We start from the raw sequence: 57,671 nt of genomic DNA, 5'->3' as shown, positions 1-57,671 counted from the left end.
ATGAAGAAAATGGTCAAGTACTTGGCATTGTGCTGGATCCCCAGCTGGGTCTGCGAGGTCATGACCTGATTGACGTAGTGCAGATTGATCCCGCCGGTAAACAGGAGCACCACCAAGAGGATCCCGGCTATCTTCCTATAGTGCTGGTAAAACACATCACTGATGGGCTTGATCTGTTCTTTGGCCACGGCTTTCTTCAGCCCCGGAGTAACGGCCATGACAAGAAACGCCAGTCCGCCGATCCAAATGATGGCCGACAGCAGATGGAACCAGTGATTGATGATCGGAATCAGGGTGTTCAGATCGGTGACGATGCTTTGGAGGGCGTCCATAGAGCTTTCATGAGGGAACGCAGCGAAAGTTCGCCCGCGTTACGGCCTCACTCCTTACCCTTCATGTCGAAATTGAAGACGGGCGCGTCGTTGCCGAATCGCTTTTTTCTGAGCTCTTCCATCAGCTCGATGGTGATGAGCGAGACGCTATTCTCGCGGGCATGCTTCTCGACGCCTTTTTTGACCATCGCGCGGAGAAAATAGGGGATACGGCTCAAACGCAGCTCGGATGCCTCGTCCCAGGGGATGACGGATTCTTCTGGGACGTTGAAGGCCACCTTGATCTTCTCGCCGCCTTTGGGGGTGTAGAGACACCACTCATCTTCATCCAGCCAGTCGCCATGATCCACGTACGGACGGGCGCGGCAGCCCCCGCAGATATCGGTATATTCGCAGTCGCCGCATTTCCCCTTGAGCTGCGGGTAGCGGAAGGAATTGAAGACGTCGGACTTTTCCCAGAGATCGACGAAGCTGTTCTCGCGGACATTGCCGGCAGAGAGCGGCATATAGGGACAGGGCGTCAATTCACCGTTCGGCGTCACGCGCGCGTAATTGGTGCCGGCGAGGCAGCCGCCGCCCATGTAACCGGTCGCTTTCGTGATGGGAGAGTTCGGATCTTTCTCGTAAGCCAGGCGCTTGAAGTGGGGGGCGCAACGGGCGCGGACCAGCATGCCCTTATAATTGTCCTGGCAATTGACCAGATAGCCCAGCACTTCCTCGTACTGCGCCGGCGTGATGTCCGTGAGCTCTTCGCCGCGGCCCGTGCAGACCATGAAGAACACATTGAGGACTCGCGCACCCAGTTGATGTGACCACTCGATGACCGCGGGCAGCTCCTGATAGTTCATCGGTTGCGCGCTGAAATGGACTTGGAATTGAAGGCCGTTGCGCTTGCTGGCTTCAATGCCGGCCACCGCGGCCTCCCAGGCGCCCGGGACGCCACGGAAAGAATTGTGCTTGGCGGCATCGAGCGAATCGATGCTGATGCCGACGCCCATCACGCCGATCTCGACGAGGGCTTTGGCCATCTGATCGTTGATGAGCATGCCGTTGGTTCCGAAGACCACCATGAAGCCGAGCTTCACCGCGTGGCGGGCGATATCGAGAATGTCGGGACGGACCAGCGGCTCTCCGCCGGTGATGACCAGCAGGCAGCCTTTATTCACTTCGGCAATTTGATCAATGAGCTTGTAACACTCTTCAGTGGAGAGCTCGTCGTCGCCGCCGGCCGACTTGGTGGTGGCATCGAGGTAGCAGTGATCGCACTTGAGATTGCAGCGTTTTGTCAGATTGAGCGCAACGAGATATGGCTTGAAGTCATCGACGGTCCGGCCGTCGTACACTCCTTCGCCCTTCGGCGCAGGGGTCATGAACTGCGTGATCTGTTGTTGAAGCGACCCGAGCGCTCCCTGCAAAGACGGGAGGCTCAGCATCGGGAGCGATTTACCCATCAGTTGGCCCCGGACTTCGAACCGGTGAGATTGGCAATCATGTCCTTCAGATTGCCGGTCTTCATCGCATCGGCCATATAGCCCTTGGCCTGTTCGATCCCCTCATTGGCCACTTCAGCCGTAATGAGGGTCGCTCCGATCTTCTCCGCATGCTTTTCAATCAATGCCTTGGTGCAATCGCGCATGAAGCCTTCCGGAGCCCGCTCCAGCCTGGCCTGGGCGTCAGCGCTCCAGGTAAACGGAGAAGTTTCCGCCGGCTTGGCAGCGCCGTTGCCGTTCGCATGCTCGCCGTTCGTCCCATTGGCCATGGCGGCCAGCTTTTCTTCGGCTTCCGGCGCGGTGCCGGTGCCTTTGTTCGCGAAAATCGGCTGATAGTCTTCGTCCGCCGCTTCCTTGATCGTGGGGGCGGCGTATTCGAGTGTAATCGTCGTCATGCCGAGCTTGCGGGCGCTTTTTTCGATTCTGGCCTTGGCGCGGCGACGTTGGAATCCGGCGGGAACCGCGCGGATCGCTTCTTTCGCGTCCTTCGTCCATTGCATGGGGACATCGTCGTAAGCGAGATCGGTTTCCAGCTCGCCTTCGGCCTTGGCGGCCGCTTCGAAAATCTGTTTGTCGACCAGCTTGAACTTGTCGCCGTCGGCGGAGCAGACCGGGCATTTCACGGGCGCGTCGCCCTTCCCGATGTAGCCGCATCCGTCGCAGACGAAATAATTCTGGCTCATGCGGTCGAGGTAGGCCTGGGTCCCGACCGAGTTCTTCGGCTTTTCTTCGACGATGCCGGTCATCATGCCGCTCAGGGTGTTGCCCATGAGGTCCTTGGCGACCGAATCGTCCGCCTGCATCTTGTCCCGGTCGATGCCGGCGGCATCCAGACTGCCCCCGAGGGCGCGCATGGCATCCATGGCTCCTTTGGGAAGAATGTGTCCGATGGCGATATCGAGAACCGTGTTGCTGATTATCGTGTGGCCTTTTTCAATGGCATAACGATGGACCGCGGTCTTGGCCACGCCGCGAGCGAAGATCGGAATCTTTTCCATCCGCCGCAAGGCTTCTTCCGTCCAAGCGATGGTGTACTCGGCTTGCGTATCGATCGGCGGCACGTACTTGCGATTGGACACCAGGACGTTGCAGGCGGCGCTGCGCAACAGGTTTTCCGTGTTGCTGCCGATGTCCATGTCTTCATCGCTATGGACGCCGATGCGGCCGACGATGAGCAGCCAGGGGGTATCCTTGCGGACGTACTGAATGATTTTTTCAAAGGCTTTGCCGTCAAGAAGGGTCGTCTTGACGTCGGTGTTCTCGGCTTGGGCAATTTCACGGGACACATCGAGGTGCGACTGATAGATTTTGGCCAGGCCGCTGTCGATAATTTCTTCGTGCAGCTTTTCCTGTTCCTTGAACCGGAAGACCTTGCCGGCTTCTTCGTTCAACACGCCGGAGATGCTGTGGAAGGCCGCGTAATGGAAGTACGGATCGAAGGCGGAGATGACTTCGACCGGCCGGTTGAAAGCCTTGCCGAGGGCCAGACCCGTCATCAACCCGCCGAAGGAATAGGGGCTACCGTCGACCGCCACCACGATCTTGCCGTTGTTCATCGGCTCGGTGTTCTTGATGATGAACATGTCCGAGTTGCGGATGCGGCGGATCACGCGTTCGGTATTGCTGCCGATCACGCTGTCTTTCACCGCGCCGACGCCTAGCGCGCCCATGATGACCAGATCGTAGGCGTTGGTATTGATATCTTCGACGAGCACTTTCCAATTGCGCCCTTCGAGGGATTTGCGTTCGATCGGGAGGTTGGACTCGTTGCACTTCTTGTCGACGTAGTCGAGGTAGGAGTCCGTGATGATCTGGAGTCCGCGCGTGATCAGCGAATCGTGGATCTGCCGCTGGCGGTCCAGTTCCTTTTCATCGTGATATTCCTCAGGCAGTCCCGCTTCCATTTGCTTGAAGCGCTTGTCGTGCATCTTCGCGGCGTACACGTGGCTGCCGACAATCTTGGACCCGAAGGTCTTCGCGAACTCGACGCCCACGTCGACCGCTGTATTCGAATGGTCGGAATTATCGACCGGGATATAGATGGTCTTATACATTGAGACGCCTCCTCCAAGGCCTCTTTTTGTCGGGGAGAACCGTCATAATTGTGAGGAAAACCAAACGGTTGCCTGATATCCCCGGCATAAAAGAGGTCGGATAATAGCATTGGGCCAATCTGGAATGCAAGGCGAGGAGGGGGACGTCAACCGCCATGCGTCACCCGGCTCAGTTCACGATTGACGAGTGGCGGTTGACGTCCCACGAGCGCTCGGGCGTGATCGGAGTATCTCTTCCAGCGACAGCAGGGCGTCCCGGCCGGAGTTCCCTTCGATCCCTTTGACCAGGCTTTTGTCCGCGTATTGGCCGGATTGACTCGTGGCATCGGCGGACGCTGTTTGAGAGAGGGAGCCGGTCCATTTTCTGGGGTCGCGACTGCCCTCCTTCCGTTCCCAGGCCTTCAGGCAGGCTTTCGCAATGAAGCTATTGAGGGGGGCCGGGTTATAGAGCAGCTTCCGGATACTGGTCGGGGTGAGCATCAAGGGGTTATAGCCGGCCGACAGGTACCCTTCTTCAAGCAGGCGCTGTTCAAGATCGGTATTCGGCTGGATTCCCAGGAAGAACATCAGAGGGAATACCCGCTCCTCTCCCAGGATCGAGGCCACGATCTTATAGGACTCCACGCTTTGCAAAAGCGTCTCTTCCGTCTCTTTGGGAGAATTGAGCGAATAGTTCAGGATAACTTTGCCCTTGAAGCCGGCTTCAGCCAGGTAGCGGCATCCATCATAGAGGCGCTCGAGCTTGAACCCCATATGGAGGTTGTTGAGCACCTCCTGAGAGCCGGACGTGATGGCCACTTCCAGATCTCCCACGCCCGACCGCACCATCAGCTTCGCCAGCTCAGGCGTAATGAGCGAGGTGCGGATATAGCCGGACCACTCGATGTCCAGCTTTTCGCTGACAATCCGCTCCAGAATCTCCGTGCATTGCGGATAGGCCTCTTTCCCGGTGATGAACTGGGCATCGGTAAACCAGAACCGCCGAGCGCCCCACTGGTGGTAATGCTGAGAAATATCCTTCACTACCATGGCCGGCGGCCGATACCGGACCCGCTTTCCTTCAATATAGGGGTACAGGCAGAAGGCGCAGTCGTAGGGACAGCCCCGTTTGGTCTGTACGCCGATGGATTCGCCGATAAATTCTCGGTGCTGAGGGAAGATCGACGTCAGGTAAGGCAGATCGACCGTCAGGGCATCGAGCAGCGCCGGTGAGCCCTGCTGGCCTTTCCGGACTTTCCCGCCTTCTTTGATGATATAGCGTTCGTCTTCGATCGAGCGTCCTTCGATCACCTTCAGGATCGCATCTTCCCCTTCGCCGAGCAGGCCGATCGTCCCTTCCGGCAACTTCTCGATAAGCTGATCGGCAAAGGCCGTAAAGGCTCCGCCCCCGATCATGATCTGTGCCGTTGAGAACTCTTTCCGGATCAGCCAGGGATACGACAGAATTTTGTAGATGTGGCTGTAGTAGCGGTAGAGCTGCTTCACGCCCTCGAACGATGCCACCACGCGCTTGAGCGGATTGCTGGCAAAGTAGAAATTGAACGCATGCTCCAGCGACGAATCGCCTTCGTGGGGAGAGAAGATCTGAATATCCCGCCAGGAGAAACAGACCAGGTCGGGCTTGAAGGCTGCCGCCGTATCGCGCAGGGCCTGGCTGCGTTGCGAGACGGGAAAGAGCGACAGGTCGAGGATCTGTTGGCGCACGTCCGGCTGCCGGCGGTGAATGAAGTCGGCCAGATAGGTGATCCCTATCGGATAGACCTTCTTGCATGGCAGAAAGACATAAAGGATCGATTCCATAGGAGGTCAACCGTCAATCGTCAATTGTGAAGATGGACAAAGAATGTTAGGCCATGACGAACATGCGCGGATCAGTCCTACGATTGACGTTTGGCGAATCACCATTGACGTCACTTCACCGCCACATGGATCGCGACGATCCCGCCCGTGAGGTTCTTATAGGACACTTGGCGGAAGCCGGCCTCGCGCAGGACCTGGCAGAGTCGCTCCTGATCGGGGAACGTGCGGATCGAGGCGGGTAGATACTCATACACGCCGGTCGTGTCCCGCGCGACCTTCGTTCCGATCCAGGGCAGCAATGTAAACGAATACCAATCATAGAGTGCCCGCAGCCATCCAAAGACCGGACGGGAGAACTCCAGGCAGACAAACGTGCCGCCCGGTTTCATCACCCGGCGAATTTCACCGACCGCTTGCGGGAGGTTGCCGACGTTACGCATGCAGAAGCCGGTCGTCACTGCATCGAACGTGTTGTCCGTGAATCCGAGATGCTCTGCATTGGCTTGCAGGCAGGAGATCTTGCCCGTGCGCCCTTTGAGATCCACCTTCTTGAGCCCCTCGGCGAGCATCGCGTGATTGAGATCGGAGGCGACCACGCGGCCGTTGGTCCCCATGCGGGGCTCGACTAATAAAGCTAAGTCTGCCGTGCCGGCGCCCACATCGAGCGCCGTGCCCTGTTCGACGTGCGGGACGAACGACGCCGTGATTTTCTTCCAGCGGTAATGGAGTCCGAAACTCAGCAGCGTGTTGTTGAGATCGTAGACACCGGCGATGGCGGTGAACATCCGTTGCACGGCCTGTTCGCGCGCCGGTCCGGACCAGGTCGATACGGCTTGGGGTGGCGCGTGGGAATCCTGTGTCACGGGCGGCTGTCCGGTTCGTAGCATGGCAGCGTGGTAACACCTGCTTTGAGCCGGTGTCAAGGCGGAACATGTCGGTGGCGGCTGGACTTCAGCATCCATTCTCATTGCCCCACCAGGGGGAATTCGCTAGACTTCGGCGCGGTATGACCAAACTCACCCTCAGCCAGCTGTCCAGCCTCCTGTTCCGCGCCTGCGACGACCTGCGCGGGAACATGGATGCGTCCGAGTACAAGGAATACATTTTCGGCATGCTCTTCCTGAAACGAATGAGCGATCTCTTCGATCAGGAGCAAGAACAACTGGCGAAAGAGTTGAAAGCCAGGGGCATGTCGGAGGCTAAAGTTGCCGCGCAGCTCACCAATCCGGACAAATACACCTTCTTCGTTCCTGAGCGCGCGCGCTGGTCGAAGATTCGCCATCTAAAGACCAATGTCGGCAGTGGACTCAATAAAGCCCTCGAAGCCTTGGAGGACGCCAACGTTGAAGCGCTCCAGGATGTGCTCAAACACATCAACTTCAACCGCAAGATCGGCCAGCGCACGCTCGACGACGACACGCTGTCGAACTTCGTGCAGAACTTCGAAAAGATTCCGCTCCGCGACGAGAACTTCGAGTTTCCCGACTTACTCGGCGCCGCCTATGAATACCTCATCAAATTCTTTGCCGACTCGGCAGGGAAGAAGGCCGGCGAGTTCTATACGCCGGCTGATGTAGTGCGCACCCTTGTGGAGATCGTCGATCCTCATCCTGGCATGAGCATCTATGACCCGACCTGCGGCTCCGGCGGCATGCTCATTCAGACGCGCGATTATATTCGTGAGTGCGGCGGAAACCCGAAGGACGTCTCGTTCTTTGGCCAAGAGAGCATCGGCACCACCTGGTCCATCTGCAAAATGAACATGCTGCTGCATGGCATTGCTGACGCCAATATCCGCCAGGAGGATACGATCCGCCGCCCGCAGCATAAGGCCGAGAACAACGAACTCAAGCGTTATGACCGTGTCCTCGCCAATCCGCCCTTCAGCCAGAACTACATCAAAAAAGATATCGAATATTCAGGCCGCTTCGCCGTCTGGATGCCGGAGAAGGGCAAGAAAGCCGACCTCATGTTCGTCCAGCACATGCTGGCCGTGCTCAAGGCGGACGGAAAGATGGCCACCATCATGCCCCATGGTGTGCTGTTCCGGGGCGGCGAGGAGAAGGAAGCGCGCAAACATTTCATCGAGCGTGGCTGGCTGGAGGCAATCATCGGCCTGCCCGCGGGGCTGTTCTACGGGACGGGCATTCCAGCCTGTGTGCTCGTGATGAACAAGAAGGATGCCGCTTCTCGCAAGCAGGTTTTCTTCATCAACGCCGACCGGGAATACCGCGAAGGCAAGGCGCAGAACTTCCTCCGTCCAGAAGACATCTCAAAGATGGTTCACGTCTATCGTGAACGAAAGAATGTCGAAGGCTACGCCAGGCTTGTACCGGTCAGCGAGATCGCCGCCGAAGACTTCAACTGCAACATCCGCCGCTACGTGGACAATGCCCCGCCACCTGAGCCGCACGACGTACGAGCCCATCTACAAGGCGGGGTGCCAGTGGTGGAGGTCGACGCACTCAGCCACTTCTGGAAGAACTATCCAGGCTTGCGCGATCGCGTATTCATCTCACGCACCAGCGGCTCCCTCTCCCCTTGGGAGAGGGCTGGGGTGAGGGCAGAAAACCCGTCATCCGACATGCGCACGAACACACCGCTGCCTTATGAGCTCCTCCAGTTGGCACGCACCCTCCGTCAAGAGCGTACCGATGCGGAAGCCCTCATGTGGCAACTCTTACGGGATCGCCAGATCGCTGGATACAAATTTCGCCGCCAACATCCGCTCGAACCGTATGTCCTCGATTTCTACTGTCATGAGTTGAAACTCGCCGTCGAGGTGGATGGGGGGCAGCACAATGAGCTGGCGGGGCGCGCGCACGATGCGCGAAGAGAGTCCTTTCTTGTCAAGACTGGCATCCGGACGCTCCGCTTTTGGAACAATCAGGTGCTGGCTGAGACCGAAGCAGTCTTGGAGGCGGTCTATCAAGCTGTGGTGGAATCGCAAGCCGCAGGACCCTCACCCTGCCCTCTCCCGAAGGGAGAGGGTGACCCACATTCCGTGACCGAGAGTGGCCCTCTCCCTCTGGGAGAGGGGAGGGGTGAGGGCATTTATGTTGACTTCGCCCCAGCAGTTACCGACCGTCGCGCCCTCGCGGAACTGGTCAAGAGCGACCCAGGAGTCGCAAAGGCCCATACGCGTTTTCTTGAAACATTGGAGCTGTGGTGGAAGGAGCACCTTTCGCTCATCGAATCTCTCGCGCCGAAGAATGGCAAGCGGGGCAATGTCTACGAGCTTCGACGCACGCTGCTGTCCAGCATCACGCAACGGTTTCCCTCTCCCACCGGGAGAGGGCAGGGTGAGGGCGCGTCTTCCATCCTGACGGAGCATCAGATTCGCGGCGCACTGGCCAGCTATTTCGAGTTCTTCAAACCGGAATTCAAGTCAATTGCCTTCAGCGGATGGGGACCGGAGCTGATTCCCGACGACGACATTCTCCAGAGCCAGTTTCCTGAAGTTTTGGCCGACATGGAGCAGAAGCGTCTGCGTCTGGCTGAGCTGTCTGCCCTCTTTGCCGCTGCCGATGAAGAGGCCTACGAAGACAGCGACGATACCGGCCTGTTACCCGACAGCGAGGTGAAGGCGCTCAAGGCTGAACTGAAGGAAGCGAAAGCCCAAGCCAAGCTGGCAAAGAAAGAAAAACGTGACCAGTCCAAGTTCATCGCTCACGCCGAAGCGGCGGAGATACGGCTTGCCCGTCATAAAGCACTGGAGGACGAGGAAAGGCAATTGAAGGCCGACCTCCGTGCCACGGAAAAGAAGAAGGAAGAACTGGTGACTGCCGCTCGCGAGAAGATCGACCGGGACGAGGCCCGCCGCGTCATCCTCGACCGCCTGCACCGAATACTCGTTCAGACCTACGAGGGTTATCTCCGCGCCGACCAACGAGCCTGCACCGCTGCGCTGGAAAACTTGCATGCGAAGTATGCAGTAACAGCCAAGATCATCGAAGCCAAACGGGACGCCGAAGCGGCGAAGTTGAAAACGATCTTGACAGAGTTGGGATATGAGTAGGCCGCTTAGCAACTACTGTACTTTGAAAGGGGGGACTGGCTTCCCAGAGTCATTTCAGGGAAACCAGGAAGGCGATGTTGCTTTCATCAAAGTAAGCGATATGTCCTTGCCTGGCAATCAGAGGACAATCACGGTTGCCAATAACTATGTGGACAGGGTTGTTGCAGAACAGCTACACGCAAGTGCGTTTCCACCTCGTTCAACAGTATTTGCAAAAGTCGGTGCAGCCTTATTGCTGAATAGACGCAGAATGCTTATGGAGCCAACCATCATTGATAATAATATGATGGCTGCGGTTCCAACGACTGCTGATCCGGAGTTTCTCTATCACTTTTTATGCTCGGTAGATTTTGCCAACTACGTTCAAACTGGTGCTCTTCCCTCTATCAATCAATCAACGATAGGACAGATCCTCTTTCCCGAATTCTCGTTATCGCAGCAATGTCGGATCGCCGAAATTCTTTCGACGGTGGACGAGGCGATTGAGCATACGGAGGCGTTGATTGCGAAGTATCAGCAGATCAAGGCGGGGCTGATGCACGACCTCTTTACTCGTGGCTTGTCCCCCGACGGCCACCTTCGCCCCACCAGCGCCCAAGCCCCCCAACTCTACAAAGAATCCCCCCTCGGCTGGATTCCGAAAGAGTGGGAGGTGAGGCGGCTGGGCGTAATTCTGAAGGAATGCGGTGGGTATTTTCAGACCGGTCCTTTCGGGAGTCAGCTTCACGCCTATGAATATCAGCATGAGGGTGTGCCCGTGGTGATGCCGCAGGATATCAACGATGGCATCGTTTCGACGGAACAGATTGCACGAATATCTGAGCGGCGCGCTGAAGATCTTTCGCGTCACCGGATGAAGACTGGCGATATCGTCATTGCGCGCCGAGGAGACCTATCACGTGCCTCAGTGATTACGGATCGTGAAGAAGCTTGGCTCTGTGGAACAGGGTGCTTCTTGCTGCGGCTCGGTCGAAGCTCATTGCACGGGGACTTTGCGGCTCTTGTTTATCGGCATGATGTCGTTCAGCGGCAGATCGCAGGGATGGCTGTGGGAACGACAATGCCAAGCCTCAACAACAATGTCATGGAACGCCTTCTGTTCCCATATTGTGATCCTGATGAGCAATCACGAATTACCGAGCGACTCGGTAGCCTAGACCAAAGCCTGCGGCTTGCGCAGCGTCATCTGGCCAATAGTACGCAGATCAAACACGGCCTCATGCAAGACCTTCTGACCGGCCGTGTGCGCGTGAAGGTGGCTGAACCTGTGGGGGCCATGGTCTGATGACGCTGGAGGTACATAAGAAGCTGCAAGAGCTTCTCGCTTTGCCTGCTGAGACGGAGTGGGTAGAGTTCAAGGCGGCGCGGGGTGAGTTTGACTTCGATCAACTCGGCCGCTACTTCTCGGCTTTGAGCAACGAGGCCTGTCTTTACGCACAAGCCTTTGGCTGGTTGGTGCTCGGCGTAACGAACGAGCATCCGAGGCGCGCCTGCGGAACACGCTATAAAGAAAGCCAGGACTCGCTAAACAAGCTCAAGCATGAGATTGCACAGGAGACCAATCATCAGCTCACCTTCCATGCGATTCATGATTTACGCGTCGAGGATCAGCGCGTGCTGCTCTTCCAGATCCCTGCCAGCATCAATGGCGTCCCGACGGAATGGCGCGGCCGCGTGTATGGGCGGCATGGGGAATCGGTCAGTCCGCTATCGCTCTCGGAAATCGATCGCATTCGGGCTCCCTTGAGGGAGGACTGGTCCGCGCAGGTCTGCTCCTCTGCGACTCTCGCCCATCTCGATCCGCCCGCCATCCAATTCGCACGGAGCCAGTTCAAAGAGAAGCATCCGAAACTGGCCAAGGACATTGATGGCTGGGACGACATGACGTTTCTCAACAAGACGAAGGTCTGCCTGGAAGGGCGGGTCACCCATGCGGCGCTTGTTCTGCTGGGAAGGCTAGAGGCGTCGTCACTGCTGATGCCTGCCGTCGCACAAATCACCTGGGTGTTGAAGGACGAGAGGGGAATGGAGAAGGACTATGCCCATTTCGGCCCGCCCTTTATCTTAGCGGTGAACCAAGTGTTCAGCCGAGTGCGGAATCTCACCTATCGCTATCTTTCGAGCGCTACCCTCTTTCCGACGGAAGTGAAGCAATATGACGAGTGGGTGGTGCGCGAGACTCTTCATAACTGCATTGCGCATCAAGATTATCGCCTTGGCGGCAGGATCAATGTTGTAGAAGAACCGGATTCGCTCCTCTTCACGAACCTTGGCGGGTTCATCCCTGGATCAGTTGAGAATATGATTCACCGCGATGCGCCTCCGGAGGTGTACCGGAATCCCTTCCTGGCTCAGGCTATGGTGAACCTGAATATGATTGACACCATCGGTAGCGGCATCAGGAGAATGTTCACGATTCAGCGTTCCCGTTTCTTCCCCCTGCCGGATTTTGATTTGGCCGAGCCGGGCCGCGTGAAAGTGCGTCATATGGGAAAGATCCTCGATGAAAAGTATACACGGATGCTGATGGACCATACGGATCTTGATTTGGACACGATTATTGCCCTGGACAAGGTCCAGAAGAAGCGCCCGATTGATGATGAGACTTTCGCTAGACTCAAGAAATGGAAGCTGATCGAAGGTCGCCGCCCGAACGTCTTCATCTCCGCGCACATTGCTGCCGTTACCGGAACCAAGGCGGCGTATATCAAGCATCGCGGGCTGGACAAAACGCACTACAAGGCGTTGGTGGTTTCTTTTTTGGAGAAATTCGAGCAGTCTGTAAGAGGAGACATCGAAGGTTTCCTGCGGGAGAAGATTTCCGACGCCCTCTCGTTAGACCAGAAAACCAACCGAATTCGAAATCTGCTGCAAGAGATGCGGCGTGAAGGTACGCTGACCTGCGAAGGCCATGGTCCAGCGGCAATCTGGAGGTTAGCTAAACCGGCTTCCAATCAGAAAATTTAGCTTTCTTTTTAGCCTTTCTTGCAGGGTTCTGGTCAGCTGAAATTCTGAAATATGAAGGAGTTAGGAATAGTCTACTCGTGGCAAGTTTCTATCGTTTAGACAAAGAGAAAAGAATTTCATGTCGGAATACCTCCACGTCGAAAAACCGTTCCTCGACCAGCTTGCCTCTCTGGGCTGGTCGGTCATCGACCAGGGGCAGGGCTTCATTCCCTCCGACCCGGTTGCCAGCCTGCGCGGGAGCTTCCGCGAGTGGCTCCTGCCGGAGGTCTTCCGCACGTCGGTCCGCTCGCTCAATCTCACCGCCGATGGCCTGGCCTGGTTGACGGATCGCCAGCTCGATGATCTGCGCGACCAGATCGTCCGCCAGCCCAGCCGGACATTGTTGGAGGCGAATGAGGCGGTGCAGGCGCTGTTCTTCAAGGCGCAAGTGGATGTGAATGAACTGACCGGGGAGGCGGACCCGGTGGTGCGGTTGATCGACTTCGCCCATCCGGAGCGGAACGTCTTTCACGCCATCAACCAGTTCCGCATCGATACGCCGGGCTGCGTGAAGAGCTGCATCATCCCCGACATCGTCCTCTTTGTGAACGGCATTCCGCTGGTGGTGGTCGAGGCGAAGATCGGCGATCCCAATACCGCCAACCCGCTGCACGCTGCGTTCGAACAATTGCTCCGCTACAGGAATGCGCGGCCTGAGACGATTGCCGCGGGACTGCGCGAAGGTGAGCCGCGCCTGTTCTATTCCAACCTGCTCTTGATCCGGACCTGCGGGGAGAAGGCGGAGTTCGGCACGATCACCTCCGGTCACGAACATTTTCATGCCTGGAAAGATATCTGGCCGGAAAGCCGCCGCTCCTATCAGCCGCCGCTTGGCATTGCGCGTGAGCAGAAAACGATGATTCAGGGTCTGCTGGCTCCGGACACATTGCTCGATCTGCTGCGCACCTGCACGGTCTTCATGGATACGGATGAGGGCAAGCGAGTGAAGGTGGTTTGCCGCTATCAGCAATACCGGGCCGCCCGCCGCATTCTCGAACGGTTGCGCAGGGGTAAGACGGCGGAGGAACGATCCGGCGTGGTCTGGCATACACAAGGATCCGGTAAATCGCTCACGATGGTGTTCGTCGCCAGGATGCTGCGGGCTTCTTCCGATCTGGCCGACTTTAAGATTGTGATGGTCAACGACCGGATCGACCTGGAAGCGCAGCTGTCTGCGACCGCTCGCCTGATAGGCGGGAAGGTGAACATCATCGCCAGTACCGCCCAGCTCCGGGAGCACCTGAGCACCGACGCGTCTGATGTGAATATGGTGATGGTCCACAAATTCACAGAACGGACAGAGGAATTGCCGCTGATGGTGGCCGAGACACTGGCGCTTTATGGTAAACCTCCGACGGCGGAGACCTCTGGCATCGTGAACCGGTCGGAGCGGATTCTCCTGATGATCGACGAGGCGCACCGCACACAAAGCTCAGATCTCGGCGACAACCTCTTCGAGGCCTTCCCGAACGCGACCAGGATTGCCTTCACCGGGACCCCTCTCATTACCGAACAGCATGGCACGAGACGGACGGTGAAACGGTTCGGCGAATACATCGATACCTACAAGCTGATGGACGCGGTCAACGACCATGCGACGCTGCAAATTCTCTACGAAGGCCGCACGGCGGATACCGCGTTGAAGGACAAGCACGGCTTCGATACGAAATTTGAAGATCTATTTAAGGACCGCACAGAAGAAGAGTTGCTGGCGATCAAGAAAAAGTACGGCGCGAGCGGCGACATCCTCGAAGCGGAGAAGCGCATCGAAGCCATCGCCCGTGATTTGGTGGGCCATTATATCGACAACATCCTGCCCGACGGATTCAAGGCTCAGGTGGTGTGCCACTCCAAGCTGGCGGCCATCCGGTATCAACAGTTCATGCGAGCGGCGCTGGTCGAGCGGCTTGAATCGGAGAAGCGGAAGCCTACGCCTCAGCTGGACTTGATCCGGCGCATCGCATTCTTGAAGGCGGTGGTGGTGGTGTCGTCCGATGCCACGAATGAGCTTGCGGTGATCACGGAGGCCCGCAAGGAGGCCAAGCGCTGGAATGCGGTGGAAAACTTCTGCAAACCGTTTGATCTCGACGATCCGGATAAGGACCTCACGGGCATTGCCTTTCTGATCGTCTGCGACATGCTGCTGACCGGCTTCGACGCGCCGGTCGAGCAGGTCATGTATATCGACAAACGCTTGCGCGAGCATAACCTGCTGCAAGCCATCGCCCGTGTGAACCGCGTGTCGAAGGGTAAGTCCCGGGGCTTCATCGTGGACTATATCGGACTGGCCAATCATTTGACCCACGCCTTATCCATCTATGCCGAGGAAGATGCGCAGGACATCCAGCAGGGGCTGAAGAATCTGCTCACGGAAGTGCCGATCCTTGAAGAGCGGTATCAACGGCTCTTGCAACACTTTAGGTCAGCCGGCGTCGCGGAGATCGAGGCGTTTGTGACGGGGAGACTGACAACACCGGCGGCAGAAGTCGCCGTGGTGCATGCAGCCGTCGGCGCCATGAAGGACATCAAGCGGCGAGCGGACTTTGAGGTCTATTTGAAGGCGTTTCTCCAGAGCTTGAACCTGATTCTGCCGCACGAATCGGGACATTCATATCGAGGGCCGGCTCGGCGATTCGGGTATCTCTTGCGGATGGTGAAGGAGCGCTACAAGGACGATTCGCTCGACCTTGCCGATGCCGGGGCCAAGGTGAAAGCGCTCATCAATGAGCACCTCATTGACCTCGGCATTAACCCGAAGATTCCTCCTGTCGAATTGCTCTCAGCCGATTTTCTGGCCAGTGTGCGGACGCATGCCGGTGGCGATCCTGAGGCCAAGGCAAGCGAGATGGAACATGCCCTTCGCAAGCACTATACGGTACATTTCGACGAAGACCCAGCCTTCTATAAACGATTGAGCGATAAATTGGAAAAACTTATTCAGGAGCACAAGAATAACTGGGAGGCGTTGGCGGAGGGTTATGAGCAGCTCAGATCGGAAGCATTAGCGGGGCGCACCGAAGCCATCGAAGGGCTGACCAGGGAAGCCACGACGTTCTATGATTACGTGACGCAACTGGCCTTCAATCAAGGCGATGTGCCCTCCCAGGACCGGCAGCGATTGAAGGAACTCATGCTGCGCATTGTGGAGATGCTTCAAGATTCGATCGGGATTATCGACTTTTGGAAGAAGCCGATTGAAGTGAAGCGGCTGCGAGGCGATATCGACACCGAAATTCTTCTCGCCAATATTCCGCAACTCGCCGAGCAGCATGAACGAATTGCCGTTGAGATCGTCAAGCTTGCAGAAAAACGCCATGAGGAACTGACGAAATGACGGTATCGCGTAACCAGGACATCGTCTATGGGGTTGTCAGAAGCCGCCGTGCGACGGCAGATATCGTGGTTGAGCGAGACGGGCGGGTCATCGTACGCGCGCCGGCTGAGCTTCCCGATGAACATATTGAGGATATCATCCAGTCGAAGCAGTACTGGATCTATAAAACGCTTGCGGAGTGGCGCGATCTCAACGCCACGCGGGTCTTGCGCGAGTATCGCAACGGTGAGGGGTTTCTCTATCTCGGCCGCTCCTACCGGCTCTCTCTCGTCGCGGACCAGGAAGAGCCGCTATTGTTAAAGGGTGGACGGTTTTGTCTGCGCCGTGATTTGGTCGATCAGGGTGAAGTGGCCGCCGCGAAATCCGCGTTTCGGGACTACTTCATCGTACGTGGCCTTGAGCGTATCACCCAGCGAGTGCGCTATTACGCGCCAAAGGTCGGGGTGACGCCTCGCGACATCGATGTGCGAGAGCTTGGACACCGGTGGGCTTCTTGCTCACCGAAAGGCAATCTCGCCTTTCATTGGAAGTGCATGATGGCCCCTCCAACTATTATTGACTACATCGTGGCGCACGAACTCTGTCACGTTCATTGCATGGATCACACCCAGGCGTTCTGGAATGAGATGGACAAGGTCATGCCTGACTACCATGAGCGAAAGGAATGGCTGAAGAAGAATGGCGCGGCGATGGATGTGTGATGACAAGCATGAACGAGGGTGACGCGATCAGTGAGAGCGGCCAGCCCCCTGCCGCTACCTCCCGGTTTGACCGCGTCGGCCCGGCTAGTCGATACTCGGCTGTCACGACGTGCCACGTGGGCAATGAGGAGAACGGCTGATGGGCGAAACCCGGGTTGACCTGCATCATCTGCTCGAAGACTTGCGCGACGCCTACCCCGGCGCGCTCGAAGAAACCATTCTCACCGAAGTAGTCGCCAATGCGCTGGACTCCGGCGCCACCTGCCTGCGTCTCACGGCGGACCCGGCTTCGGCGACGCTGACCATCCTGGACGACGGCTCCGGCATGAGGCGCCGGGATCTGGTCCGGTACCACGACCTGGCCGCCAGCACGAAAACGCGCGGCCACGGCATCGGCTTCGCCGGGGTCGGGATCAAACTCGGCCTGCTGGTGTGCGAAGACGTCGTCACTGAAACGAAGCGCGGCAAGGAACATGTCGCGAGCCTGTGGCATCTGGCCGGGCGCCACAAGGCGCCGTGGAAATGGATGCCTCCATTGGGCTTGGTGGCCGATCATGGCACGGCGGTGCGGCTCACGCTGCAGAACGCGCTTTCGCCGCTGCTGGACGAGGGCTATCTTGAGGGCGCGCTGCGCCGCCAGTACCAGCCGCTGCTGGAGCCGGAGTTCGACGAGATCCTCGGGCAGCATTATCCGAAGGGGTTCCGATTCGAGGTCAATGGCCGGGTCCTGGCTCGCCGGCATGCGCATGGCACGGAGGTGTCGCGAATTGCCGTGTGTCCGGCGCGCAGGCGCAAGCCGACGGCGGTCGGCTATCTGGCCCGAAGCGAGACGCCCTTGCCGGATGACCAGCGCGGCCTGGCGATCAGCACCTTCGGCAAGGTCATCAAGCGCGGGTGGGATTGGCTCGGAATCACATCGGCTGCTCCGGACAGAATAGCCGGGATGATCGAGGCCCCGGAGTTGGCCGCCGCGCTCACCCTCAACAAGGGAGACTTCGTCCGGGTCGGCGCGCGGGGGGCGCTGTATCTGGGCTATCGCAAGGCAATTCAGGAAGCCGTCTCGCGGCAACTGGCCCAGTGGGGAGATGCTCCCGCCAGCGGCAACCAGGCCGGCCGCCGCGCGATGCGACCGCTGGAGCGCGATTTGGAAACCGTGCTGGTGGACCTGGCCGAAGAATTTCCGTTGCTCTCGTCGCTGGTCGAGCAGCGAGCCGGCGGTCAGAAGCGATTGCCCATCGGACGAACATCGGGTTCGCTCGATGATGGGCAGAGGTTCCTCACGGCGTCCGTCATGAGCGGCGCCGATGCCCTCGATGAAGCGGTCGCTCCTCCCGAAGCGCCGCCGGAAACGGCCGGGGGGCCGCTTTCGGCCGAAGAAGAGCCGGGAACGCCGCCCCCTCAACCGGAATCTCCGCCCGGCGTCGCTGTCGTGCCGGGACCGAAAGGTCGGTCGCGGCCGGCCCACTATGGGCTCAGCATCCGGTTCGAGTCGCGCGAAGGAGATCCGGATCTCGGCCGCCTTGTCGAATCCACCGTGGTCATCAACGACGCCCATCCCGCCTATCGCCGCGCCATCGCGTCCCGCTCGGAGGGGTATCACATCGCCTTGGCGGTTGCGTTGGCCCTGGCCCGCCTGGCCGTACCGCCGGCCGAAGAACATGAGTTTGTGACGGCCTTCCTGACCCATTGGGGCGAAGCCCTCGACCGGCCGCGCCGCAGGCCCCGCAGGTGAGGCTGTCCTCACTGGTTCGATCGGGCTGCGTGTTATAATCCCGCGCCTATGAGCAATACGATCACGATAAAAGGCGCCCGCGAACATAATCTCAAGAATATTGACGTCGTCATTCCGCGCGACAAGCTGGTCGTCATCACCGGCTTGAGCGGATCGGGCAAGTCATCGCTCGCGTTCGACACTATTTACGCCGAAGGGCAGCGGCGTTATGTCGAATCCCTGTCGGCCTACGCCCGGCAGTTCCTGGAGCAGATGGGCAAGCCGGATGTCGATTCGATCGAGGGGCTGTCGCCCGCGATTTCCATCGAGCAGAAGAGCACCAGTCACAACCCGCGCTCAACTGTCGGCACGGTCACGGAGATTTACGATTATCTGCGCCTCTTATTCGCGCGGGTCGGGCGGCCCTACTGTTTTCAATGCGGGGAAGAAATCGCCGCGCAGACCGTCCAGCAGATGGTCGATGCGATTGCCGGTCTTCCCGAAGGCGCGAAGTTTCAGATTCTGGCGCCGATTGTCCGGGGGCGCAAAGGGGAATATCGCAAAGAGCTGCTGGAGATGCGCAAGGCCGGCTATGTGCGGGCGCGCGTGAACGGCGAGATCGTCGATCTCGGCGAGGATATCGTCCTCGATAAACAGAAAAAGCACACGATTGAGATCATCGTCGATCGCCTCGTGATGAAGGCGGGCGATGCGCTCATGCGTCGCCTGGCCGATTCCGTCGAGACCTCGTTGAAACTCACCGGCGGGCTGGTGGCGGTCCTGACCGACAACGGCAAGACCAAGCTCTATAGCGACAAGCTGGCCTGTATCAAGTGCGGCGTGAGCTATCCGGAAGTCGAACCGCGCATTTTCTCCTTCAATAGCCCGCACGGCGCCTGTCCCGCCTGCGACGGCATCGGCTACGCGATGACCCCCGGTTGTCCGGAGGAAGAAGACTTTACGTTATTGGATGCCTGCGAGGTCTGCCAGGGCGCCAGGCTCAAGCCGGAAAGCCTCGCGATCAAGTTGGAGAAGAAATCCATCGCCGAAGTCACGAGTCTGTCGATCCGGGCGGCGGCGGAGTTTTTTGTCTCGCTGAAGTTTACCGATCGTGAGCTGGTCATCGCGCATCGCATTCTGAAAGAGATTCGCGAGCGGCTGGGCTTTCTGGTGAATGTCGGCCTGGACTACCTCACGCTGGATCGGGCAGCTGCCACCTTGTCCGGTGGCGAAGGGCAGCGTATCCGGCTCGCGACGCAAATCGGCTCAGGCCTCGTAGGCGTTCTCTACATTCTTGACGAACCGTCTATCGGGTTGCACCAGCGCGACAACCGTCGGCTCTTGCAGACTCTGCTGCGACTCCGCGATCTCGGCAATACGGTCGTCGTCGTGGAGCATGACGCCGAAACGATGATGGCCGCGGATCATCTGCTCGACATGGGGCCCGGCGCGGGCACGCAAGGCGGCCATGTCATCGCCCAAGGCACGCCGCAAGAGGTAATGGGCAATCCCGATTCCATCACCGGCCAGTATCTGCGCGGCATTCAGACGGTCTCGCTGCCCAAGCGCGAGCGCAAACCGAAGGGCTATCTCTCGGTCGTGAACGCGCAGAAGCACAATCTCAAGAATGTGACGGCGAAGATTCCGTTGGGCATGTTGACCTGCGTGACCGGCGTCTCCGGTTCGGGGAAGAGCACGCTCGTCCTCGAAGTTCTGTTCCATTCGCTGTCGCAGTTACTCGGACGCCCCCCCTCACCTTCTCCTCTCCCCAGAGGGGAGAGGAAAATTGGACGAGCCCTCGCCCCAGCGGGGAGAGGGAAGGGTGAGGGGAAACCCAGGATCGACGGCTGTAAAGAACTTCTCGGTGTCGATGCGCTGGATAAGGTGATCGACATCGATCAATCCCCGATCGGCCGCACGCCGCGATCTAATCCGGCCACCTATACCGGTCTGTTCAGTTTTATCCGGGATCTCTATTCGAATTTACCCGAGTCGCGCGTGCGGGGCTACAAGCCCGGGCGCTACAGTTTCAACGTCAAGGGCGGACGGTGCGAAGCCTGCCAGGGCGACGGGCTCATCAAGATCGAGATGCATTTTCTGCCCGATGTCTATGTGACCTGCGAGGTCTGCAAGGGTCAGCGGTACAACCGCGAGACGATGGAGATTTTGCACAAGGGCAAGAGCATCGCCGACGTGTTGAACATGACCGTCGACGACGCGGTGGAATTCTTCGAGCATATTCCGTTTATCAAACGGAAACTCGAAACCCTGCACGATGTCGGGTTGCACTATGTGAAGCTCGGCCAATCCGCCACGACGCTCTCCGGTGGCGAGGCTCAGCGTGTGAAACTGTCGCGTGAACTCTCGAAGCGGCCCACCGGACGGACCATGTACATTTTGGATGAGCCGACCACCGGCCTCCATTTTGCCGACGTGCAACGGCTGATCGATGTGCTGGATCGATTGGTGGAAGCGGGTAATACGGTCCTCGTCATTGAGCACAATCTCGACGTAATTAAGAACGCCGACTGGGTCATCGATCTCGGTCCAGAGGGCGGCGATCGCGGCGGCGAAATCGTGGTCGAAGGCTCGCCCCGCGAAGTGGCCAAGTCCAAGCGGTCCTATACGGGGCAGGTGCTCCGTGAAGCAGGGATATAGGCGTCAAGCGTCATTCGTCAAACGTCAAGCGGGTAAGGATGGAAGGCGTCATACGTCAACTGGGCAGAGTAAAAAGCACCGTCCGTCAAACGTCAATCGAGGGAGAGAATGAAGGCCATCACGTCCTTTGAAGATCTGGATGTCTGGAAGGTGGGCAGACAGATCAGAAGCGAATTGTATGCTTTGACGGCAGGTTTCCCTAAACAAGAGCAATACTGCTTAGGCCAACAAGTCAGAACGGCTGCAATCTCTCTCACCGCCAACATCGCTGAAGGTTACGGACGATTCCATTTTACTGATAAGACCGTCAAAGTGTGCGTGTGCATTGCTTTACAAGTGGTATCTCTAAAGGGAAAACCGTTGATTATTGATGACTCGCTACGCACTATTTGGTGACCTCCTCAGTAAGGAGAACATCCAGTCCTGCCGAATCGCACGTGGGTCGGCGTATGAACTGCTCGATCACCTGATTACTTGTACGGATCAGGGCTATTTGAACGAGGGTCAGCACGAGGGTCTCAAGGGAAAGCTTCTTCGATTTATTCAACTCATCAACGGTTATAATGGAAGTATTGGACGAGTAGGCAATAAGCCAGCAACTGGTTCCGTTACGAATGACGGTTGACGGTTGACGAAACAGGTCAGGGGGATGGTGCCATGGCAAAAACAAAGAAGTCAGTAGCACAGGAGCCATCAAAGGCGCAGGACTTCGAAGGGCTCGGCGTCTTCTACCTCGGTCGTCCCTATGACATGGCGGCGAAGCAGGCGAAGCCGGGCTGGCTGCTGTACGATTCGAAAGACCTCGTGACCCATGCGGTCTGCGTCGGCATGACCGGCAGCGGCAAGACCGGCCTTTGTCTGTCGCTTCTCGAAGAAGCGGCGATCGACAATATTCCAGCCATCATCATCGACCCCAAGGGCGATCTGGGGAACCTGATGCTCACCTTCCCTGGTCTCAAGGGCGAAGACTTTCAACCCTGGATCAACGAAGACGACGCACGGAAGAAGGGATTGTCGCCGGCCGACTATGCCAAGGCGCAGGCCGAGTTGTGGACGAAGGGGTTGGCGGGCTGGCAGCAGGACGGCGCGCGCATTCAGCGGTTGCGCGATGCGGCCGATGTGGCTATCTACACGCCGGGCAGCAACGCAGGGCTTCCGGTTTCCATTCTGAAGTCCTTCGCCGCGCCGGCCGCTGATGTGCGCGAGGATGCTGAACTGTTCCGCGAACGCATCAGCACCACCGTGACCAGTTTGCTGGGTTTGCTCGGTATCGAAGCCGATCCGATCCAGAGCCGCGAACACATTCTGCTTTCCACGATTCTGGATCGCACCTGGAGGAACGAGGAAGATCTGGATCTTGCCGCGCTCATTCATGCCATTCAAACTCCGCCGGTCACGAAGATCGGCGTAATGGACGTGGATTCCTTCTTCCCCTCGAAGGATCGTTTTGCGCTGGCCATGAAGTTGAATAATCTGCTCGCCGCGCCCGGCTTCCAATCCTGGCTCGAAGGAGAGGCGCTCGATATTCAGTCGCTCCTCTACACACCGGCAGGCAAGCCGCGTCTGGCGATTTTCTCCATCGCGCATCTGAACGACGCCGAACGCATGTTCTTCGTGACGCTCTTACTGAGTCAGATGGTCGGATGGATGCGGGCGCAATCTGGCACGACCAGCCTGCGGGCGCTCCTCTATATGGATGAAATTTTCGGCTATTTCCCGCCGGTGGCGAATCCGCCGTCGAAGCTGCCGCTGATGACCCTGCTCAAGCAGGCCCGCGCGTTCGGACTGGGCGTGGTGCTGGCGACGCAAAATCCCGTCGATCTCGACTACAAAGGCCTCGCCAACACCGGCACCTGGTTCATCGGCCGCTTGCAGACGGAGCGCGACAAGGCGCGGGTGCTCGAGGGATTGGAGGGCGCCTCCTCCAGCGCGGGAAAGAAATTCGACAAGGGGCGCATGGAACAGACGCTTGCAGGCCTCGGCAACCGCATCTTCCTGATGAACAACGTGCATGAAGACGAGCCGGTCGTATTCGAAACCCGCTGGTGCCTGTCATACTTGCGCGGCCCTCTGACGAGAACGCAGATCAAGGCACTCATGGACCCGGTACGGCGTCAAGCGTCAAGTGTCAAGCGTCAAACGGTCGGAATGGATACATCGACTTCTTCACGAATGACGAATGACGGTTCACGTTTGACGTCCGTTCGTCCGATTGTTCCCCCGGACGTGCCGCAGCAGTTTGTGTCGCTGCGTGGGTCCAAGCCGGAGGGGAACGAACTTGTGTATGCCCCGATGCTGTTGGGATCGTCCCAGATCCGCTTCTCCGAGACGAAGAGCGGCATCGACCAGATGCAGGACGTGACGGTGTTAGCGCCCATGAGCGACGGTGCCGTGGCGGTCGATTGGGATCATGCCGTTGCCGCGGATCTGGCTGTCGCGGATCTGGAGCAGTCGCCGGAGAGCGATGCCCAGTTCCTTCCGCTTCCGGCCAGTGCGAGCAAGGCCAAGAGTTACGCCGACTGGAGTAAAGACTTCGGAGGCTGGCTGTTCAGGACTCAGAAGATCGAGCTGTTCAAAAGCCCGACTACGAAAGACGTTTCCAAGCCGGGCGAGTCCGAACGGGATTTCCGCGTGCGGCTCCAACAGTCCGGCCGCGAATTGCGAGATCAGGCGGCCGAGTCGTTGCGCCAGAAATACGCACCCAAGATCGCTGCGTTGCAAGACCGCATCAGGCGAGCCGATCAGATGAAGGCCAAGCAGCAAGCGGAGTCTCGTTCCAGCCAGGTGCAGGCCGCCATCACGGTCGGCGCTTCGATCCTTGGCGCATTCTTGGGTCGGAAGACGATCAGCGCCACGAATATCGGGCGCGCGACGACGGCAATCAAGAGCGCCGGCCGTGTAATGAAAGAGTCGCAGGATGTCGGCCACGCTGAAGAAAACGTGGCGGCGTTGCAGCAACAGTTGGCCGATCTTGAAGCGCAATTCAAAACCGAGAGCGACGCATTGGCCGCCGCGACCGATCCGTTGAACGAAAAGCTCGAGACCATTTCCATCAAGCCCACTAAATCCAATATCGCGGTGAAGCTCGTAGCCCTCGCTTGGACCCCGCAATGGCGGGATGCGAAGGGGATCATGACCCCGGCCTGGTTGTAGGGTTTTTCGGCTGGTTGAGGCACGCAGTCGCGTCTCAGCCAATCTGTCCGCGCGGGGTGCTAATGATTTCCGTGGGACAACGCGTCCAACCCTCTCAGCTGATCGATCTGTTGATCGATCAGCGCCCGCGTTTCTTGTGACAGCATCCACCCCAGCGGTACGTCCGCATGCTTGTAGTCCCCCAGTGCGAATCGGACGGTCGTGAACTCTCTGGCCACGGCATGCTCAGATCCGTAGCCGCGTGCGCTACGGGTATTGAAGAGGGTCAGCCAGGGAGCCAGCGTTTCCGTAAGAAAACGGCCGCCGCTTGATGGAGGAAGGTTTCCCTTTGCCGATTCGTTGTTAGGATTTTTGGGGTCGTTGCTGAGGATGAGTATCACGGGTTCGATTGGTGGTGTGATGCAACGGGCCGCTTCTGGTTGAGGCTGCCGGATACAGTAGCGGTCCCGCGCTGCGACTAACGCGCGCGCGATTTCGCCGGCGGTGAGGGTGCCTGAGTTCTCGAAGTACCCTCCGTCGACGACCTGCCTCACCCGTGTCGTCCCTTGAACCGTCCCCGGCGGGCTGACGTAGGTGAATCGGGCGCTGGCATGGATAGCGGCACTGGTCAGGATGGGGGTAGACGAAAAGGCCACGAGATCGTCGGCGCGGGCAAAGTGGATTGGATCAAGTAAGATGTTGCTGACAATGCTTCGGTCTCCGGAGTCGACCCAGGTGGCGTTCAAAAAGAGAGATGGAACCGCATAGCGGGCTTGCGATCCGTCCCAGAGCCGTCGGAAGCTTTCATGAAATCGATCGGTTCGGGTTGTCTCGGCCCATGCCTGTTCCCAAGACCGTTCAAGGTAGGAGGCGCGGTCAGGGAAGGTCCAGGATCCCGAGAGCGGGGAAAGCCGTTGCACCAGATCGGGAAAGAGCAAGCCCGCCAGTGTTGGCGCTAGAAAGTCGCGTCCGAGCATGCGCCGAATCAGTGGCAGAAGCGGCGCGTGTGTTGTGTGAGGGGCCTCCGCACACTCATCGCCGTCATGCTGAATACGGTCGGCAATCAGGGCAGAGAATACTCCCCCGCCAAGGCTTCCCCCTGAGACTCCGCTGATGGCCAAGAGATGGCAGGCAAAGCCGGGATGGGTATCCTCCAGCTTGCCCAGTACGGAAGCGGTCCAATAGCCGGCGCGAATTCCACCACCTTCTGCGGACGCAATGTAAACGGGATACGCTGTGGAGGGGGCGGACCATTGCGTTTGTCTGGCATCGAGCCAGGCATCCAGATGGTGGTCGATGGATTCCCGCATCCACGGTTCCGGCTCGACCGTAGCCTGACGAATGGCGTGGTTGTCGTTCCACAGGCCGAACAGGCCTGAGAGCGCAATCATGAGCAGAAAGAGCGACGGTAGCCGGTAGCGGTACGTGGGATGGAGCAGCACCAGACAGCCGAACGCGATCCAGGCGGCGGCGGCATACACAAGAATCGCCGCTGACCCGACGAGTGTCGGCGCTTCGATCGGCGCTAGGACGAAGACCCAGAAGATGACGCATGACAATAGCAGCAGTGCCAGCAGGCTTCTGAACGTGGCTGTCGAGAGTGTGGGCTCGGACACGACAATGGTCTTCTCAGCCAGAAACCGCCGCCGGCGCAGGATGATGCTGGCCAGGAAGGCCGCGGCCAGCGTGAGGTAGAAGAGTCCGTAGCCGGGGTTTCCGACTCGGAAGAAGGCCATAGATACGGAGGCAATGGGGGCGGTCCCTAGTGCCCGAGGTACGTAGCGGCGCCATCGTTCAAAGTATTGGCGCTCGCGGTCATGATCGGGCTCTGGGGTGTTCCAGTACTTCACCGACAACAAGGCGCGCGGAAAATACCAGCCGCTGACCGCGAGGATGAGCAGGAACATGGCAAGTGAGACGTGTTGCGGAGAGAGTGCACCGTGCTCAATTGCCACGGCGTCGATGACATCCAGCGTTTGAGGCGCTTGGAAGGTCAGGCTCGTCCCGAGAATCACCAGTGCTGCAAACCATGAAGGGTGTAGGACGGCCAGGATTCGTTGCACCGTTTTCCACGACCATATCATGGTAGGCCCTCCCGCTGACTCATTGGATTGCGGCTGCCGCTTGCAGGAATCTCACGATCCGGTCCTGCTGCTTCTGCACGACTTTCTTCGCCGCGGCGAATAGCAGCGGCGCGTGACAATCCGCGTCGATCTTAAACAATGTTGGAATCTGCCGAATCACGCGCTTGATGTCCGCGGGGGTGAGGCCGGACGGGCATCCGGGAGGAAGCGGATCGTCTGTCGTCCACTCGGCGTCGGTATGCCGGAGGATGATGAGTTTGAGCTGATTGTAGTCGGGGAGCAGGACGCCTTCTGTCCTGAGGCTGTGCCAGAGCATCGCCTGATAGGCGTTGGCTCGTTCTTCCATGATGCCGACAATCCGGGAAGGATCGTCGATAAATACGTCAAACCCTTTTTCACTCCTACCGAGGTCGGCCGCCCCCTCATCGAAGGGATAGGAAGTATCGATGACGAGGATCAGCCCGCGTTGTGTTTGCGGGTGAGCTGGATTCAATTTGTTCAGGAAAAGGGTCGTCAGTGATTCCGTGCCGAGGTTGTCGAAGAGGCCGCCATCGCCGACGTGGGTATACGATGAGGATCCCGCTGTCTGATAGGTCACCGGTCCGACTACCGGAGGAAATGAGGCGGAGGTGGCCACGGCGAGCGACACCGGCAGCGTGCGGTGATCACCGCCGATTTCTTCCATCGTCAGTGGCAGGAATTGATTCTTGGCTCGATCCACGCTTCGGTCAAAGCTGGCCTTGCCTTCCGGGGTGAATTGGAGTCCCTTGGCGATCAGCTTGGCGCGCAACTCTGCGGTGAAATCGTAGGCAAAGTCCGCCGGGGCCAGTGTCGTCAGCACCAGCCGTCGGCCTGAGTTGTACATCGTGCCGTTCAGCATGATCTGCGGGGCATCCCCTCGTCTGGTCCGCTCATACAATCCGGCAAAGGTGATCTCGTCAAAGAAGTTGGCATCCCAGACGTCGGCGAACGAATGAGCAAACTTGGTTGGGTTAGCCACCCGGAAGTTCAGCACCTGGCGCCCCAGTGCCCGGATCTGAAAATTCTTCTGCATGTCGGATTTGAAACGGGCGAAAAACTGCTGATAGGCGGGAGACAGTTGTTGACCGGCGAACACTGGTTCGGTCTTGGCCGGTTTCTTCACGGCATAGTAAGCCGTGGCCAAACTCCCGCCCGAGACGCTCGACATGTGCGTGACGGCTTGCAGGACACTGCGTTCCTGTCCCTCTTCCACGAAGCGGACATTCGCCAGCGCTTCCAGTGTGCCGGCCGCGAAGGTTGCGGCGCGACTGCCGCCGCCGGAGACCGCAAGGCCGACCAGTGTGCCTCGGTCGGGTAGCGGGGCAAAGACCGGCTGGTGCTGGTCGGTATGGGCGGGGAGCTGGTGGATTTTGGCGAAGCATCCGCTGAGAGCGAGCAGGCATCCCAGGCTCAGGCTGAATGAGAGTATGCGTATCATGGCGTCCTCGTCGGTGCGGCACAGGCGCGGCCCGTGGGCGGTTAGGGGTGCTGTGTGACTTGAAAATAACAGAAGCCTTCGTGCTCGACGAGTTTCTTTGCAAAAACTCCCGCGGCTGTTTCAAGCGTGGCGGCGACGGTTTCGTTGTTTGTGCCGAACAGGCTCCCGCCGCGCACGGCTTTGCCGACCAGCGAGGTTGCCACGGCTTCCGTCCTGAGCGCGTTGCGCGAGACGGCGGCCAGCGCGTCAAGCGAGATGGGCGGGTGAGCCGGATCAAAAGCCGGATAGGACGCGGTCGTCGCCGGCAGACGGAGGGCCGTCGCCTGTTGTACGGCGGGAACACGGAACGTGGCATCGAAGAAGGCTTCGAGAAAGATGCGGGTAAGGTCGGCGCTGACTCGCCGGGAGTCGATGGACGTGGCGGCGAGTTCGATCGCGTGGGTTTCGTCCGCCTGGGCGGCGGCCGAGAGGCCGGGAAACCGAACGGTGTTTCCGCTGCGGTCCACAAACCCCCGCGAGGTGACCTGGACGATCCCGCGCACTGTCCCTGAGGCGGGGTTGGGGGCGAGGGCATATCGCACGTCGCCGAAGTAGGCCCGGCTGTAGGCGAGGAAGAGTTGAGCAAAGAGCGACGTGTCCCGCGCGAAGGCCTCTTCGTCGAAGTCGAGATGGGCCTGCCAATGCCGGATGGCGTCGGTGAGCCGATGGAGCTTGTCCAGATCCACCCGGCGACGCGAAGGATCGGCGAAATCGTCTGCCATGTCGGAAAGGACGCTGAAGGACGTGGCCTTGTTCCCGACCTCCTCGTGAATCCGTTCCACCAACGCCTGCACGGGGGCTCGGAGCCTGCCGCCGACCGTGATCGGCGCACCGACCGATCGTGCGGCAGGGGTCCCTGCTGCCGTCCTGATGGGCAGGCTGCTGCCATCGTGGGCTTGTTGGGTACAGGTCCGGAACTGTTCCGCCTTCGCCGAATCGCCCGCCAGCTTTTCCTCAAACGAGGAACGATGGACATCGAAATGCTCCCGCAGATCGAGGAGCGAAGACGTACAGGCGGTGAGGAGCGGAAATGTCAGGAGTGCCGCGAGACCAAGGCGAGTCATGCATGTCTCCAATCGCGGATGTTATCGAGGATTCACCGCCAAGTGCGGTGCTGAAATGTTCGCAAGAGCCATGCCTTGATGGGGAGGGCCTGCAAGGCCTGAAAGAAAGGATTGCTCCCGAACGGGTGTCGCGCAGACTGTAGAGGGTGCGGATCAATCGGCCGGGAACGATACAGCTCTGTAGGGGTTTCGATACCGGCTCAGTGCTTCTTGTCTCTCTGCATAATCTTATCGGTCCAGGCCAGGAGAATGGCGGAGCCGAGAAAGGTGAGGTGGATGAAGATTTTCCATTTGATGTCGTCGTAGTTTTCGTTGTGGATGTTCACGAACGATTTCAAGAGGTGGATGCTCGAAATGCCGATCAGCGACGCCGCCAGCTTGATCTTAATTGTGCCGGGGTCGATGTGCGTCAGCCAGTCCGGCCGATCCGGATGCTCTTCCAGATCCAACTTGCTGACGAAGGTGGCATACCCGCCGATGATGACCATGGTGAGCAGATTCGCCACCATGGTGACGTCGATCAATCCCAGCACGCCCAGCATGAAGATGGTCTCTTCCTGCTGATTGATATGCCGGACCATCTCCCAAAGCTCGATCAAAAACTTGTAGGCGTAGAGCAGCTCCGCGACGATGAGCCCTCCATACAGCGGCGCTTGAATCCAGCGGCTGGCAAAGACGACGAGTTCAAACAGATGTTCGATCTGGGCAACCGGGGTCCGGTGCGATCGTGTCGGAGTATGGGACGGGGACGAATGCTCGCTGGACATCAGGCCTCCTCAACCAGTCATAGGCCCGCTCAGGGCCACGTGTGCCGCGTATCCTAAAGTGCGTCGTACGACCTGTCAATTCAGCTGTGAGAAGTTCAGCGACTCCGCCGGAGTGTCGCCGGCTACGCAGCGTTGGCGGTGATCGACGGGACGGTCGGTGAGGAGGGCGGCGCCGCGCTTGAATGTGCCGCTGACTGCGTCTTGAGCAACGTGGCCGCGCGCTTTCCGGCCAGACGAATGTGCTCGGCGCCCGTTCGTGCGGGATGGTCCGGCGTGAGTTGCGCGAGCAGAAGATCGGCAAACCCGTTGATGGAGGTCAGGAGATTGTTCAGATCATGGATCAACCGGGGCGGAGCGGTCGCGATGTCGGGGCACGGTTCACCCGACTTGAGCAGCCCGGCACGTCCATTCACACGGGCCAGGGCCCGTTCAATGGTGCGAGCTTGTTCGGCGTCGGTCGACGGGAGCAGGGAGAGAACCTCGTGAACGCCTTGCCGCAGCATGAGAAGCTGAACGGATTCGTCCATCTTCATGACCAGCCCGATGATTGCAGTGGCGGGTGAGGCGGTGTGGATCGTGCGCAGTTCGGTCCGTGCCGTTGCTTCGTCGACAAGGATCAGATCGACTCGGTGTGACTGGAGATAAACCAGCGCCTCAGGAACGGTGGTCACGGATGCCACGTTCAGAGGTTCAGCAAAGTGTGTGTGCATCCATGCGTCGAGGGTCCCGACGAGGGGGGCTTGGGACCCGAGCAGCAAAATGGACGTTGGTTCGTGTACGCGCATTGTTGTCTCGGCGGATGCTGACCAAGTCCGCCAGCGGCGTCCCCTGCCTCCGCCGAAGCGCTTCGCGCAGGCAGGCGGCCTTGTTGATCCTCTTGTGCCGATGGATCGGTTTTGTCTCTCCCGTTTAGCTTGTCGAGTTCAAGGGGCTTCACGGATTTTTTCTGCGGCTCTCCAGTCCGGCCCGTCCGAGAATCGCTCGCGTGTCGTTCTTATCGGCTGGATGCCGGCGATCTTGAGCATGGCGAGTCCGGAGGATCGCCGTGGCGTTCACGCAGGCGGCTGAGTATCCGGTTGCGGCGGCACACGGGCCAGGAGCGCGCCCTCCAATTCTTGCAGGAGTGTTTGCAAGGCGCGGCCCTGCGCCCGGGCCGGGTGTCCATTCGCAACGCTCTGCGCCTGCCACTGGACAAATTTCTCCGCCCCCAGCATGGCCGCGCTCTCCGCAAGGTCGCTGAGCCGCCGGCGTAGATTGTCGGAGAAGGGCTGGTCCGAGTCGTCGAGCTCCAATACCACGATCGGGATCGTGGCGGTTACTTGCGCCGCAAACGTCCGGATCAGTTCGCGGTAGTCTGCCAGACCGCATTCCAGCTGGTCCATCGCCTGCTGTTGAGGCTGCAACAGGGCCGGCTGCGCGCGGATCAGCTCCGCCACGCGCCTGAGCAGCTGCGTTTTGTCGATGGGTTTCACCAGAAAGCCGGCGCATTGTAAGGCCTGCGCTTGTTTGACGGTGTCGAGATCGGCTTGCGCCGATGCGATCAGGATCGGAACAGGGCGCCAGGCCGGCAAGGTCTTGACCTTTGCGATAAACTCCAGCCCGTCCATTTCTGGCATCATGTAGTCGGTGATGATCAGCTGAAGGCCGGGAGTCTCCGTGGCCGCCGCCAGGGCCTCCTTGCCGTTTTTCGCGACGACGGTCTGGTACCCCCCCCCCCGCAGCATGAGCGCGAGCAGCGTGGCGTTGACCGGATTGTCTTCCACGATCAGAATAGACATTATCCTCGTTCCTTTCCCGGTACGGTATGGGGGTGAAACCGCCTGTTCATGGGTTACACCCATCCGGTCTGCCCGGAGGCGTAGCGTCCGTATCATCGGAGACCGGACGCAATGGGCGGCTCTCTGCTGTGTTGGCGGTTGAACCCGGCGCAGGAACCCAGCGGGCGAGGATGTCGGCCAAGGCCACGGAGTGGACGGGTTTACTCAGATAATCGTCCATTCCGGCAGCCAGACATTGTTCGCGGTCACTTGCCATGGCGTTTGCCGTCATGGCGATAATCGGGGTGTGGCGAGCGGTTCCTTCCCGCTGTCTGATGCGTCGGGTGGCTTCGAATCCGTCCATTTCAGGCATCTGGCAGTCCATGAAAATCAATGCGTACGGGATGCGGGAGCAGGCTTCGACCGCTTCCCGGCCATCGGCGACGACATCGACGCGGCACCCGAGCTTCTCCAGCATCTTGACGGCGACTTTCTGGTTGATGACGTTGTCTTCCGCCAGCAAGAGGCGTCCGTCGATCCGCGCATGGGCTTCCGCCAGGCTATGGAGGGTGATCAACGACGAATCCTGCGGCGTCTTGGCGGGAGTGCGCCCCATGACCAGCCGGAGGGAGTCGTAGAGCTGGTGTTGGCGAATCGGTTTGGTGAGGTATGCGGAGAATCCTCGCTGCTGCGCCAGCTTGGCATCGCCGCGCCGGGTGAGGGAGGTCAGCAGCACCAGCCTGGTTTGCGTGGCGCCCGTCGCGGTGTTGATCGCTTCGGCCAGCCGCATCCCGTCCATGCCAGGCATCTGCATATCGATGATCGCCAGGTCGAATGGATGGCCCGATTGATGCGCGTCCTGAATGAGCGCCAGGCCCGCCGGTCCGTCTTCGGCGGACGCATGCGTCATGCCCCACGCGCGCGCATGATGTTCGAGCAACAAGCGGTTCGTCGCATTGTCGTCGATCAGACAGACGCGGAGCCCAGCCAGGTCCTGGGCCGGCGTCGGAGGAGCCGGTCTGTGCGGCGGACGTTCCAATTCGATGGTGAACCAAAATGTGCTTCCGGATCCCGGCAGGCTGTCCGCTCCGATCTCACCCCGCATCAACTCCACGAGTTGTTTGGAAATAGCCAATCCCAGGCCCGTTCCGCCAAACCTCCTGGTGGTCGATCCATCGGCTTGGCTGAAGGATTGGAACAATCTGGCGCGGCCTTCCGGCGTGATGCCCACGCCGGTATCCGTCACGGTGAATCGGAGCGTGACAGATCGATCCGATTCCTTCAGCACGGACAGGGCGAGGACGACTTCTCCCCGCTCGGTGAACTTGATGGCGTTTCCAAGCAGGTTGGTGAGAATTTGGCGGAGACGCCCTGGATCGCCTTTCACGTCCGCCGGCACCGCGCCATCGACAAGTCCCACCACTTCCAGGTCTTTGCGTTGAGCCGGTTCAGCCAGGAGGTCGAGCGTCTCTTCGACGGTTGTGCGCAGATCGAACTCGATGATTTCGAGCGCCAGTTTCCCGGCTTCGATTTTCGAGAAGTCGAGGATGTCGTTGATGATCGCCAAAAGGGCCTCACCGGACCGCCGGACCGTTTCCGCATACTCGCGCTGTTCTGGCGTTAACGGAGTGTCGAGCAAGAGTCCGGTCATGCCGATGACCCCGTTCATCGGCGTGCGGATTTCGTGGCTCATGGTGGCGAGGAACTCGGACTTTGTCCGGATGCCTGCCTCCGCGGCCTCCTTCGCGGTGATGAGATCGCGTTCCATCCGTTTACGGAGGGTGATATCTCGACAGGTACAGAGGATGGTCTGTCGGCCTGTGCCGGGTTCTTCCAAGAGGGTCAGCGAGAGATCCACATGGAACGCGTCACCGGTTTTCTTTTTCCCCACCACTTCGCCTTGCCACTGCCCGTCCGCGTGCAGGACAGGGAGATAAAGCTGCTCAATCATGGACGCCCATTCTGAGTGGTAGAGGTCTTTCCAGCTGTGACCGAGCAGTTCGTCGACAGTATAACCATAGATCGCGGCGTGCGCCGGGTTCATGTAGATGTACTCGCCGGTGTCGTCGAGCAGCGCCGTCCCGTCTTGCGCGTGATTGACGGCTTGCTGGAGTCTGAATCGGGACGCCTCGCTCTTCTTACGGTCGGTGATATCGGTAATCGAGGCGAGCACCTGATGCCCTTGCGGGGTATTGACCGGAGTCAACCCGATCTCAAGGGGAAACTCCCTTCCATCCTTGCGGCATCCGTAGAGTTCTCGGCCTTTGGCCATCGGTCTGGACGCCCCTGAGGCTACGAACGACATTCGTTGACCATGATGGGTCGTTCGGAAGCGTTTCGGAAGAAGGATCTCCACCGGTTGTCCGATCAGTTCGTCGCGGCGATAGCCGAACGTTTGTTCTATCTGGGGGTTCGCCAGAGTGATCCTTCCGTCGTCCGCCACCATCAACATGCCGACGTAACTCGATTCGAACACCTGCGTGAACTGTACTTCGGCGGCTCTCCGATCGGTGATGTCTTCGGAAATGCCTAAGAGATACTGCGGCACGCCGGCGGTATCGTACAGCGGGAGCTTTTTGGTCTGCAGGATGCGGATGCCCCGGTGTTTGGTCTGAATCTCTTCCTCGGGAATTTCCAGCATGGCGCCGCTGGCCAGGACGGCGCGGTCTTTGCCGGTAAAGAAGTCGGCCTCTTCTTGGGGAAAGAAATCGTAGTCCGATTTCCCCAGCAATTCCTCGCGCGAAAAGCCGGTGAGGCGCTCGCCCGCCTTATTGAATTCAACGAAGCGCAGAGTCTTGGCATCCTTCACAAACACCATATTGGGCAGGTGGTCGAACACCGCATTCAGCAACGCCTGGGAGTGCTGCAGTTGCAGCTGGTCTTCCCGTCGTTCCGTGATGTCTTGCACCGTGCCCGCTGAGCGTTGTGGCCGCCCCTCGCGATCGTAGTGCGTCCCGCCGCGTTCCTGCACATACTTGATTCGTCCATCCGGCATCAGCAGCCGATGGACGATCTCGTAGGGGGTGCGGTTCTGCACCGAGCGCGTGTAGGCCTCATTCACGAGCGCCCGGTCGTCGGGATGGACGGCGTTGAGAAAGGCCTCGTAGGAGGCGCTGAACTGCGCCTGGTCGATCTCAAAGATCCGGAAGATTTCGTCCGACCACAGCAGCCGGTCGTTCACCAGATCCAGTTCCCAGTTTCCCAGATGCGCCATGGCCTGGGCTTCCCGCAGTCGGGCTTCGCTTTTGCGCAGCGCCGCGTCCTTCTGCTTTCTTTCGGTGATGTCTTCCGTGGTGCCGACATGGCCGACCACTTGATCGGTCGCGTTCCTCAACGGGCGTGAGCGGGCATGCACCCAGCGGATCGTCCCGTCGGGCCGTTGCATCCTGAACTCAAGCGAAAATTCTCCCCCAGTCTTCGCGGTCTGACTCCAGGCCGTAGACACTGTGGGGCGATCCTCCGCAAAAATGGCTCGACTCCACCCTTCGCCCAAGCTCTCTGCGAGGGATAGCCCGGAGATCGTCCGCCAAGCATCATTGGTATAGAGATAGCTTCCATTCGCATCGGTTTCAAAGATGCCGACTGGGGAGGTGGCCGACAGGGTTTCAAATCGCAAACTCTGCTCCTGCAGTTCCCGTCCATGCCTGACTTCGTCCGCCAAAGTTGCTGCGAGCCTGTCGGATTGGATTGCAACCGCATGCTCTTGTACGGCCAGAATCGATTCAAGGGTCGCGACACGGTCCTGCAAGGAGGCGAGCTGGTTCGTTGCCAATGCCTGATCGACCGACGAGGTGGTTACTGTTGGGGGAAGGATCAGCCGATTGTGCTCGAATGGCGCCAGGGTCAGTTTGGTTGAGAGGGCGAACGCTTTACAGAGGTCGGCGGTATCTTTCGTGACGGGAATGTTCGCAAAGAGAATCACTGTGAACATTTCGCCGGTCGCGAGCAACCCTCCGAAGCCGAACACGGATTGAATGCCAAACGGCACGACGAATTCGGTCTGGCCCGGCACGTAGGGACTGCCGAGCGCCTGTGGGACATGGAAGGCGTTGAAGGTGGTGGCGTATTGATCCATCAAGAGGGAGGAGCCGGCTTGTTCGAGAAACGGCAGATCAATGTGAAATTGGGCGAAGAGCTGGGAGAACATCGGCAGTTTGGCCAGGGCATCCGGTCCGCTCAGCGGGATGACGCGGAAGCGGCTGGATTGAGCCGGGTGGTTCCAGCCTTCAACGGCTCCCGTGCTGGCAAGCAGAGTCAAGCACTTCATGCCGGGATTGGCAGGTTTGCCTCCAAGGCGGGCATCGGCCAGCGCTTGCAGTTCGGGGCTGAGCCGGTCGTAGGGGTGAGTCTTGAACAACCGTACGAGGACGCAGGCCGGATCTTCGTCCGGTCCGGTCGTCAGAGTGGTATAGAGGTATCGTGTAATTCGGTCTGCCGCGATTTCAATGGAAGACGCATCGGTCCCAAGCTGTCGCAAGGCCGCACTGCAGGCGGTCATGTCTTGGAGCCGGAATGTGGAGACGTCGAACATGGCGTCCTCGGGGCGCAGATAGACGGAGGGCTGCGGAGATCCACATCTTTTTCGGATCGAAACCGGACAAACTTGATGCGGTAACCGTCGCGCAGGCTGGTGAGGATTGCAGGGAAGGGAGGGCCGGATGTCTTGTCAGGTCGTGACCCCCCTGTATCGGTGTTTGCCGAAGAATCTTTAGGCGGGCGCGTGCTGGGAAGGCTGGTCTTAGGGGGATTTGGAGGGCAGCGGCGGTATAGAGCCCTTGAAACTCCCGGCGTACATGGCGGCCACTTGAGATCGCCGTCCGATCTGGAGTTTGGAGTAGATGTTCGCCAGATAATTTTTCACGGTCTTCTCGCTCAGATCCAGGCGTTGCGCGATTTCCTTGTTGGTCAGGCCTCCGGCGACATGGGGCAGGATGCGCTGCTCTTGGGGGGAGAGGAGTGATCGTTTGGCAGGGGGCCGGCCGGCCGGCAGGTGCTTCATCCACGAGAGCGTATGGGTGGCCAGGCGCGGGTCGATCAAGGGTTGTCCGGCGGCGACGGTCTTGATGGCGCGGATCAGCGCGGCGGAGGCAATGTCTTTCAGCACATAGCCCTGGGCGCCGGAGAGAATCGCTTCAAGGACGGTGTGTTCATCCGCGAAGCTGGTCAGAAAGAGGATACGGATCTTGGGGTGGGCCGAGAGAATCTCGCGTGCGGCATCGATCCCGCTGCCGTCCGGCAGGCGGATGTCGAGCAACACGACGTCGGCCTTTGTGCGACGGCATTGCGCGATGGCATCGGCTTTACTCCGGGCTTGGCCGATCACTTTCATCCCCGGTGTCAGATCGAGCACGGCGCCGAGCCCGATGCGCACCACCTCGTGGTCGTCGACGATCAGCAAGCGAATGGGCGAGGGTTTCGTTTTAGCAGGCATGAGGCTCTCCTGTGGGGACGTCGATCGTGACTGAGGTGCCGCGGTCCGGCGTGCTGTCGAGCGTGAACTGCGCGCCGATGGTTCTGGCCCGTGCGGCCATATTGGCCAGTCCGTGGCCGCGGCGGCGTTTGCGGCCGGGGTCAAAGCCTGTGCCGTCATCGGTGACGCGCAACCGGATGGAGCGGCCGGTCTTCGTGAGGCTGACAGCACGGTGTGTCGCGCCGGCATGGCGGACACTGTTGCTCAAGGCTTCTCGCGCAATACTCAGCAACTGCTCGCCGATCGCCGGGGTGATGACCGTGAGCGCAGTGGGGTCGATAATCAGCTCGGGCGCGGTGCGAGTTTCCGATGAGCAGGAGGCGGCGAGCTGGTTCAGGGCCACCGTGAAATCCAGTGTCGGCGCCGTGCGGCAGGTCAGGTCGGTGATGAATTGCCGGACTTCCAAGACGAGATGGTTCAACTGCCGGATAGCTTGAGTGACATGCTGCTTGGATTTGCGCGGGGCTTTCCCCGCCAGCAGTTTCCCCGCTTCGAGCTGCATGCCGACGGCATAGAGGGATTGGAGAATATTGTCGTGCAGGTCCTGGCTGATCCGCTCCCGATCGGCCAAGGCCTGTTTGCGGTCGGTGATATCCTCCACGACCGCGAGCACGAGCGGCGCATCGTGCCCGTGAACGGTGAGATGACTCGCGCGGACGGACACCCAGATGACTTCGCCGTTTTTTCGGATATACCGTTTCTCGTACGTGTAGGCCTGCCGCTGCCCTGTGAAAAACTCGTCGGTCAACACCAGATTCTTGGGCAGGTCGTCGGGATGGGTGTAGAGCGCGTAGGTATGGCTGATCACCTCCTGTTCGGTATAGCCCGTGAGCGCGCAAAAAGCTTTGTTGGCGCTCAGGATGTGTTTGTCGGCACCGACGACGACCAGCCCCACCGGGGCGTCGGCGACGAAGCGCTGCCAGCGTTCCTCGCTCTCCCGCAGAGCGGCTTCGGCTTCCTTCTTCTCCGTGACATCGGTCCCGACGGTGAGGATGCATCTGGTGCCGTTGAGCTCGATCAATTCACTCGAGACCAGGCAGTGCCGCAAGCGCCGGTCTTTGGTTTGGAAGGTGAATTCCACTCCTCGGAGAGTTCCCGTTTCCAGGAGTTGCGTGACGAATCTCGTCCGGTCTTCCGGCTTCGGCCACAGTTCAATGGCGATGGTGGTCTGTCCGACCGCTTCATGGCGCTGGAACCCAAAGAGCTGCAACGCGGTGTCGTTGACTTCGAGGCAGCGGCCGGTGGCCAATTCGGTGATGAGCACCGGATGGGGGCTTGACCGGAAGGCAATCTCGAAGCGCTGTTCACTCTCACGCAGCGCCAGTTCGGTTTGCTTGCGGTCCGTGATATCGCGCGTGATCGCTAGTTGAGCCATGGTTCCGTCGGAGGGATTGCGGAGCGGTACGGCATGGGTTTCCATCCAACGACGGGTCCCCCGCAGGCCCACCACCTCAAATTCCATGGATTCCTTCTGCCCCCTGCAGACCTGTTCATTCATCCTCCGAAAGGCATCGCGATGGGATTCCGCGATGAGCGGATAGATGCAGCGACCGATCACGTCTTGCACGTTGTCGGCCTCGATCATGGCCAGCCCCGCGGCGTTCATTTGGAGCAATGTCCCGTCGGCCGCAACCAGCTTGACGCATTCCGGCGAGGTTTCGATGATGCTCTTCAAGTGCTGCTCGCTCAAGTGTAGGGCTTCCGCGGAGCGCCTATTCTCACTGACGTCGCGGACAATGCAGGCGACGGTGGCCCGGGTGCTCGCACTCGCCGGAATACGGCTGAGGATGGCGGAGAAGTGTCGAAGCCGGCCGTTTAAATGAAGCGAGTACTCGACCGACTCGGGTGTTCCCGAGTCCAGGACCCGGCGAAGGATGGCGCGGTAATGGGTTCCTGCCTCCCGGCCATGGATCTCGTCCATCGATTTGCCGACAATCTCCTGCCTGGGAAGCAGCAGAAGGTCGTCGTTGCGCGTCCACACATTCAGATAGACGCCGTGCTCGTCCAATTCGAATGCCAGGTCGTCGAGCGCATTCAGGAACGACCGGAGCCGTCCTTCACTGTGCCGGCAGGCATCTTCCGCCCGGCGGAGATCGGACTGGTCGACGTAGAGCCCGACCGCTGTCTTCAGCTGTCCGCTGGTATCTTCGACGAACACCGGCCACAACAACAGCTCCAGGAGCTTTCCGTCTTTCCGCTGCCGGCGGAGCGAAAGCGGGCCACGAATCCCGTGGTGTGTGCCGTAGCTCCAGAGGGCATCGGCTTCTGCTTCCTGCCCAGGAGGGACATACGGAAGTTCCCGGCCCAGGACCTCCTCTTTCGTCCAGCCGAAGAGTCTGGTGGCGGCTTGATTCCAGCTGGTGATCCGTGCGCTGGCATCGAGACTGACAATCGGAAGGGGAGACTCCTGCACCAGGGTATGGAGGAACTGCGAGGTGGCTTGTAATTGCTGATCCCGATCTCGGATGAGTTCTTGTGTCTGTCGCTGTTCCGTGATGTCTTCACAGACAATGAGAATGATCGGGTTCCCGTCCGGTCCGGTGATGGCCCGTGCCCGTTCTTTGACCCAGAGGAGGTGTCCGTCCTTTCTGACTTTTTGGATTTCCCAGTCGAAAGTTCGCCCCGGGCTCTGTGAGCACACGCGGAGTTGTTCCAGCACGGTAGGATGATCCGCGGCTTGGAACACGGCGAATACCGATTGTCCGACCAATTCGCTTTCGCGATACCCCAACTCTTCTGCCCCGAACCGGTTGACAGAGAGGACCGTGCCGTCAGGCGTCAGGGTGAAGTACATCGTGGGGTTGTGTTCGTAGAGGGCGTGATACCGTTGTTCGCTGGCTTTCAGCGCGGCCTCAGTCTGTTGCCGCCGCTCGATCTCTTCCTGAAGGTCACGCACGGCGCGTTCGAGGCCGGCGGTGCGTTCCCTGACACGATGCTCCAGGGTCGCTTGTAGATCAAGAAGGGCCAGCTCGGTTTCTTTCCGGCGGGTGATATCTTCGGTCGTGCCCGCCATGCCTGCGACGTGGCCGTCTGAGTCCAGCACCGCGCGGCCTCGACAGGAGACCCATCGGATGATTCCGTTCGGCGTGACGATTCGATGGTCGAGATGGTAGGGCTGACGGGTTTCGATTGCGGTCTGAATCGCCGCCTGTAACTGCGGCCGATCCGATTCATGCACGAGGCGCAAGAATCCTTCGAACGTGCCGGAAAAATCGCCCGGCGAGAGCCCGAAAATCGTATCAGCCTGCGGGGACCACGCGATTCCTCCGGTGGCGAGCCGCCATTCCCATGTGCCGATTTGCGCCGCCTCCGCTGCACGGTGGGCGGGGGAGGAAGTCGACAGCGCGGCGCGTTCCGGCGTGATGCCGTCACTGGCTTGGGTCTCGGTCGGCGCGGAAGAGCGGGGATGGGACATGACGCGTCGTGCCTCGGTTCGCTGGTCAGCCGGGATGGCCACCGGTCCGCCCGCGGAGTGATTCTCATCAATCTCTGCGACGGCCCTGGCGGAGTGCCTAGCATAGAACCTGGGACCCCTGAATTTCTAGAGGGCGCGGGAGTCAAAGCAGTGGAATGCTCAAGGTCTAGCAGGCTGCGGAAAAACTCGATTGTTGCACAACGCACCGCGGCCAACTCACTCGCCGTGTCGGCGCCGGAATAGCCCACAGGATGCGCAAACAGGCCGTCCAGCAAGGCCGCAGCGAGCGAAGAGGCGAATCGTACTCTGCGCTGTACGTTGAGCCTCTGAGCGATGCGAGAACGCCGCTGGCGGACTTTTTCCGCATCCTGCTAGAAGCGGGGGTCTCGCGAGGCTGTCTGAGTCGTTCGGATATACCAGCTCACGGCCTCGGTGCGCCGGCGTACTTGGAGCTTGTCGAAGATATTGGCGAGGTAATTTTTGATGGTCTTGTCGCTTAAGCGAAGGTCCACCGCAATTTCTTTGTTGGTCTTGCCTTCCGCGAGCAGGGGCAGAATGGCGCGCTCTTGAGGGGAGAGGCGTGTGAGGCGATCCTGGGAATGGCCGGCGGCGGCGTGGGATCGGTCGCGGATCCAATGCAAGGTCTGCTGGGCCACGCGCGGATCCAGATAGCCATGGCCGCTGGCGACGGTGCGAATGGCCTGAATCAGGTCCGTGGTTCGGACATCCTTGAGCGCGTAGCCGTGGGCTCCGCCTTGAACGGCCTCGACCACCATGGCGTCCTCCGAAAAACTGGTCAGCATCAGGACGCGGGTGGCCGGCGTGGTCGCGAGCAGCCGGCGGCAGGCCGCGATCCCGGAGCCGTCGGGAAGCTTCACGTCGAGCAATACGACACTGGGTCGGAGACGTGCAGTTTCTGTGACGGCAGCCTCGACCGACGCGGCTTCACCGACGACCCGGAAATCCGGCTCGAGGTTCAGGAGCGTTCGGAGACCCTGCCGGACGACTTCGTGGTCATCGACGATGAGGAGTGTGGTGCGTGCCGGTTTCATACAGGCGCTAAAATCGGTTCCAGTAAAAATTCCGCTGAAATGCGAGTGCCCTGACCGGGCTTCGAGCGGAGCAGCAAGCTGCCGCCGAGTTTCCTGGCCCGCGCTTCCATATTCATCAAGCCATACCCCTTGGGGTGCGCGCCGGTTTCGACAAATCCCTTTCCGTCGTCGCAGATACTGATACGCACTCGGTTCCCGTGCGTCCTGATTGTCACCTCGGCGTGAGTCGCCTGCGCATGGCGGACGCAATTGCTCAAGGCCTCTCGCACAATGTTCAGAATCTCCTGCTCTTCCTCCCGGGTGAGTACGTCCAGTGCCGAAGGCTGCAGGCTGAGCGTGATCGTGACGCCGCTGAGTTGCTCGTAACTGCCGGCCACCTGCCTGAGTTCCTCAGACAGGTCCATGTCCTGCACCGATCCATCCGCAAGCCCCTTGATGATGCCTCGCACCTCGTGAATCAAGCGATTGAGCTGATCCACGGCATGGCTGTATGGGCGATCGGCCCCTGGTCGTGGTGATGTATTGGTACGGTGGGAGGTTTCCAGGCTGAGCCCGATGGCATACAGCGATTGCAAGACCGAGTCGTGAAGATCTCGGCTGATGCGGTTCCGGTCCTCCAACAAACTGCTCAAGCGTTTTTCCGTGGCTTTGAGCGCGACCGTCAGCTGGCCTCCGGCCGGCGGGGCGAGCTTGGGAAAGCGATGGCTCTCGCTGCTGCGCCTCTGGCCTTCCCCTTGTCCGAATTGATGACGACGGGCGAGGGGCGGAGATTGCCGAAACCCATCGATGATGTGGAGTCTCTTTCCTTCATTCACTATGTCATTCCTCCTCTCCGTTCAACCAGCTCGGCGCAGGGCAATCGAACCTCTTGTTGAGCGTATCCCAACTAAGTGGAGAGTAGTACGCGAAGACAAGCCTATTCGTCACCTGGCGGATCCGCCAGGTGACAAATCGGCCAATTACAAGAAATGTGTTTCTCAAGTCAGAAGTACATGGGCCTAAACAAGGAGGGGAGTATGGAAATGCAGACGGGAATCGAATTTTCTGAAGGAGATATGCAAGTCAAGACGCTGACTTCTTCTGGTGAGCTGGATCAGGCATACCGGCTCCGGCATAGGGTGTTCGCGGAAACCCTGCGATGGGTCTGTCCGTCCGATGATGGACGAGAGATGGATATGTATGATCTTTGGGGGACATCGATTGGGCTATTCAGCCGAGAGGGGAGAATTCTCGGCCTTGCCAGACTATTGCCGTCCACAGGGCAATTCATGCTCGAGCATGATCTCCGCATGTTGCTTCCCTCAGGGCATCTGATACGCAAGGAGCGAGATACTGCTGAAATCACAAGGCTGGCGATTGACCCCATGATCATAGACAAGGGATTGTCTGCTCGGATGATGTTGAGCCTCATCAAGGGAATCTACCAGTGGGCTCTGGCCCAGGATGTCCGATATCTTTACCTTGAGGTTGAGCATCGGCTCTTTCGGATGTTGAATGCGATGGGGATTCCCTGTGACCCGCTGGGTCCGCCCGTAGCGCTTCCTCCAGCTGGAGCAGTATCAATTGCTGCGACGATTGATATCGTCAGATGTGAGACTGTCCTTGCGCAGAAACGGCCACAGCTCATGGCATGGATGGCAACTGTGAGCCCATCAAGTGTGAATGTGGTGGCCGAACAAACTCTTCTCCACACAGAGGTGGCGGTTTAAGAGACATGAGTCTCTGGATAGACGGTGGTTCAATTTGCGAAAGAATGTGAGGCCGGAAGGGGCGATTCTCAAATGAGAAAATGGAAGGTGGACGGATTAGGCTACAAGATTTGGGAGGCCATGCTGAACCGCTACGGCAACAGCTTGCGTTCGTGAAGAGACGTCGAGTTTTGCAAAAATGCTTTCGACATGGAAGCGAACGGTTCGTTCTGTCAGGCCAATGATCTGACCTATTTCTCCGTTCGTTTTACCATCCTTGATCCAATTGAGGATGGTGACTTCCCGAGGAGAAAGCATGGTAACGCAGTTGTTCATTGAGGTTGAAGTTTTCGATGCGGCTCTCAATAAGGCCAGATGAAGGTGTTGCCCAAGATAGGAAAGCATCTGCACATACCGGTCGTTTCTTACGGGCGTTTTTCCGGCGAATGCAAAGAATGTTGCCACTCCGCAAGAGGCGTCGAGTGCTCCGGTCGTTACGCCATCAATCAGCCCATATCCGGCTGCGGCTTGGAGGAACTCTTTCTCCTCCTCGGTTTCTACCTTGGCGTACACCTGATTCCAAACCTGTGTCTGATTGGAGCGTACCAACTCATGGAGAACGGGATCTACCTTCCCGTAACTATTTTTCCAATATTGAAAGAGCCAAGTTTGCGGGAAGCTTATGTTTAAGACGTCGGAAAACCCATCGAAGGTGCCGTCGGGGCTGAATCGAATAAGGCCTCCGATCAAACGCTCAAATGGAAACAGTTCTTTTGTGCGAATCAGTACGTTTTTGACATCTTTGGAGGATTGAGCCAGCGCAGCATAGTGAATGACTTCCATCAGACATTGAAGTTCGCTTCTGGAAGCTTGGTCAAAGAGACTGGCGGGGAATGGGAATACGGCAGTGTTCATCTGGGAAGCTCCTTCCCGTTCACTTCTACAGGACGATGCTAAGTTAGCAATCCCGGTGAGTTTTCGCAATAGCAGTCTTTGAGGCTGGAATTCAGTATTCCCAATTCAGGGTCTAGACACTCAATCGGGCACGATATACCATCAAAGTTTTCTAAATCTGTTCAAAGGAACTGAATTATGAATTGGTTTGGTCTTTCGGTGGTTTGGGTATGGCTAATACTAACTCCAATGGCAGCAAATGCTCAGGCTCTTCGATTTCAGCCCCAAGGTGCAGCAGCGTCTGGGCAAGGTCATGCTTTTGGTGCGCAAGCCGATGATGCGACCGCCATCCATTTCAACCCCGCAGGGTTGACCCAAGTCGAAGGTCTGCAGACTCTTTTGGGAACAAGCCTGATGGGCGGATCGATTAAACATACAGCTTCATCGGGTGTTGATACCAGAGGAGACTTTGGCGGGAGTATTTCTACTCCTCTTCCAAGTTACTTCTATCTCAGTGCCAATTTAGGCTCAATCGGAATCCCAAGCTTGTCAGCAATGACCGTGGGGATCGGGCTGACCTCACCGTATGGTTCGAGTACGAGATATCCAGTTGATGGTGTGTTCAATACCGCTGTGACATCAGCTGCGCTGCCACTCATCGATATCAAGCCAACCCTTGCGTACAAGGTCAATGAGGACCTGTCGTTGGGGCTTGGTGCTGATATCTACACCTTCTCAAGTTTTCTCGGGCAGGGCCATGTTGAGCAAAAACAAGTGGGGGCCGGTCTCTTTGGGATTCCGGCAGGGGCGTCTGTTGAATTGAATGGGAAAGGGACCGGAGTGGGCATAAACGCGAGCATGCTCTATACCCCGATCAGGAACAGCGACGGGAAGCCCCTCGCCTCGATTGGCCTGGTCTATCGTAGCCAGGCGGTCTTGCCGTTACGCGGCGCTCTTTTGGTGAACGGAGCCAAAGTGGCCGATGCCTCGACGAGTCTCGCGTTGCCACCTATTTATACAGCCGCCGCAGCCGTCTGGCCGGTCCGTACCAGTGAGCGGGAGTGGAAACTGGAGTTGGATGTGGATTTTGTTGGTTGGAAATCCAACAAAGATTTGAACGTCTATTTATCCAATGGATCAACGGTGCCTCAATCGCAACAATGGAAGACCGTTCAGGTCGTCTCGGTGGGTACTGAGTACAAGTGGCTCAACCCTTCTTGGTTGCCGCATTGGGACGTGGCAGCGAGGGCTGGATATACCAGGACCGAAAATCCCGTGCCGGATCTCACCTTCAATCCGGCAACCATTTCGTTATCATCCAACACGCTCTCACTGGGTGCCGGCTTTCTGTGCAAGCAGGGGGGACAATTTCTAGGCGCGATTCCCTGTGGAGGCGAATCCGCTCTCTGGCCAAAGGCAATCGGATTGGATATTGCTTATCAGGAATGGTTCTATGAACCGCGTACCGTAGTCGGCAATGTGAATCCTACGGTCAATGGCACCTATCACGCCTTTGTCCATCTCGGGACATTCAGCTTCAAATTTCTTTTCTGACCAGGCCCGTTCCCTCTCACTGAAGAGTTTTGCGGAGGGCGATGATCGTCCTGGCGTCCAGGCCGGCTTCTTCAAGTGCTGCATCGCTCGCTCCGACCAGAGCGTCTACGCTTCCGAATTCCTTGAGCAGCTTGGTGCGTGTGATCTCCCCGATCCCGATGATCTGATCCAGCTTGGACGCGGTGAAGGCTTTGCCGCGCAACTTGCGATGGTAGGTGATGGCGAACCGATGGGCTTCGTCCCGAATGCGTTGGACGAGGTGGGTGGCAGGGGCGTTCGGCCTCAATAAGATGGGATTCTTGCGGCCGGGGAGAAAGATGCGCTCGTCCTTTTCGCCGCGGGCCTTGGCCAATCCCATGATCGCCTGATCGCCATGGCCGGCCTGCTTCAGCCCCTCCATGGCGGCGGCCAATTGTCCCAAGCCACCATCAATCAGGATCAGATCCGGCCGTGCGAGATGTTCCGAGTCTCCATATCGTCGGGCCACCACTTCCTGCATACTGGCAAAATCGTTGGCGCCGATGACCGTCTGGATTTTGAAACGACGATAATCCGCCTTTTTCATCTGGCCGTCTTCCCATACGACCATCGAGGCGACCGACTGATTGCCCATGGTATTGGAGATGTCGAACCCCTCGATACGCCGGGGCGCTTTCTCCAGATGCAGCAATCGCTTTAGATCTTCAACCGCCTGCCGGTCGAGCGCTTCATCGCGCAGATGGTTGGCGGCCGAAGCCGCCGCATTTTCTTCCGCCAGCAGGACCAATTGGTGCTTCGTCCCCCGTTCCGGGGCGAGGACCTTTACGCCGGAGCCCCGTTTGTCGCTCAGCCATTGCTCGATCAGTTCCGCGTCGGCGAGCGCGGTGGGCACCAGCAGTTCTTTGGGCGGCTGGCCGTCTTTGTTGTAAAACTGCTCGATGGCCGACCGGACCAGATCTTCGTCGCTGACATCGGCCGATTGCGGCCAGAAGAAATCTTTCCGTCCGATGAGCAGCCCGCCTCGGACAAACAGTAATTGCAGATCAACGGCGGTGCCCTGTCGCGCGAGGCCGATCACATCCTGGTCGGTCGCCGCCGTCTGGGTGATGCGTTGCTTCTCCAGCGTGCGCTCGATTTTGAAGAGTCGATCGCGCAGTCGGGCGGCCTCTTCAAACTCCTCCCGCTCGGCGGCCGCTTCCATCTGGGCGCGAAGCTCGTCCAGCAGTTCATGGTCGCGGCCTTCCAGGAACTGGCGGACCTGGCCGACAATCTTGAAATAGTCTGCCTGCGATTGGTTCCCCGTGCAGGGCGCCATGCAGCGCTTGATTTCAAATTCCAGGCAGGCCCGCTCGGCGGTGCCGTCGATGTCGATCGTGCAGGTGGCGAGGGGGAACGATTTCTTGATGACCTTCAAGGTCTCGCGGAGCGCGCCGGCCGGCGTATAGGGGCCATAGTACAGTGCGCCGTCCTTCTGGACCCGGCGGACGATGGAGAGCCGTGGAAAGCGGTCTTTGATCGGCAGACGGAGGTAGGGATACTGCTTGTCGTCGCGCAGCACCACATTGAACCGCGGCCGATGGCGTTTGATGAGATTGCTTTCAAGGATGAGGGCTTCAAGTTCCGAGCGGGTGACGATGGTTTCGAGATCGGCAATCTGGCCGACGAGCAAGGTCGTTTTAGGCGAATGGTCGGCGCCGCGCTGAAAGTAGGAGCGGACACGGTCGGCCAGCGAAGCGGCTTTGCCGACATAGAGCAACTCACCGGACGCGTCTTTAAAGAGATACACGCCCGGATGATCGGGCAGGCGATCGAGCTTGGATTGAAGAACGTCATTCGTCATATGTCATACGTCAAGCGCAAGGATAACAAAAACATCCCTCCCAATTTTTGCCGGTTGACGATTGACGCATGTCGGTTGACGAGAGCTACTTCAGCCCCCGCACGAACGACGGGCTCAGGGTGCCGCGCGCGACTTCGGCCACCGGCCCCTTCATCGTGAGCGAAAAGTCCTTCGCCACTTCGATATTCAACGTGCCGCCCGGCATCTTGACCGTGACCGGACTCTTCACCAGGCCCAGGCGAACCGCCGCGCTGGCGGCGGCACAGGAAGACGATCCTGATGCCTGCGTCTCTCCGGCGCCGCGCTCCCAGATCAAGATGAAGATTTCTTTGGGGCCGGTCGGGATGGCCAATTGGACATTCGTCCGTTTCGGGAAGAGCGCGTGGTTCTCCAGGACCGGGCCGAGCTTCAGCAGATCTTCGCGCGACCAGGATTCTCCCGCCTGCTTGAAGACCACGCAATGGGGGTTCCCGACGCTCACGCCCATGAAGGACAACGCACGCCCGGCCGCGTCGATCGGCTGCTGAATCAATTCATCGACGGCCATGGTGCAGGGAAGGGCCGCCGGCTTGAACGTGGCCTGCCCCATCTCGACCGTCACGGCGCTCGCATCGCCATGGCGATCGATATGCAAATCGATCGTCACGAGGCCACCTTTGGTCTCGACGGTAAAATGTTTCTTCTTCGTCTTTCCGGTGGCATGCAGATAGCGGGCGAAAATGCGCAATCCATTGCCGGATTTTTCCGCTTCGCTGCCGTCCGGGTTGTAGATCCGCAGACCGAAGTCGGCTTTCTTGCTCGGGACGAGCGCGAGAATGCCGTCGCTGCCCAGGCCCCAATTGCGATCGCAGACCGCTTTGATGTTCTTGGGCGTGAGCTTGAAGGTCAGCTCCTTGGGGTCCATCACGATGTAGTCGTTACCGAGGCCGTGACCGCGGAAGAAACCGTTTTTCATGCGAGCTCCTTCTAGAAGATGACCGTCAACCGTCATGCGTCAATCGGGAGAAAGAAGGTACTTCGGAGGGCGTCATGCCGTCAACGGGGAGGAGAAAACAAGTTAATCAGTGCGTCCTCTCTACGAATGACGTTTGACGCTTGACGAATGACGCGGGCTAAACGATCTTCACACCCTGTGGCCGTTCGATGAGCTCGATCTCATAGCCGTCGGGGGCGTCGATGAAGAGAAAGCGGCTGCCGGACGATGTCTGGGTTGGGCCGTCCGTGATCTTGACGCCTTTGGCGGTCAGAGACGCAATGGTGTCGTCGAGGCTGTCGACCTGAAAGGCGAGATGGACCAGATCTTCCTGCACCTTCACGGGCCCGCTCGGAGGAAAGCTGGTGAGTTCGATCAATTCGTCGCTGTTGGGCACTTTCAAGAAGGCGAGGTGTGATCCGCGAGGCGAGGTCTTCCGTTCGATGACCTCAAGACCCAGTACGCCGGTATAGAATGCGATGGTCTGTTCCATGTCGCTGACGCGCATTCTGGTGTGGAGAAGCTTGGTCACGCGCATAGAGACTCCATAGGGGGAACGGGTGATGGTCGATGGTTGACGAAGGTAACATCCAACAGAACCGGTTCGCCCTTATTCACCATCGACCATTGACCATGAACCATTTCTTCTCCGGGGCCCTCAACCATTCTTATTTAGTTCGTGCCGGTCCGGCCGTTTTTCGCAGGAGCATTTCTGCGCTGCCTGGTATCAAAAAGTCCGGCATAGGGCCGACTTCCTGAAAGCCGTGTTTCTTGTAGAAGGCCCTCGCCGGTTCGTTGAAATCGGAGACGCAGGCAAACAGGTTCTTGGTTTTCGCGAAGACTGCGTGCTCTACGTGAGCCAGGAGCGCCCCGCCGACGCCGGATTGTCTCGCCCATGGAGCCACTCCGAGCAGTTCCAGATAATCTCCCAGCAAAAACTTCTCCCGGATGAGGGCCACGCCGGCGACTTTGTCGGCCACCAAGGCAACAATTGCGTCCCGTCCCTGGGGGATCGGCGCAAAGATCCGGTTCCAGTCGGTGCTGGTATAGCCCAGCGTTTTCCATGGATCTGAGTCCGCGAGGAACTGCACCACAGCGTCGCGGTCGGCGGCCTGCATGGATCTGATGCGGGGGGTGCTCATGGATGCTTTTGTTTGCAGGCCAACAATTCGCTCACGGTCATGGGCTTCAACGACTTTCGCGGGAGCACTTCAGTGGTCAGTCGTTCGATCACCGCTCTGGTCTGCTTGCCTTTGCCGTTGGCATGCAGCACGACGATGCTGCCGGGCTTGGCGCGTTTCTCGATGCGGGCCAGGATCTGGTCCGCCGTCAGCGTCGGATCGGGATCGCCCGACTCGATGCTCCATTGAATGAAACGCAGGCCGAGGAGTTTCACGACATCGACCGTGGTGTCGTTATATTCCCCATAAGGGGGACGAAACAGTGTCGCCTCGTGGGCATAGTGCTCGTTGAGGAGCCGGACCGGGGCGTGAATTTCTTTCTGCTGCTCCCCGGCATTGTGCATGGGCAGATGCGCATGGACTTCGCCGTGGGTGCCGACTTCAAAGAATTGGATTCCCAGGAGATGCTCCACTTCGGCGTCATGCTTCGCAATCCATTTGCCGGACATGAAGAACGTAGCGGGGATTTGGTGTTGGATCAGGTAGTCGACCAGCGCCTGGTCATAGCCCGGGCTTTTTCTTACGGGACAGAGATCGAACGTCAGCGCGATGCCCGGGCAGGAGGGCGGACCTGATTTGATGACCTGGGCCATCGCGTCGGAAGACGGCCATGCGCCCAGACTTCCAATGAGGAGGGCGCTCAATATCCATGGGAACGTTCTGGGTGACATGCGCACAAGTATACCTCAAGCCGAGTGAAGATAAATTGACCGCGTGCGGCGTTCGCTGTTACGGTGCAGGCATGCAACTGGGTTCTTGGGAAATCGGTCGTGCGCTGGGCATTCCCATTCGCGTCCATGCGTCCTGGTTTCTCGTCTTTTTCCTGGTGACCTCCAGCCTGGCCTCGGGATATTTGCCGGCCAATCTACCCGGATTGTCCGAAGAGCGCTACTGGGCGATGGGGGCCGTCGCGGCAGTTCTCTTGTTCGGGTCCGTCCTGCTCCATGAGTTGGGACATGCCTACGTCGCGTTGACCTATCGGATCGCCATCAGCCAAATCACGCTCTTCATCTTCGGCGGCGTCGCGCACATGCGGGAGGAGCCGCCGCACCCGCGCGCGGAGTTTCTGATCGCCATTGCCGGTCCGGCTGTGAGCGTGGCGCTCGGTGCGTTGTGCCTGGGAGCGGTGGAGTTGGCCGGACTGGCCGGCGAGGCTACCGGATGGCGAGGATTGATGATGCTCGGCAGCCTGTTGGGATTTGTGAATCTACAACTCGGTCTGTTCAATTTGATTCCAGGATTCCCGTTGGATGGTGGCCGGGTTTTGCGCGCCGGACTCTGGGCCTGGGGGAAAGATTTCTATCGGGCGACCGTCCAAGCCTCGTGGGTCGGGCTGGCATTCGGCGTCTTATTCGGATTGGCCGGCGTGATGGTCGTCATCGCCGCGCTCAGCGGGGATCTGCCGGGATCAATGGCCTCCGACGGAAGCTGGATCATCCTCGTGGCCACGTTCCTCTTCGCGACCGCGCTGGCCAGTCGCCGGCAGGCCCGCTTGCGCCAGTCATTGGCAGCCGTTCCCGTTCACGATCTCATGGTACGGACCGTCGTGGTGATTCCACCGGCGTGCACGGTCGAAGACGCCGTGAATCAGTTTTTTGTTCCGCATGGGTACGGAGGCTTTCCCGTCGTGTCAAACGGGGAGTTGGTCGGCCTCGTCACCGTGACGGATATCCAAGCCATAGCCCAACCGCTCTGGGCGTGGAAGCAGATTGAACAGATCATGCGTCCGGCGTCGCCCGGTTTGACGATTGAACCGAATGTGCCGGTGTTGGAGGCGATGCAGCGGATGAGTCAGGAAGGGCTGGATCGTTTGGTCGTCGTGCAAGAGGGCCAGGTCATCGGGCTCGTCACCCATTCAGCGATCGTGCACTACCTACAACTGCACAAAGCGTAACCCTCGTCAACCGTCAAACGCCATTCGTCAATCGGCTTGAGGCGGTCCGGCCTCCACAGTTGACGAGTGACTACTGACGAATGACGTGTTCATCCATCCGATCTTGCCACGGAAATATTCTGGGCGATGGCGACGCGGATGAGGTGGACGACGAGCAGAAAGCCGTAGACCACGCAGAAGAATTTGAAGGTGACGCGATAGAAGTCCATTAAAAGGATGGGCAGGCACAGGGCAAAGATAAGGCTGGCGACGAGCGTCACGAAGGTCAGTCGCCGGCAGAATTCATAGGACGGCTCCTTCCCGATCGGTTTGAGTGCGCGGGCGTAGCGCTCCGCGCGTTCGAGGCGGGCTTCGTGCAACATCTCATCCGTCGCCCCCCAATAGCGCAGCTTGAAGTAGCCCATCACAATGAAGAGCCAGGGTAGCGACCAAAGCGGCCAGAACTGCATGCCGGCATAGCTCTCGCTGCTGATGAGCGTCGCGTAGGACGGCGCATAGAGCAGGCCGAGGACCAACGGCAGCACGCGCTCATCGCCGGGCGGTTCTTTTTCAGGGCCGCCGTGGATCAATTCCTGCTCAAACAACGGATAGCCGTACTTCAGCACCACGAGCGCGATGGCCGCGCTCATGGTCTTGTCCGGAATGTACCGGACGATGTTCTGGAACCAGTTCACTACATACCAGCTGATGCTCTCTCCCCATTGCACGCCCAGCATCGTCTCAATGGAACCTCGCACGACGGTTTCCCACTGGATCACGCGCGCGCTGAGTGCTTCCGCCACCTCAGGATTCAACGCGAAGACGGTGCGTTCATTCAGGGCTGCCTGCACGAGTGTGCCGGGGATGCTCATGACCACTGCCCCGACGAGCCCGAAACTCAACAGAAACCAGCTATGGGCCAGGGCGGAGCTCTTGGCCGTCCGCACATACTTTTGGAAACCAGGTTGTCTCGCCATGACGCCCCAGAAGAGTGCGCCGGTCATATTCACGAGCGACCAGGGGAAGATCACGACATCGGCGCCGGCTTCCGGATACAGCAACCAGTTCACGACGGAGTTCGAGAGCAGCGCGACGATCGCGCCCCACCAAGGGCCCAAGAGAAATGCGACCAGGGCCGTGCCGGTCATATCCAGGAAGAGAATGCTTTCCATATGGCGGCTGAGCGTGAGGCCGACATAGTTCAACAAGACGCCGGCGGCGACGATCACACTGGTTTCATACAAGAGGAGATAGGACGATCCGCGCAGGGGTTTGGAAGAGAAGAAGTCGATGGTGGAGGGCGATTCTGGCACGGCTCGCTCAGGCCGGGACGATCCCTTCGCCTCTTTCTTGCCGTGCATACGGGTCTGAAAGTCGAGGAGCTTTTCGAGGACCGTGAGCAACGCTGCCACAAAGCCCGCGATGGTCCCGCCCAGCATTAACAGTTCTTTGCCGAAGTCGTCCGACATGCCGCTCCCTTTTATGGCCGGAAGCCATTGTATCGAGGAAGGAAGGGATCGCCTAGGAAAAGGCCGGAAGTTGCATTGGCGGGATGCTGAAAAAGTCCGCCAGCGGCGTTCTCGCATCGTTCAGACCCTCAACGTACCCCGGTGGGTACGCCTCGGCCCTTCACTCGCTGCGGCCTTGCTGGACAAACTTTTTGAGCATCCCGCTGGATTTGGCAGTGACTAGGCAGCCGCGGGTGGAGCCGCTGGAGGGGGAGTGGCCTGGGCATGCTGCTGGAGTTTGTGGGCCACGACCGCGCCGAAAAGCAGCAGGACGGCCGAGTAGTAGACCCACAGCAGCATGAGGACGATCTCCAGGAGTGAACCGTACAGCCGCACATAGACCGTGGCATAGCCGCTATAGGTGACGAACAGCAGTTTGGCGGCCACCCACAGCAGGCCGAACGTGATGCCCCCGATCATGGCTTCCCGCCAATGCGGGGGCCGGCGCGGGACGAACCGGTACAAACCGGTGACGGTCAAAAAGGCCAGGCCGAAGGGGATGGTGTAGGTCAGCAGAAAATCATGCGCGGCCAGCGCCACCAGATCCAGTCCCCACAGCTGAGGAACGTAGCTGGTCAGGAAATTGATAATCTGTGTCGCCACATAGGAAATGATCAGAAGCAGTCCGGTGGCGCCCAGTGAGGCGACTGAAATCGCCGTCGAGATCAGGGGGTGACGTTTCCAGGTGCTTTCGAAGACGACGTTCAGCGCATAGTCCAATTCGTAAAACACCAGGGCTCCGAACCAGGCGAACGACAAAAAGACGGCCCACCGCACGCTCTCCAGCACACTGATGCGATGCAGCTCTTCAGCCAGGCGCTCACCCAGCGACGGGAGAAAGCCTTTCAGAAAGCTCAAGAGGAACTGCTCGCCGATCACATCTTGGCTCACGAGAAAGCTGATGCCGTAGAGCAGTAGAAATACGAGGGGAAAGAGGGAGAGGAGTGAGAAAAACGCCAAAGAGGCTGCCAGGCTGGCGCAGCCGTGGCGCTGAAAGGCTTTGAGTAGATCGAGAATAAACCGGACGGCTTGCATCATGTTTCAGTCCAGGATGCGTGCGATGGGCGTGTCTGGCGCAGCGTTGTCTCTCGACGAACGTCAGCCTAGCACGGGTTTCCCAGGGGCGCACCCTATTTGAGGAACCGGAAGCGCTATTTCAACGTGAGGGCGGCCTGGGTTGCCAGGTTCACTATCGGATCGGGATAGAATCCGAAGAACACCACGCCGGCGATGGCACAGGCCAGCACAATGGAGAGGGCCGGGGACGACACGAACCTGGGCGACAATGCGGTGACCGCTTCCGGTTCCCGCATGTACATCACCATCACCAGCCGCAGGTAGAAGTAGGCAGAGATTGCCGCAAAGACCAGGGCCAGTACCGCCAGCCAAGTGAGTCCTGCCTGTACGGCCGACATGAAGACATAGAATTTTCCGATAAAGCCGGCCGTCGGCGGGATGCCGGCCAGTGAAACCATGAAGACCATCATGAGGAGCGCGGCGAACGGGTGGCGTTTTGCCAGGCCGCTGAAATCTTCGATCTCATCGCCCTCCAGGCCGCCCTTCCGCAACATCGCAATGATAGCAAAGGCGCCGAAGGTCATGAAGGCGTACAGGGCAATATAGAGCATGACGCTTGAAACGGCGGATGAGGCTTCCGCCGGAGCCAGTCGGCCGGCGGCCACGACGCCGATCAGGGCATAGCCTGCGTGGGCAATGCTCGAATAGGCGAGCATGCGTTTCACGTTCGTTTGCACGAGCGCGACGATGTTGCCCAGGATCAGGGTTCCAATGCAGAGCAGCAGGAACATCAACGACCAGTTGGCCCGCACGCCGCCGAGTCCTTCGACGAAGACCCGCATGAAGGCGCCGAAGCTGGCGGCTTTCGAGGCCACCGCCATAAAAGCCGTGACGGAGGTCGGGGCGCCCTGGTACACGTCCGGCGTCCACATATGGAAGGGCACGACGGCCAGCTTGAAGCTGAACCCTACGGCGATGAGGATCGTGGCGAAGAGGAGCAAGGGATCGTCCAGGCTCCGTCCGGCGATCGCGGCGGCGATGGCCGGGAGTTGCGTGCTGCCGGCCGAGCCGTACAGCAGCGAAATTCCATAAAGCAGAATGCCGGATGAAAAGGCCCCGAGCACAAAGTACTTGGCCGAGGCTTCGAGCGACTTCGCCTCTCCCCGCTTGAGGCCGGCCATGACATAGAGGGAGAGAGACATGAGTTCGGTGCCGAGGTAGATGGTCAGCAGATCGGCGCCGGAGACCATAACCATCATGCCGGAGAGGGCGAGGAGGATGAATCCATAGTACTCGCCGAGATAGATGCGTTCCTCTTTCAGGTACGGGAAGGACAGCAGAATCGTCAGTCCGGTCACGAAATAGAGGAGAAGCTTCCAGAAGCAGGAGTAATTGTCGATTACGACCAGGCCGCCGAAGGCCGTCGTCGGCGAGCCGAAACGCGCGGCGGTCAATCCCATGCAAATGGCCATGGTGCCCAGGCTGAGCCAGGCCAGGCCGTCCTTCTTGGACGAGGGTGTAATCGGGTCCAGGGCCAGGACCGCACAGGCGGCGAAGACGACCAGCAACTCCGGCAGAATAGCGAACAGATCGTGTGCCGAGAGCATCATGGGCGTGCGGCCTCCATCGACTGTACGGTCTGGGGAGCGGGAACCGGCTCGACGACTGGAGCGATCTGACCGGTTGAGGTCGGAGACTCCTGCGGGCCATGCGTCGCGCGGGCGACGACATTGGTGACCGAGGCGTGCATACGGCTCAGAATCGGATTTGGAAACAAGCCGATCCAGAAGACCAGCACGACGAGCGGAATCAGCGTCGCCATCTCGCGCCGATTCAGATCGGTCAGTTTCGGCAATTGCTGAGGCGATGGGATCCCGAACGCGACCCGCTGGACCATCCAAAGCATGTAGGCTGCGGCTAAGATGATCCCGATCGAGGCGAGGGCCGCCGCGATCTTGCTCCAGAGGAACGTGCCGACCAACACCAGAAATTCACCCACAAAACTGTTGGTGCCGGGGAGGCCCAGCGACGAGAGGGAGAAAATCACCAGCAGCGTCGCATACTGCGGCATCGGTTTTGTCAGCCCGACATTGTCGGCAATCTGCCGGCTATGCGTCCGTTCGTAGATCACGCCCACGCAGAGGAAGAGGCCGCCGGTGGTAATGCCGTGGTTGACCATCTGCATCACGGCGCCTTCGATGCCTTGCTGATTGAACATGAAGAGGCCGAGCGTCACAAAACCCATGTGGCTCACGCTGGAGTAGGCGATGAGTTTCTTCAGGTCCGCCTGGGCCAGGGCCATATAGGCGCCGTACACGATGGCGATGATCGAGAGGGCCACGATCATGGGAGTGAAGTCTTTCGAGGCGTCCGGGAGCATGGGCAGACTGAATCGCAGAAACCCATAGGTGCCCATCTTCAACAGGACGCTCGCGAGGATCACGCTGCCGGCGGTCGGCGCTTCGACGTGGGCGTCCGGCAACCAGGTGTGGAACGGAAACATCGGGACCTTCACCGCAAAGGCGGCAAAGAACGCGATGAAGAGCCAGAACTGGAGCCTGGGTGAATAGGCTTGCTGGCTGAGTTGCACGATGTCGAAGGTATGGCCGCCCTGGAAATACAGGGCCAGAATCGCCACTAATAGCAGGATGCTTCCGGCCAGCGTATACAGGAAGAACTTGATGGCGGCGTAGAGCCGGTTCGGTCCGCCCCACACTCCGATGAGAAGATACATCGGGATCAGCATCGCTTCCCAGAACACATAGAAGAGCACAAAATCCAACGCCGCGAAGACGCCGATCATGGCGCCTTCCATGATGAGCAGCATGGCCATGAAGCTGCTGACCCGCTGGTCGATCGAACGCCAGGAAATCGCCACGCAGAGCGGCATGAGCAGGGTCGTCATCAAAATGAGCGGCAGGCTGATCCCGTCCAATCCCAAGTGGTAATGAATGGGCGGTGACGTGATCCATACCACATTCTCGGCAAACTGCATCTGGCTCGATGAGGCGTCGAACAGCCACCAGAGGGGGAGCGAGATCAGCAAATTGGCGATCGTGACCCCTAGGGCCACCATCCGGACATTGGTCTCCTTGACGAAGAACAGCGCGGCTGCGCCTGCCAGCGGAAGGAAGATCAGCAATGTCAGCCAGGGAAATCCGCCCGATTGCATAGGACCTCAGAACACCAAAAAGACCGTCACCAAAATGACCATGCCGAGCGCCATCGCGAGCGCATAGTGCTGCGTCTGTCCGCTTTGAATCAGGCGCAACAGCCATCCGCCCCAGGCGATCCCGCGGGCGATGCCGTTCACTGCGCCGTCGATCACGGCCACGTCGATGCGCTTCCACATGTCGGTGGCGACCGCCAATGTCGGTTTCACGAACGCGCGATCATAGGCCTCGTCCACATACCACTTATTCAACGAGCCTTCGTACAACGCTTTCCACCGGCCGGCGAATTGATCCGGCAGCTGGGGATTTAACACGTAAACATAGTAGGCTCCGGCAATCCCCGTCAGACCCATGAGGGTGGCGATGATCATGATCGCAAATCCAGCATCGCCGTGATGGGCTGCGGCGGCTTCGCCGTGGCCAAACACCGGGGCGAGAAATTCGGGGATCCCGACATAACCGGCCGCGATACTCAAGGCGGCGAGTACGATCAGCGGAAAGGTCATCGTGTTCGACGGCTCATGCACATGCTTGGCGTGCTTCTTATCGACATGGGAGGGACCCCAGAACGTGACGAAGACCAGCCTGAAGCTATAGAACGCGGTCATCAGGGCCGTCAGCAATCCCAGTACGGTGAGCACCTGACCA

General features: G+C 59.0%; 39 protein-coding genes (2 of these 39 running past the window's edge). 12 read left to right on the top strand and 27 right to left on the bottom strand.

The window, feature by feature from the left end; translation table 11 throughout:
- The 5 genes from Q8N04_05200 to Q8N04_05180 form a co-directional block, all read right to left on the bottom strand.
- A protein-coding gene (locus Q8N04_05200) for a hypothetical protein (GenBank protein ID MDP3090052.1) crosses the window boundary here: on the bottom strand, nt 1-332 show its 5' portion. It extends 178 nt beyond the left edge of the window; 332 of the gene's 510 nt are visible here — the first part of the coding sequence; the start codon lies at nt 330-332; the stop codon falls past the left edge of the window.
- Nucleotides 333-379: 47 nt separating this feature from the next.
- On the bottom strand, nt 380-1,783 hold the full coding sequence (locus Q8N04_05195; GenBank protein ID MDP3090051.1) for a radical SAM protein: 1,404 nt from the start codon (nt 1,781-1,783) through the stop codon (nt 380-382).
- Nucleotides 1,783-3,876 carry a universal stress protein gene (locus Q8N04_05190; GenBank protein ID MDP3090050.1) on the bottom strand — a complete coding sequence of 698 codons (2,094 nt, stop codon included), beginning with the start codon at nt 3,874-3,876 and terminating at the stop codon, nt 1,783-1,785. Before Q8N04_05190 ends, Q8N04_05195 begins: the two co-directional genes overlap by 1 nt.
- A 174-nt stretch (nt 3,877-4,050) precedes the next feature.
- Nucleotides 4,051-5,676 carry a radical SAM protein gene (locus tag Q8N04_05185; protein ID MDP3090049.1) on the bottom strand — a complete coding sequence of 542 codons (1,626 nt, stop codon included), beginning with the start codon at nt 5,674-5,676 and terminating at the stop codon, nt 4,051-4,053.
- A 110-nt stretch (nt 5,677-5,786) separates the two neighbouring features.
- On the bottom strand, nt 5,787-6,563 hold the full coding sequence (locus Q8N04_05180; GenBank protein ID MDP3090048.1) for a class I SAM-dependent methyltransferase: 777 nt from the start codon (nt 6,561-6,563) through the stop codon (nt 5,787-5,789).
- 119 nt (nt 6,564-6,682) lie between these two features.
- Between Q8N04_05180 and Q8N04_05175 the strand changes: the two genes are divergently transcribed.
- The 9 genes from Q8N04_05175 to Q8N04_05135 all read left to right on the top strand — a co-directional run bounded on the left by Q8N04_05175 (nt 6,683) and on the right by Q8N04_05135 (nt 24,257).
- Nucleotides 6,683-9,694, top strand: a complete 3,012-nt coding sequence (locus Q8N04_05175) for an N-6 DNA methylase (GenBank protein MDP3090047.1) — start codon at nt 6,683-6,685, stop codon at nt 9,692-9,694.
- Nucleotides 9,687-10,979 carry a restriction endonuclease subunit S gene (locus tag Q8N04_05170; GenBank protein MDP3090046.1) on the top strand — a complete coding sequence of 431 codons (1,293 nt, stop codon included), beginning with the start codon at nt 9,687-9,689 and terminating at the stop codon, nt 10,977-10,979. The genes Q8N04_05175 and Q8N04_05170 overlap by 8 nt, the downstream gene beginning before the upstream one ends.
- Entirely contained in the window at nt 10,979-12,661 is a 1,683-nt protein-coding gene (locus Q8N04_05165) for a putative DNA binding domain-containing protein (GenBank protein ID MDP3090045.1), read from the top strand. Before Q8N04_05170 ends, Q8N04_05165 begins: the two co-directional genes overlap by 1 nt.
- Before the next feature lie 118 nt (nt 12,662-12,779).
- On the top strand, nt 12,780-16,034 hold the full coding sequence (locus Q8N04_05160) for an HsdR family type I site-specific deoxyribonuclease (protein MDP3090044.1): 3,255 nt from the start codon (nt 12,780-12,782) through the stop codon (nt 16,032-16,034).
- The gene (locus Q8N04_05155) at nt 16,031-16,735 is read left to right on the top strand and encodes a SprT family zinc-dependent metalloprotease (protein MDP3090043.1); all 705 of its coding nucleotides are present in this window, start codon (nt 16,031-16,033) and stop codon (nt 16,733-16,735) included. Before Q8N04_05160 ends, Q8N04_05155 begins: the two co-directional genes overlap by 4 nt.
- A gap of 139 nt (nt 16,736-16,874) precedes the next feature.
- Complete coding sequence (locus Q8N04_05150) at nt 16,875-18,467, top strand: ATP-binding protein (GenBank protein MDP3090042.1); 1,593 nt, start codon at nt 16,875-16,877, stop codon at nt 18,465-18,467.
- A 48-nt stretch (nt 18,468-18,515) separates the two neighbouring features.
- The gene (locus Q8N04_05145; GenBank protein ID MDP3090041.1) at nt 18,516-21,104 is read left to right on the top strand and encodes an ATP-binding cassette domain-containing protein; all 2,589 of its coding nucleotides are present in this window, start codon (nt 18,516-18,518) and stop codon (nt 21,102-21,104) included.
- A gap of 108 nt (nt 21,105-21,212) precedes the next feature.
- Nucleotides 21,213-21,500 carry a four helix bundle protein gene (locus Q8N04_05140; protein ID MDP3090040.1) on the top strand — a complete coding sequence of 96 codons (288 nt, stop codon included), beginning with the start codon at nt 21,213-21,215 and terminating at the stop codon, nt 21,498-21,500.
- A 261-nt stretch (nt 21,501-21,761) separates the two neighbouring features.
- Nucleotides 21,762-24,257: an ATP-binding protein gene (locus tag Q8N04_05135; GenBank protein ID MDP3090039.1), complete on the top strand. Its 2,496-nt coding sequence runs from the start codon at nt 21,762-21,764 to the stop codon at nt 24,255-24,257.
- A 59-nt stretch (nt 24,258-24,316) separates the two neighbouring features.
- Here Q8N04_05135 and Q8N04_05130 read toward each other — a convergent pair whose 3' ends face one another.
- From Q8N04_05130 to Q8N04_05080, 11 genes are all read right to left on the bottom strand, one after another.
- Entirely contained in the window at nt 24,317-26,320 is a 2,004-nt protein-coding gene (locus tag Q8N04_05130) for a hypothetical protein (GenBank protein ID MDP3090038.1), read from the bottom strand.
- 19 nt (nt 26,321-26,339) lie between these two features.
- Complete coding sequence (locus Q8N04_05125; GenBank protein MDP3090037.1) at nt 26,340-27,779, bottom strand: patatin-like phospholipase family protein; 1,440 nt, start codon at nt 27,777-27,779, stop codon at nt 26,340-26,342.
- Nucleotides 27,780-27,820: 41 nt separating this feature from the next.
- Nucleotides 27,821-28,882 (bottom strand): hypothetical protein, encoded by a 1,062-nt coding sequence (locus Q8N04_05120; GenBank protein ID MDP3090036.1) that lies wholly within the window; start codon nt 28,880-28,882, stop codon nt 27,821-27,823.
- Between the two features lie 200 nt (nt 28,883-29,082).
- Nucleotides 29,083-29,649 (bottom strand): TIGR00645 family protein, encoded by a 567-nt coding sequence (locus Q8N04_05115; GenBank protein ID MDP3090035.1) that lies wholly within the window; start codon nt 29,647-29,649, stop codon nt 29,083-29,085.
- 122 nt (nt 29,650-29,771) lie between these two features.
- A complete protein-coding gene (locus tag Q8N04_05110) occupies nt 29,772-30,434 on the bottom strand; it encodes a hypothetical protein (protein MDP3090034.1) in 663 nt (220 codons plus the stop codon).
- A 267-nt stretch (nt 30,435-30,701) separates the two neighbouring features.
- The gene (locus tag Q8N04_05105; GenBank protein MDP3090033.1) at nt 30,702-31,427 is read right to left on the bottom strand and encodes a response regulator; all 726 of its coding nucleotides are present in this window, start codon (nt 31,425-31,427) and stop codon (nt 30,702-30,704) included.
- Between the two features lie 46 nt (nt 31,428-31,473).
- The gene (locus Q8N04_05100) at nt 31,474-35,937 is read right to left on the bottom strand and encodes a PAS domain S-box protein (GenBank protein MDP3090032.1); all 4,464 of its coding nucleotides are present in this window, start codon (nt 35,935-35,937) and stop codon (nt 31,474-31,476) included.
- Nucleotides 35,938-36,144: 207 nt separating this feature from the next.
- Complete coding sequence (locus Q8N04_05095) at nt 36,145-36,837, bottom strand: response regulator transcription factor (GenBank protein ID MDP3090031.1); 693 nt, start codon at nt 36,835-36,837, stop codon at nt 36,145-36,147.
- On the bottom strand, nt 36,827-40,291 hold the full coding sequence (locus Q8N04_05090; protein ID MDP3090030.1) for a PAS domain S-box protein: 3,465 nt from the start codon (nt 40,289-40,291) through the stop codon (nt 36,827-36,829). Before Q8N04_05090 ends, Q8N04_05095 begins: the two co-directional genes overlap by 11 nt.
- A 371-nt stretch (nt 40,292-40,662) precedes the next feature.
- Nucleotides 40,663-41,343, bottom strand: coding sequence for a response regulator transcription factor (locus Q8N04_05085; GenBank protein MDP3090029.1), 681 nt, complete (start codon nt 41,341-41,343; stop codon nt 40,663-40,665).
- On the bottom strand, nt 41,340-42,158 hold the full coding sequence (locus Q8N04_05080) for a sensor histidine kinase (GenBank protein MDP3090028.1): 819 nt from the start codon (nt 42,156-42,158) through the stop codon (nt 41,340-41,342). Before Q8N04_05080 ends, Q8N04_05085 begins: the two co-directional genes overlap by 4 nt.
- Nucleotides 42,159-42,359: 201 nt before the next feature.
- Here Q8N04_05080 and Q8N04_05075 point away from each other — a divergent pair, with 201 nt between their 5' ends.
- A complete protein-coding gene (locus tag Q8N04_05075) occupies nt 42,360-43,052 on the top strand; it encodes an acyl-homoserine-lactone synthase (GenBank protein MDP3090027.1) in 693 nt (230 codons plus the stop codon).
- 96 nt (nt 43,053-43,148) lie between these two features.
- Here the strand turns inward: Q8N04_05075 and Q8N04_05070 are convergent, their stop codons facing one another.
- A complete protein-coding gene (locus Q8N04_05070) occupies nt 43,149-43,946 on the bottom strand; it encodes a LuxR C-terminal-related transcriptional regulator (GenBank protein ID MDP3090026.1) in 798 nt (265 codons plus the stop codon).
- A gap of 177 nt (nt 43,947-44,123) precedes the next feature.
- Between Q8N04_05070 and Q8N04_05065 the strand changes: the two genes are divergently transcribed.
- Nucleotides 44,124-45,479: an outer membrane protein transport protein gene (locus Q8N04_05065; protein ID MDP3090025.1), complete on the top strand. Its 1,356-nt coding sequence runs from the start codon at nt 44,124-44,126 to the stop codon at nt 45,477-45,479.
- Nucleotides 45,480-45,495: 16 nt separating this feature from the next.
- Here Q8N04_05065 and uvrC read toward each other — a convergent pair whose 3' ends face one another.
- The 5 genes from uvrC to Q8N04_05040 form a co-directional block, all read right to left on the bottom strand.
- Nucleotides 45,496-47,298, bottom strand: coding sequence for an excinuclease ABC subunit UvrC (gene uvrC / locus Q8N04_05060; protein ID MDP3090024.1), 1,803 nt, complete (start codon nt 47,296-47,298; stop codon nt 45,496-45,498).
- A gap of 85 nt (nt 47,299-47,383) precedes the next feature.
- The gene (dapF, locus tag Q8N04_05055) at nt 47,384-48,253 is read right to left on the bottom strand and encodes a diaminopimelate epimerase (protein ID MDP3090023.1); all 870 of its coding nucleotides are present in this window, start codon (nt 48,251-48,253) and stop codon (nt 47,384-47,386) included.
- A gap of 157 nt (nt 48,254-48,410) precedes the next feature.
- The gene (locus Q8N04_05050; GenBank protein MDP3090022.1) at nt 48,411-48,809 is read right to left on the bottom strand and encodes a VOC family protein; all 399 of its coding nucleotides are present in this window, start codon (nt 48,807-48,809) and stop codon (nt 48,411-48,413) included.
- A gap of 130 nt (nt 48,810-48,939) precedes the next feature.
- On the bottom strand, nt 48,940-49,413 hold the full coding sequence (locus Q8N04_05045) for a GNAT family N-acetyltransferase (protein MDP3090021.1): 474 nt from the start codon (nt 49,411-49,413) through the stop codon (nt 48,940-48,942).
- The gene (locus Q8N04_05040) at nt 49,410-50,123 is read right to left on the bottom strand and encodes a polysaccharide deacetylase family protein (GenBank protein ID MDP3090020.1); all 714 of its coding nucleotides are present in this window, start codon (nt 50,121-50,123) and stop codon (nt 49,410-49,412) included. The genes Q8N04_05045 and Q8N04_05040 overlap by 4 nt, the downstream gene beginning before the upstream one ends.
- A 71-nt stretch (nt 50,124-50,194) precedes the next feature.
- On the opposite strand from Q8N04_05040, the gene Q8N04_05035 reads away from it, so the two are divergent.
- The gene (locus Q8N04_05035; GenBank protein MDP3090019.1) at nt 50,195-51,346 is read left to right on the top strand and encodes a site-2 protease family protein; all 1,152 of its coding nucleotides are present in this window, start codon (nt 50,195-50,197) and stop codon (nt 51,344-51,346) included.
- 89 nt (nt 51,347-51,435) lie between these two features.
- Here Q8N04_05035 and Q8N04_05030 read toward each other — a convergent pair whose 3' ends face one another.
- The 5 genes from Q8N04_05030 to nuoL all read right to left on the bottom strand — a co-directional run.
- Nucleotides 51,436-52,794 carry a hypothetical protein gene (locus Q8N04_05030; protein ID MDP3090018.1) on the bottom strand — a complete coding sequence of 453 codons (1,359 nt, stop codon included), beginning with the start codon at nt 52,792-52,794 and terminating at the stop codon, nt 51,436-51,438.
- A gap of 219 nt (nt 52,795-53,013) precedes the next feature.
- Nucleotides 53,014-53,871, bottom strand: a complete 858-nt coding sequence (locus tag Q8N04_05025) for a YihY/virulence factor BrkB family protein (GenBank protein ID MDP3090017.1) — start codon at nt 53,869-53,871, stop codon at nt 53,014-53,016.
- A 113-nt stretch (nt 53,872-53,984) separates the two neighbouring features.
- On the bottom strand, nt 53,985-55,460 hold the full coding sequence (locus Q8N04_05020; GenBank protein ID MDP3090016.1) for an NADH-quinone oxidoreductase subunit N: 1,476 nt from the start codon (nt 55,458-55,460) through the stop codon (nt 53,985-53,987).
- Nucleotides 55,457-57,022: an NADH-quinone oxidoreductase subunit M gene (locus tag Q8N04_05015; GenBank protein ID MDP3090015.1), complete on the bottom strand. Its 1,566-nt coding sequence runs from the start codon at nt 57,020-57,022 to the stop codon at nt 55,457-55,459. Before Q8N04_05015 ends, Q8N04_05020 begins: the two co-directional genes overlap by 4 nt.
- A 6-nt stretch (nt 57,023-57,028) precedes the next feature.
- Nucleotides 57,029-57,671: the 3' portion of an NADH-quinone oxidoreductase subunit L gene (gene nuoL, locus Q8N04_05010; protein ID MDP3090014.1), read on the bottom strand. 1,256 nt of this gene lie beyond the right edge of the window; the window shows 643 of its 1,899 coding nt (coding positions 1,257-1,899); the start codon falls outside the window, past its right edge — the gene reads right to left on this strand; it ends in the stop codon at nt 57,029-57,031.

It is taken from the genome of Nitrospira sp., assembly GCA_030692565.1.
GTDB lineage: Bacteria > Nitrospirota > Nitrospiria > Nitrospirales > Nitrospiraceae > Nitrospira_D.
The sequence above is the reverse complement of the archived record's forward strand: the minus strand, read 5'-3'. Positions and strand labels throughout refer to the sequence as shown.

Coding starts and splice junctions, on each gene's coding strand:
- Q8N04_05090 (MDP3090030.1), bottom strand. CDS start 40,291: ATGTCCCATCCCCGCTCTTCCGCGCCGACCGAGACCCAAGCCAGTGAC.
- Q8N04_05110 (MDP3090034.1), bottom strand. CDS start 30,434: ATGCGCGTACACGAACCAACGTCCATTTTGCTGCTCGGGTCCCAAGCC.
- uvrC (MDP3090024.1), bottom strand. CDS start 47,298: ATGACGAATGACGTTCTTCAATCCAAGCTCGATCGCCTGCCCGATCAT.
- Q8N04_05025 (MDP3090017.1), bottom strand. CDS start 53,871: ATGATGCAAGCCGTCCGGTTTATTCTCGATCTACTCAAAGCCTTTCAG.
- Q8N04_05185 (MDP3090049.1), bottom strand. CDS start 5,676: ATGGAATCGATCCTTTATGTCTTTCTGCCATGCAAGAAGGTCTATCCG.
- Q8N04_05035 (MDP3090019.1), top strand. CDS start 50,195: ATGCAACTGGGTTCTTGGGAAATCGGTCGTGCGCTGGGCATTCCCATT.
- Q8N04_05030 (MDP3090018.1), bottom strand. CDS start 52,794: ATGTCGGACGACTTCGGCAAAGAACTGTTAATGCTGGGCGGGACCATC.
- Q8N04_05130 (MDP3090038.1), bottom strand. CDS start 26,320: ATGATATGGTCGTGGAAAACGGTGCAACGAATCCTGGCCGTCCTACAC.
- Q8N04_05020 (MDP3090016.1), bottom strand. CDS start 55,460: ATGATGCTCTCGGCACACGATCTGTTCGCTATTCTGCCGGAGTTGCTG.
- Q8N04_05150 (MDP3090042.1), top strand. CDS start 16,875: ATGGGCGAAACCCGGGTTGACCTGCATCATCTGCTCGAAGACTTGCGC.
- Q8N04_05065 (MDP3090025.1), top strand. CDS start 44,124: ATGAATTGGTTTGGTCTTTCGGTGGTTTGGGTATGGCTAATACTAACT.
- Q8N04_05135 (MDP3090039.1), top strand. CDS start 21,762: ATGGCAAAAACAAAGAAGTCAGTAGCACAGGAGCCATCAAAGGCGCAG.
- Q8N04_05145 (MDP3090041.1), top strand. CDS start 18,516: ATGAGCAATACGATCACGATAAAAGGCGCCCGCGAACATAATCTCAAG.
- Q8N04_05070 (MDP3090026.1), bottom strand. CDS start 43,946: ATGAACACTGCCGTATTCCCATTCCCCGCCAGTCTCTTTGACCAAGCT.
- Q8N04_05015 (MDP3090015.1), bottom strand. CDS start 57,022: ATGCAATCGGGCGGATTTCCCTGGCTGACATTGCTGATCTTCCTTCCG.
- Q8N04_05175 (MDP3090047.1), top strand. CDS start 6,683: ATGACCAAACTCACCCTCAGCCAGCTGTCCAGCCTCCTGTTCCGCGCC.
- Q8N04_05195 (MDP3090051.1), bottom strand. CDS start 1,783: ATGGGTAAATCGCTCCCGATGCTGAGCCTCCCGTCTTTGCAGGGAGCG.
- dapF (MDP3090023.1), bottom strand. CDS start 48,253: ATGAAAAACGGTTTCTTCCGCGGTCACGGCCTCGGTAACGACTACATC.
- Q8N04_05050 (MDP3090022.1), bottom strand. CDS start 48,809: ATGCGCGTGACCAAGCTTCTCCACACCAGAATGCGCGTCAGCGACATG.
- Q8N04_05180 (MDP3090048.1), bottom strand. CDS start 6,563: ATGCTACGAACCGGACAGCCGCCCGTGACACAGGATTCCCACGCGCCA.
- Q8N04_05075 (MDP3090027.1), top strand. CDS start 42,360: ATGGAAATGCAGACGGGAATCGAATTTTCTGAAGGAGATATGCAAGTC.
- Q8N04_05040 (MDP3090020.1), bottom strand. CDS start 50,123: ATGTCACCCAGAACGTTCCCATGGATATTGAGCGCCCTCCTCATTGGA.
- Q8N04_05115 (MDP3090035.1), bottom strand. CDS start 29,649: ATGTCCAGCGAGCATTCGTCCCCGTCCCATACTCCGACACGATCGCAC.
- Q8N04_05120 (MDP3090036.1), bottom strand. CDS start 28,882: ATGACTCGCCTTGGTCTCGCGGCACTCCTGACATTTCCGCTCCTCACC.
- Q8N04_05105 (MDP3090033.1), bottom strand. CDS start 31,427: ATGTCTATTCTGATCGTGGAAGACAATCCGGTCAACGCCACGCTGCTC.
- Q8N04_05095 (MDP3090031.1), bottom strand. CDS start 36,837: ATGCCTGCTAAAACGAAACCCTCGCCCATTCGCTTGCTGATCGTCGAC.
- Q8N04_05125 (MDP3090037.1), bottom strand. CDS start 27,779: ATGATACGCATACTCTCATTCAGCCTGAGCCTGGGATGCCTGCTCGCT.
- Q8N04_05170 (MDP3090046.1), top strand. CDS start 9,687: ATGAGTAGGCCGCTTAGCAACTACTGTACTTTGAAAGGGGGGACTGGC.
- Q8N04_05160 (MDP3090044.1), top strand. CDS start 12,780: ATGTCGGAATACCTCCACGTCGAAAAACCGTTCCTCGACCAGCTTGCC.
- Q8N04_05085 (MDP3090029.1), bottom strand. CDS start 41,343: ATGAAACCGGCACGCACCACACTCCTCATCGTCGATGACCACGAAGTC.
- Q8N04_05140 (MDP3090040.1), top strand. CDS start 21,213: ATGAAGGCCATCACGTCCTTTGAAGATCTGGATGTCTGGAAGGTGGGC.
- Q8N04_05155 (MDP3090043.1), top strand. CDS start 16,031: ATGACGGTATCGCGTAACCAGGACATCGTCTATGGGGTTGTCAGAAGC.
- Q8N04_05045 (MDP3090021.1), bottom strand. CDS start 49,413: ATGAGCACCCCCCGCATCAGATCCATGCAGGCCGCCGACCGCGACGCT.
- Q8N04_05100 (MDP3090032.1), bottom strand. CDS start 35,937: ATGTTCGACGTCTCCACATTCCGGCTCCAAGACATGACCGCCTGCAGT.
- Q8N04_05165 (MDP3090045.1), top strand. CDS start 10,979: ATGACGCTGGAGGTACATAAGAAGCTGCAAGAGCTTCTCGCTTTGCCT.
- Q8N04_05190 (MDP3090050.1), bottom strand. CDS start 3,876: ATGTATAAGACCATCTATATCCCGGTCGATAATTCCGACCATTCGAAT.